The 56,866-nt window shown below is 35.1% G+C and carries 62 protein-coding genes, 4 pseudogenes and 2 riboswitches (2 of these 68 cut by a window edge); of the genes and pseudogenes, 46 read left to right on the top strand and 20 right to left on the bottom strand.

Annotated features, from left to right (window positions below):
* Positions 1 to 513, top strand: partial view of a tyrosine-protein phosphatase gene (locus F8162_RS04745; protein ID WP_151634531.1) — the 3' portion only. The gene continues 510 nt to the left of window position 1, outside the view; the window shows 513 of its 1,023 coding nt (coding positions 511-1,023); its start codon lies off the left edge, out of view; the stop codon is at positions 511 to 513.
* A 38-nt stretch (positions 514 to 551) separates the two neighbouring features.
* Here the strand turns inward: F8162_RS04745 and F8162_RS04740 are convergent, their stop codons facing one another.
* Positions 552 to 977, bottom strand: coding sequence for a DUF1648 domain-containing protein (locus F8162_RS04740; RefSeq protein WP_151634533.1), 426 nt, complete (start codon positions 975 to 977; stop codon positions 552 to 554).
* A 320-nt stretch (positions 978 to 1,297) separates the two neighbouring features.
* Here F8162_RS04740 and F8162_RS04735 point away from each other — a divergent pair, with 320 nt between their 5' ends.
* Positions 1,298 to 2,008, top strand: a complete 711-nt coding sequence (locus F8162_RS04735) for a YjjG family noncanonical pyrimidine nucleotidase (protein WP_151634535.1) — start codon at positions 1,298 to 1,300, stop codon at positions 2,006 to 2,008.
* 113 nt (positions 2,009 to 2,121) lie between these two features.
* Positions 2,122 to 3,084: a cytoplasmic protein gene (locus F8162_RS04730; protein WP_151634537.1), complete on the top strand. Its 963-nt coding sequence runs from the start codon at positions 2,122 to 2,124 to the stop codon at positions 3,082 to 3,084.
* Positions 3,085 to 3,142: 58 nt separating this feature from the next.
* Here F8162_RS04730 and F8162_RS04725 read toward each other — a convergent pair whose 3' ends face one another.
* Complete coding sequence (locus tag F8162_RS04725; protein ID WP_000896309.1) at positions 3,143 to 3,343, bottom strand: helix-turn-helix transcriptional regulator; 201 nt, start codon at positions 3,341 to 3,343, stop codon at positions 3,143 to 3,145.
* On the bottom strand, positions 3,331 to 3,690 hold the full coding sequence (locus tag F8162_RS04720) for a DUF3796 domain-containing protein (RefSeq protein ID WP_151634539.1): 360 nt from the start codon (positions 3,688 to 3,690) through the stop codon (positions 3,331 to 3,333). Before F8162_RS04720 ends, F8162_RS04725 begins: the two co-directional genes overlap by 13 nt.
* A 179-nt stretch (positions 3,691 to 3,869) precedes the next feature.
* Between F8162_RS04720 and F8162_RS04715 the strand changes: the two genes are divergently transcribed.
* The 6 genes from F8162_RS04715 (at position 3,870) to F8162_RS04690 (ending at position 9,546) form a co-directional block, all read left to right on the top strand.
* Entirely contained in the window at positions 3,870 to 4,064 is a 195-nt protein-coding gene (locus F8162_RS04715; protein ID WP_151634541.1) for a hypothetical protein, read from the top strand.
* Between the two features lie 89 nt (positions 4,065 to 4,153).
* Positions 4,154 to 4,879, top strand: coding sequence for an ABC transporter ATP-binding protein (locus F8162_RS04710; RefSeq protein ID WP_151634543.1), 726 nt, complete (start codon positions 4,154 to 4,156; stop codon positions 4,877 to 4,879).
* Entirely contained in the window at positions 4,872 to 6,530 is a 1,659-nt protein-coding gene (locus tag F8162_RS04705) for a putative ABC transporter permease subunit (protein WP_151634545.1), read from the top strand. The genes F8162_RS04710 and F8162_RS04705 overlap by 8 nt, the downstream gene beginning before the upstream one ends.
* A gap of 56 nt (positions 6,531 to 6,586) precedes the next feature.
* On the top strand, positions 6,587 to 7,345 hold the full coding sequence (locus tag F8162_RS04700) for an SDR family oxidoreductase (protein ID WP_151634547.1): 759 nt from the start codon (positions 6,587 to 6,589) through the stop codon (positions 7,343 to 7,345).
* A gap of 338 nt (positions 7,346 to 7,683) precedes the next feature.
* Positions 7,684 to 8,394 carry a hypothetical protein gene (locus tag F8162_RS04695; RefSeq protein ID WP_151634549.1) on the top strand — a complete coding sequence of 237 codons (711 nt, stop codon included), beginning with the start codon at positions 7,684 to 7,686 and terminating at the stop codon, positions 8,392 to 8,394.
* 81 nt (positions 8,395 to 8,475) lie between these two features.
* Positions 8,476 to 9,546, top strand: coding sequence for a pyruvate kinase (locus F8162_RS04690; protein WP_151634551.1), 1,071 nt, complete (start codon positions 8,476 to 8,478; stop codon positions 9,544 to 9,546).
* 201 nt (positions 9,547 to 9,747) lie between these two features.
* Here the strand turns inward: F8162_RS04690 and F8162_RS04680 are convergent, their stop codons facing one another.
* Both F8162_RS04680 and F8162_RS04675 read right to left on the bottom strand, forming a co-directional pair.
* Positions 9,748 to 10,029: a DUF1292 domain-containing protein gene (locus tag F8162_RS04680; protein WP_097819705.1), complete on the bottom strand. Its 282-nt coding sequence runs from the start codon at positions 10,027 to 10,029 to the stop codon at positions 9,748 to 9,750.
* A 155-nt stretch (positions 10,030 to 10,184) separates the two neighbouring features.
* Complete coding sequence (locus F8162_RS04675) at positions 10,185 to 10,868, bottom strand: NAD(P)H-dependent oxidoreductase (RefSeq protein WP_151634554.1); 684 nt, start codon at positions 10,866 to 10,868, stop codon at positions 10,185 to 10,187.
* A gap of 129 nt (positions 10,869 to 10,997) precedes the next feature.
* Between F8162_RS04675 and F8162_RS04670 the strand changes: the two genes are divergently transcribed.
* Positions 10,998 to 11,378, top strand: coding sequence for a winged helix-turn-helix transcriptional regulator (locus tag F8162_RS04670; RefSeq protein ID WP_000340656.1), 381 nt, complete (start codon positions 10,998 to 11,000; stop codon positions 11,376 to 11,378).
* Between the two features lie 59 nt (positions 11,379 to 11,437).
* Here F8162_RS04670 and F8162_RS04665 read toward each other — a convergent pair whose 3' ends face one another.
* The 3 genes from F8162_RS04665 to F8162_RS04655 form a co-directional block, all read right to left on the bottom strand.
* Positions 11,438 to 12,037, bottom strand: coding sequence for a hypothetical protein (locus tag F8162_RS04665; protein WP_151634556.1), 600 nt, complete (start codon positions 12,035 to 12,037; stop codon positions 11,438 to 11,440).
* A gap of 261 nt (positions 12,038 to 12,298) precedes the next feature.
* Positions 12,299 to 12,610: a hypothetical protein gene (locus tag F8162_RS04660; RefSeq protein WP_151634558.1), complete on the bottom strand. Its 312-nt coding sequence runs from the start codon at positions 12,608 to 12,610 to the stop codon at positions 12,299 to 12,301.
* A gap of 161 nt (positions 12,611 to 12,771) precedes the next feature.
* A complete protein-coding gene (locus F8162_RS04655; protein WP_151634560.1) occupies positions 12,772 to 14,049 on the bottom strand; it encodes a histidine--tRNA ligase in 1,278 nt (425 codons plus the stop codon).
* Positions 14,050 to 14,387: 338 nt separating this feature from the next.
* On the opposite strand from F8162_RS04655, the gene ybaK reads away from it, so the two are divergent.
* From ybaK to F8162_RS04635, 4 genes are all read left to right on the top strand, one after another.
* Positions 14,388 to 14,864, top strand: a complete 477-nt coding sequence (gene ybaK / locus F8162_RS04650; protein WP_151634562.1) for a Cys-tRNA(Pro) deacylase — start codon at positions 14,388 to 14,390, stop codon at positions 14,862 to 14,864.
* A 94-nt stretch (positions 14,865 to 14,958) separates the two neighbouring features.
* A complete protein-coding gene (locus F8162_RS04645; RefSeq protein ID WP_151634564.1) occupies positions 14,959 to 15,810 on the top strand; it encodes a hypothetical protein in 852 nt (283 codons plus the stop codon).
* A 578-nt stretch (positions 15,811 to 16,388) separates the two neighbouring features.
* A riboswitch (purine riboswitch) is annotated at positions 16,389 to 16,492 on the top strand.
* 175 nt (positions 16,493 to 16,667) lie between these two features.
* The gene (locus tag F8162_RS04640) at positions 16,668 to 17,546 is read left to right on the top strand and encodes a 5'-methylthioadenosine/S-adenosylhomocysteine nucleosidase (RefSeq protein ID WP_151634566.1); all 879 of its coding nucleotides are present in this window, start codon (positions 16,668 to 16,670) and stop codon (positions 17,544 to 17,546) included.
* A gap of 507 nt (positions 17,547 to 18,053) precedes the next feature.
* Positions 18,054 to 18,881 carry an endonuclease I family protein gene (locus F8162_RS04635; RefSeq protein ID WP_016135002.1) on the top strand — a complete coding sequence of 276 codons (828 nt, stop codon included), beginning with the start codon at positions 18,054 to 18,056 and terminating at the stop codon, positions 18,879 to 18,881.
* A 142-nt stretch (positions 18,882 to 19,023) separates the two neighbouring features.
* Here the strand turns inward: F8162_RS04635 and F8162_RS04630 are convergent.
* Positions 19,024 to 19,648, bottom strand: a pseudogene (locus tag F8162_RS04630) (Na+/H+ antiporter NhaC family protein); the annotation flags it as partial.
* Positions 19,649 to 19,690: 42 nt separating this feature from the next.
* On the opposite strand from F8162_RS04630, the gene rraA reads away from it, so the two are divergent.
* The 7 genes from rraA to F8162_RS04595 all read left to right on the top strand — a co-directional run bounded on the left by rraA (position 19,691) and on the right by F8162_RS04595 (position 27,472).
* Positions 19,691 to 20,170 carry a ribonuclease E activity regulator RraA gene (rraA, locus tag F8162_RS04625; RefSeq protein ID WP_151634568.1) on the top strand — a complete coding sequence of 160 codons (480 nt, stop codon included), beginning with the start codon at positions 19,691 to 19,693 and terminating at the stop codon, positions 20,168 to 20,170.
* 338 nt (positions 20,171 to 20,508) lie between these two features.
* The gene (locus F8162_RS04620) at positions 20,509 to 22,314 is read left to right on the top strand and encodes a DUF4430 domain-containing protein (protein WP_151634570.1); all 1,806 of its coding nucleotides are present in this window, start codon (positions 20,509 to 20,511) and stop codon (positions 22,312 to 22,314) included.
* Between the two features lie 207 nt (positions 22,315 to 22,521).
* Positions 22,522 to 23,352 carry a DUF4430 domain-containing protein gene (locus F8162_RS04615; protein WP_151634572.1) on the top strand — a complete coding sequence of 277 codons (831 nt, stop codon included), beginning with the start codon at positions 22,522 to 22,524 and terminating at the stop codon, positions 23,350 to 23,352.
* Between the two features lie 27 nt (positions 23,353 to 23,379).
* Positions 23,380 to 24,258 carry an energy-coupling factor transporter transmembrane component T gene (locus tag F8162_RS04610; RefSeq protein ID WP_151634574.1) on the top strand — a complete coding sequence of 293 codons (879 nt, stop codon included), beginning with the start codon at positions 23,380 to 23,382 and terminating at the stop codon, positions 24,256 to 24,258.
* Positions 24,231 to 25,892, top strand: a complete 1,662-nt coding sequence (locus tag F8162_RS04605; protein ID WP_151634576.1) for an ABC transporter ATP-binding protein — start codon at positions 24,231 to 24,233, stop codon at positions 25,890 to 25,892. Before F8162_RS04610 ends, F8162_RS04605 begins: the two co-directional genes overlap by 28 nt.
* Positions 25,865 to 26,566 (top strand): ECF transporter S component, encoded by a 702-nt coding sequence (locus tag F8162_RS04600; protein WP_151634578.1) that lies wholly within the window; start codon positions 25,865 to 25,867, stop codon positions 26,564 to 26,566. The genes F8162_RS04605 and F8162_RS04600 overlap by 28 nt, the downstream gene beginning before the upstream one ends.
* Before the next feature lie 183 nt (positions 26,567 to 26,749).
* Positions 26,750 to 27,472 (top strand): YwiC-like family protein, encoded by a 723-nt coding sequence (locus F8162_RS04595; RefSeq protein ID WP_151634580.1) that lies wholly within the window; start codon positions 26,750 to 26,752, stop codon positions 27,470 to 27,472.
* Between the two features lie 32 nt (positions 27,473 to 27,504).
* On the opposite strand, the gene F8162_RS04590 is transcribed toward F8162_RS04595, so the two are convergent.
* Positions 27,505 to 27,696, bottom strand: a complete 192-nt coding sequence (locus tag F8162_RS04590; RefSeq protein ID WP_000554029.1) for a hypothetical protein — start codon at positions 27,694 to 27,696, stop codon at positions 27,505 to 27,507.
* A 122-nt stretch (positions 27,697 to 27,818) separates the two neighbouring features.
* Positions 27,819 to 27,917: riboswitch (SAM riboswitch) on the top strand.
* A 40-nt stretch (positions 27,918 to 27,957) separates the two neighbouring features.
* Between F8162_RS04590 and F8162_RS04585 the strand changes: the two genes are divergently transcribed.
* The 4 genes from F8162_RS04585 (at position 27,958) to F8162_RS04570 (ending at position 29,876) form a co-directional block, all read left to right on the top strand.
* Entirely contained in the window at positions 27,958 to 28,275 is a 318-nt protein-coding gene (locus F8162_RS04585) for a hypothetical protein (protein WP_002096439.1), read from the top strand.
* Between the two features lie 253 nt (positions 28,276 to 28,528).
* The gene (locus tag F8162_RS04580) at positions 28,529 to 28,918 is read left to right on the top strand and encodes an SWIM zinc finger family protein (RefSeq protein WP_151634582.1); all 390 of its coding nucleotides are present in this window, start codon (positions 28,529 to 28,531) and stop codon (positions 28,916 to 28,918) included.
* A 23-nt stretch (positions 28,919 to 28,941) separates the two neighbouring features.
* Positions 28,942 to 29,517, top strand: a complete 576-nt coding sequence (locus tag F8162_RS04575; protein ID WP_151634584.1) for an NAD(P)H-dependent oxidoreductase — start codon at positions 28,942 to 28,944, stop codon at positions 29,515 to 29,517.
* Complete coding sequence (locus F8162_RS04570; RefSeq protein WP_151634586.1) at positions 29,514 to 29,876, top strand: group-specific protein; 363 nt, start codon at positions 29,514 to 29,516, stop codon at positions 29,874 to 29,876. Before F8162_RS04575 ends, F8162_RS04570 begins: the two co-directional genes overlap by 4 nt.
* 178 nt (positions 29,877 to 30,054) lie before the next feature.
* On the opposite strand, the gene F8162_RS04565 is transcribed toward F8162_RS04570, so the two are convergent.
* The gene (locus F8162_RS04565; protein WP_000490004.1) at positions 30,055 to 31,401 is read right to left on the bottom strand and encodes a short-chain fatty acid transporter; all 1,347 of its coding nucleotides are present in this window, start codon (positions 31,399 to 31,401) and stop codon (positions 30,055 to 30,057) included.
* A 628-nt stretch (positions 31,402 to 32,029) separates the two neighbouring features.
* Between F8162_RS04565 and F8162_RS29030 the strand changes: the two are divergent.
* The 6 genes and pseudogenes from F8162_RS29030 to F8162_RS04520 form a co-directional block, all read left to right on the top strand.
* A pseudogene (locus F8162_RS29030) lies at positions 32,030 to 32,260 on the top strand (helix-turn-helix transcriptional regulator); the annotation flags it as partial.
* A 220-nt stretch (positions 32,261 to 32,480) separates the two neighbouring features.
* Positions 32,481 to 32,834 carry a DUF1048 domain-containing protein gene (locus F8162_RS04545; protein WP_151634588.1) on the top strand — a complete coding sequence of 118 codons (354 nt, stop codon included), beginning with the start codon at positions 32,481 to 32,483 and terminating at the stop codon, positions 32,832 to 32,834.
* Positions 32,831 to 33,163: a DUF1048 domain-containing protein gene (locus F8162_RS04540; RefSeq protein WP_151634590.1), complete on the top strand. Its 333-nt coding sequence runs from the start codon at positions 32,831 to 32,833 to the stop codon at positions 33,161 to 33,163. Before F8162_RS04545 ends, F8162_RS04540 begins: the two co-directional genes overlap by 4 nt.
* Before the next feature lie 697 nt (positions 33,164 to 33,860).
* The gene (gene alo, locus F8162_RS04535; protein ID WP_151634592.1) at positions 33,861 to 35,399 is read left to right on the top strand and encodes an anthrolysin O/cereolysin O family cholesterol-dependent cytolysin Alo; all 1,539 of its coding nucleotides are present in this window, start codon (positions 33,861 to 33,863) and stop codon (positions 35,397 to 35,399) included.
* Between the two features lie 322 nt (positions 35,400 to 35,721).
* Positions 35,722 to 36,951, top strand: a complete 1,230-nt coding sequence (locus F8162_RS04525; RefSeq protein ID WP_151634596.1) for a serine hydrolase domain-containing protein — start codon at positions 35,722 to 35,724, stop codon at positions 36,949 to 36,951.
* 766 nt (positions 36,952 to 37,717) lie between these two features.
* Complete coding sequence (locus F8162_RS04520) at positions 37,718 to 38,470, top strand: DUF6998 domain-containing protein (protein WP_151634598.1); 753 nt, start codon at positions 37,718 to 37,720, stop codon at positions 38,468 to 38,470.
* A 22-nt stretch (positions 38,471 to 38,492) separates the two neighbouring features.
* Here F8162_RS04520 and F8162_RS04515 read toward each other — a convergent pair whose 3' ends face one another.
* Positions 38,493 to 38,591, bottom strand: coding sequence for a YjcZ family sporulation protein (locus tag F8162_RS04515; protein WP_151634600.1), 99 nt, complete (start codon positions 38,589 to 38,591; stop codon positions 38,493 to 38,495).
* Between the two features lie 43 nt (positions 38,592 to 38,634).
* Here F8162_RS04515 and F8162_RS04510 point away from each other — a divergent pair.
* Positions 38,635 to 38,877: pseudogene (locus tag F8162_RS04510) on the top strand (DUF5360 family protein); the annotation flags it as partial.
* A gap of 177 nt (positions 38,878 to 39,054) precedes the next feature.
* On the opposite strand, the gene F8162_RS04505 reads toward F8162_RS04510, so the two are convergent.
* Positions 39,055 to 39,600, bottom strand: a complete 546-nt coding sequence (locus F8162_RS04505; protein WP_151634604.1) for a transcriptional regulator — start codon at positions 39,598 to 39,600, stop codon at positions 39,055 to 39,057.
* A 123-nt stretch (positions 39,601 to 39,723) separates the two neighbouring features.
* Here F8162_RS04505 and F8162_RS04500 point away from each other — a divergent pair, with 123 nt between their 5' ends.
* The 3 genes from F8162_RS04500 to F8162_RS04490 are packed head-to-tail and all read left to right on the top strand — an operon-like array spanning position 39,724 to position 41,650.
* Positions 39,724 to 39,963 (top strand): PLD nuclease N-terminal domain-containing protein, encoded by a 240-nt coding sequence (locus F8162_RS04500; protein ID WP_151634606.1) that lies wholly within the window; start codon positions 39,724 to 39,726, stop codon positions 39,961 to 39,963.
* Positions 39,960 to 40,865: an ATP-binding cassette domain-containing protein gene (locus tag F8162_RS04495; RefSeq protein WP_151634608.1), complete on the top strand. Its 906-nt coding sequence runs from the start codon at positions 39,960 to 39,962 to the stop codon at positions 40,863 to 40,865. Before F8162_RS04500 ends, F8162_RS04495 begins: the two co-directional genes overlap by 4 nt.
* Positions 40,862 to 41,650 (top strand): ABC transporter permease, encoded by a 789-nt coding sequence (locus tag F8162_RS04490; RefSeq protein WP_151634610.1) that lies wholly within the window; start codon positions 40,862 to 40,864, stop codon positions 41,648 to 41,650. The genes F8162_RS04495 and F8162_RS04490 overlap by 4 nt, the downstream gene beginning before the upstream one ends.
* A gap of 62 nt (positions 41,651 to 41,712) precedes the next feature.
* Here F8162_RS04490 and F8162_RS04485 read toward each other — a convergent pair whose 3' ends face one another.
* The 3 genes from F8162_RS04485 to F8162_RS04475 all read right to left on the bottom strand — a co-directional run bounded on the left by F8162_RS04485 (position 41,713) and on the right by F8162_RS04475 (position 44,701).
* Positions 41,713 to 42,969, bottom strand: coding sequence for a serine hydrolase domain-containing protein (locus F8162_RS04485; protein ID WP_151634612.1), 1,257 nt, complete (start codon positions 42,967 to 42,969; stop codon positions 41,713 to 41,715).
* Positions 42,970 to 43,069: 100 nt separating this feature from the next.
* Positions 43,070 to 44,269 carry an MFS transporter gene (locus F8162_RS04480; RefSeq protein WP_151634614.1) on the bottom strand — a complete coding sequence of 400 codons (1,200 nt, stop codon included), beginning with the start codon at positions 44,267 to 44,269 and terminating at the stop codon, positions 43,070 to 43,072.
* Between the two features lie 15 nt (positions 44,270 to 44,284).
* Positions 44,285 to 44,701 (bottom strand): MarR family winged helix-turn-helix transcriptional regulator, encoded by a 417-nt coding sequence (locus tag F8162_RS04475; protein WP_151634616.1) that lies wholly within the window; start codon positions 44,699 to 44,701, stop codon positions 44,285 to 44,287.
* A 174-nt stretch (positions 44,702 to 44,875) separates the two neighbouring features.
* On the opposite strand from F8162_RS04475, the gene F8162_RS04470 reads away from it, so the two are divergent.
* The 4 genes from F8162_RS04470 to F8162_RS04455 all read left to right on the top strand — a co-directional run bounded on the left by F8162_RS04470 (position 44,876) and on the right by F8162_RS04455 (position 47,555).
* On the top strand, positions 44,876 to 45,787 hold the full coding sequence (locus F8162_RS04470) for an alpha/beta fold hydrolase (RefSeq protein WP_151634618.1): 912 nt from the start codon (positions 44,876 to 44,878) through the stop codon (positions 45,785 to 45,787).
* Positions 45,788 to 45,827: 40 nt separating this feature from the next.
* Positions 45,828 to 46,061, top strand: a complete 234-nt coding sequence (locus tag F8162_RS04465; protein ID WP_151634620.1) for a hypothetical protein — start codon at positions 45,828 to 45,830, stop codon at positions 46,059 to 46,061.
* A gap of 113 nt (positions 46,062 to 46,174) precedes the next feature.
* Positions 46,175 to 47,371: an MFS transporter gene (locus F8162_RS04460; RefSeq protein WP_151634622.1), complete on the top strand. Its 1,197-nt coding sequence runs from the start codon at positions 46,175 to 46,177 to the stop codon at positions 47,369 to 47,371.
* On the top strand, positions 47,355 to 47,555 hold the full coding sequence (locus tag F8162_RS04455; protein ID WP_000166305.1) for an NETI motif-containing protein: 201 nt from the start codon (positions 47,355 to 47,357) through the stop codon (positions 47,553 to 47,555). Before F8162_RS04460 ends, F8162_RS04455 begins: the two co-directional genes overlap by 17 nt.
* Positions 47,556 to 47,656: 101 nt before the next feature.
* Here the strand turns inward: F8162_RS04455 and F8162_RS04450 are convergent, their stop codons facing one another.
* A complete protein-coding gene (locus tag F8162_RS04450; protein WP_151634624.1) occupies positions 47,657 to 48,067 on the bottom strand; it encodes a DUF4279 domain-containing protein in 411 nt (136 codons plus the stop codon).
* Between the two features lie 371 nt (positions 48,068 to 48,438).
* On the opposite strand from F8162_RS04450, the gene F8162_RS04445 reads away from it, so the two are divergent.
* The gene (locus F8162_RS04445) at positions 48,439 to 48,897 is read left to right on the top strand and encodes a VOC family protein (RefSeq protein ID WP_151634626.1); all 459 of its coding nucleotides are present in this window, start codon (positions 48,439 to 48,441) and stop codon (positions 48,895 to 48,897) included.
* A 128-nt stretch (positions 48,898 to 49,025) separates the two neighbouring features.
* On the opposite strand, the gene F8162_RS04440 is transcribed toward F8162_RS04445, so the two are convergent.
* Positions 49,026 to 50,129 (bottom strand): S-layer homology domain-containing protein, encoded by a 1,104-nt coding sequence (locus F8162_RS04440; protein ID WP_151634628.1) that lies wholly within the window; start codon positions 50,127 to 50,129, stop codon positions 49,026 to 49,028.
* A 395-nt stretch (positions 50,130 to 50,524) separates the two neighbouring features.
* Here F8162_RS04440 and F8162_RS04435 point away from each other — a divergent pair, with 395 nt between their 5' ends.
* Positions 50,525 to 50,857, top strand: a complete 333-nt coding sequence (locus F8162_RS04435) for a DUF3895 domain-containing protein (RefSeq protein WP_151634630.1) — start codon at positions 50,525 to 50,527, stop codon at positions 50,855 to 50,857.
* Positions 50,858 to 50,936: 79 nt separating this feature from the next.
* On the opposite strand, the gene F8162_RS04430 is transcribed toward F8162_RS04435, so the two are convergent.
* Complete coding sequence (locus tag F8162_RS04430; protein WP_151634632.1) at positions 50,937 to 51,644, bottom strand: DNA alkylation repair protein; 708 nt, start codon at positions 51,642 to 51,644, stop codon at positions 50,937 to 50,939.
* A gap of 349 nt (positions 51,645 to 51,993) precedes the next feature.
* On the opposite strand from F8162_RS04430, the gene F8162_RS04425 reads away from it, so the two are divergent.
* Positions 51,994 to 52,452 carry a hypothetical protein gene (locus F8162_RS04425; protein WP_151634634.1) on the top strand — a complete coding sequence of 153 codons (459 nt, stop codon included), beginning with the start codon at positions 51,994 to 51,996 and terminating at the stop codon, positions 52,450 to 52,452.
* Positions 52,453 to 52,589: 137 nt separating this feature from the next.
* Here F8162_RS04425 and F8162_RS04420 read toward each other — a convergent pair whose 3' ends face one another.
* Positions 52,590 to 53,840 carry an MFS transporter gene (locus F8162_RS04420; protein WP_151634636.1) on the bottom strand — a complete coding sequence of 417 codons (1,251 nt, stop codon included), beginning with the start codon at positions 53,838 to 53,840 and terminating at the stop codon, positions 52,590 to 52,592.
* A gap of 224 nt (positions 53,841 to 54,064) precedes the next feature.
* Here F8162_RS04420 and F8162_RS04415 point away from each other — a divergent pair, with 224 nt between their 5' ends.
* From F8162_RS04415 to F8162_RS04395, 4 genes and pseudogenes are all read left to right on the top strand, one after another.
* Positions 54,065 to 54,646, top strand: coding sequence for a TetR/AcrR family transcriptional regulator (locus F8162_RS04415; protein ID WP_151634638.1), 582 nt, complete (start codon positions 54,065 to 54,067; stop codon positions 54,644 to 54,646).
* A 23-nt stretch (positions 54,647 to 54,669) separates the two neighbouring features.
* Positions 54,670 to 54,822: pseudogene (locus F8162_RS04410) on the top strand (S-layer homology domain-containing protein); the annotation flags it as partial.
* A gap of 291 nt (positions 54,823 to 55,113) precedes the next feature.
* Positions 55,114 to 55,863 (top strand): DnaD domain-containing protein, encoded by a 750-nt coding sequence (locus tag F8162_RS04400; RefSeq protein WP_151634640.1) that lies wholly within the window; start codon positions 55,114 to 55,116, stop codon positions 55,861 to 55,863.
* An 82-nt stretch (positions 55,864 to 55,945) separates the two neighbouring features.
* Positions 55,946 to 56,866: the start of a penicillin acylase family protein gene (locus F8162_RS04395; protein ID WP_151634642.1), read on the top strand. The gene runs 1,470 nt beyond the window's last position; 921 of the gene's 2,391 nt are visible here — the first part of the coding sequence; the start codon lies at positions 55,946 to 55,948; its stop codon lies off the right edge, out of view.

The raw sequence follows: 56,866 nt of genomic DNA, 5'->3' as shown, positions 1-56,866 counted from the left end.
TTAGCGAAAGACTTGAACATAAATGAATTTTTCCAAGTTGGTGACCTTTCTATGTTAGGGAAGCCAGGCGAGTACCTTGTGAAAATGAATCAAGATTTCGTAAGTGGTAATGAAGCATTCGTGAGCTTCTTAAACTTAGCGCAAAACCCAGAAAACTTACCGTTAGTAAACCACTGTACAGCTGGAAAAGACCGTACTGGATTCGGATCAGCACTATTATTACTTTTACTAGGTGTACCGGAAAAAACAGTAATGGAAGACTACTTACTAAGTAACGGTTTCCGTGAAAAATTAAATGAAAAAATGATGGCCTTTTTAGGTGCGAAACTTCAAAACGATGAAAGTAGAGCAATATTAGGTGCAATGTTTGAAGCACGCGCTGAATATTTACAAGCTGCGATTGATGAAGTGAAAAAGCAATATGGTTCAGTTGAAGCATATGCTGAAAAAGCACTTGGCTTTACGAAAGAGTCGTTAGAAGAAATGAAAGTGTTATTGCTAGAGGATAAATAAGAAGGAGGGAGGCTAATTGGATTAGCCTCCTGTTTCTATTATGAAATTTTTCGTTGCCTTATTATTCCTATGACAATTGGAATAACTGTCCCAATTAACAATATCGGTAAAAATAATTTTCCGAAACCGTCGCTCCAATTTAAAGCGATTGAAATTGTTTCAAATAGGATGAAAGCAAAAATAAGTAAACAGACATTTTTTAATTGATTAAGCATTTTTCTACTATTTAAATAAAACTCTTTAGCATTTGATTCATTCAGTCTTTGTGGGTAGTTATGAACTTCTGGAAACTTTTCTAAAGTTTGCATTAAAAGGAGTATGAAAAGCCCTATTCCTGGCAAAAGCAAAAGTTCCCACTTTGATCCCCAGCGATCTACAGCTCCATATGCGTTATAATGTGCGGGTACTTCCTCGGGTAATCTTCCCCAAATAATGATCAGAAAAATGATTGATCCAAAGAACAATGAATATCCAATGATATCTCCAACCCATTCACTTTTTGTTTTTGGGATTGTTATTTTAGGTCTTCCCCATGAATTTACTATGTTGTTCCGCCCCTTCCTATTCCTGTATTACCTTTTTAAAAATTGGATTCATTATCCAAATTATCTCAAATTTATAGTATTTTCACAATTAATTATTTTTGAATAACATAACTCGTGTGCCTAAAAGCAACTTTAAGTTCTCTGTACAGATACTATTTGTAAAGGGAAAAAGTTCGACTTAAGAGTCAATTAATGAGAAAATACAAGTTGTAAATAACGTACTAGTTGAGGAGAGCATAATGAAATATAAAGTTATATTATTCGACGTAGATGATACATTATTAGATTTTCCTGAAACGGAAAGAAACGCATTACATAACGCGTTTGTACAGTTCGGGATGCCTACAGGGTATAATGATTATCTTGCAAGTTATAAAGAGATTAGTAATGGATTATGGAGAGATTTAGAAAATAAAATGATTACGCTAAGTGAATTAGCAGTAGATCGATTTAGACAATTATTTGTGCTTCATAATATAGAAGTAGATGCACAGCAATTTAGTGATGTATACCTTGAAAACTTAGGGAAAGAAGTACACCTTATAGAAGGTGCAGTGCAATTATGTGAGAAACTACAAGGTTGCAAGTTAGGTATTATTACGAATGGATATACGAAGGTGCAACAATCTAGAATCGGAAATTCGCCTTTATGTAATTTCTTTGATCATATTATTATTTCAGAAGAGGTTGGTCATCAAAAACCAGCACGTGAGATTTTTGATTATGCATTTGAGAAGTTTGGGATTACTGATAAATCAAGTGTATTAATCGTTGGAGATTCGCTAACTTCTGATATGAAAGGCGGAGAAGTTTACGGCATTGATACGTGTTGGTATAATCCGAGTTTGAAAGAAAATATGACAGATGTTAAGCCGACTTATGAAGTGGAGAGCTTGCTACAAATTTTAGGAATTGTGGAAGTGGCGGAAGAAAAGGTAGTTTCATTTTAATCGTGTTGATATATTTTGAGTTACGGTAGATATATTGGGAAAATCGTCGATATAATTTGAGTTGCGTTCAATTTATAGGTACGATCGGTGTAATAACTAGAGGTGAGTGAAAGATGTTAACGTTTTTATTTGAGTTAGACAAGGCTATTCCGCAGAAGGATGAGCCAAAGTATGATGCTTATACAAAAGGCTTTATTGAAGGGGATTTAACGATTCGCGCGAGTGACAGCGTACTTTTTCAGAAGTCATGTATGAAGGTCGCAGAGCTCGGCATTTATTTAGGACAGTGGATGGAACAAGTGCAACACGGTCAAAACGTACATATGAATTATGAAACGAGTGACCGTGAGGAAGTAATTCTCGGATTCTTTTATGAAGAGGACGATCAGTGGAGAGTTTCTTCTAGTTGGCAACAATTTGAACTTCAAGAGCGTATATCCACTACAGCATTAGTAGAGAGCGTTCAACGTTATTTGAATGAGCTCAATAAGGAACTGCGCGCGATAGAATATCCCGTTACGTTTGATCAGTACTTAAGAGGAGAGCGAATGATGAAGCTTTCTTACAAACGACTGTGTGATAGTAAAGCGGATACGACGTCGATAGAGGTTTATAATGAAAGCGAAAGAGTAGGCGTAGTACGGGGCTATTATAAAAATATGTTGATGAAAGTGCTAGACTTTATTCCGAAAGTCGGTAGTAATATCATTTATGAAATAAAGGATAGTAAGGACAATATTCGCGTCATTGCAAAGGATGTAAGTAGGCAGCGTCAAAGAAGGATTTTAGTAACGTACATCGATAATAATGATGCAGAGCATGAAATACTTGTATGTGATGGAAAGTTATTGGATGCAAATTTCATATTTACCTTTACATATAAGACAGAAGAATATGTTGTTCACAAAACTTCAATTGGGCTTGGAAAGTTATTACGAAACGGCTACGTAATCGCAGATTGGAATATTCGTCTTGAGGAAGATATGTATGATATCGAGATGGATGTATATGATGAAGATTATATAGAGGATCAATACTTACTGTTAGGCGTATTTCATGCGGTTTTGTATGGGTGATAGTTGTATAAATAAAAAATACCGGTATTCTTTGTGAAAAGAATGCCGGTATTTTTTATTAATCCTCGAAAATAAAAACCTCATCAATTGTACTATGAAGTGCCTTCGCGATATCGTGAGCAAGTTGCAAGGAAGGGTTGTATTTTCCTTTTTCGAGATGGCTTATCGTTTCACGGCGTACACCAACAGTTTTCGCTAAATCTTCTTGTGTCATATTCAATTTGGCGCGGTATTCTTTTATTTTCGTTACGAACGCCATGGTGCATCTTCCATTTCATCAACTGGTTTATCGTAAAAGAACAGAGAGAAGCCGAACGTAAGAATGAGTGTGCCGAAAATAAGAGCGATATCAATCTCTTGTAGCGCCGGGTTTGGAAATAACATTTCAATAAACATAATGATAGCGGTAGTTAGTAATGTAACGATAAAGGCATTGCGGCACGATTTATTGACGATTTGTTCAAATAGTTCATCGTGTTGAACCGTTCTATACGTTGTGAAAAAGGAGAAGAAACAGAACATAGTAAACAATCCTTTTTCATAAAAAAAGCCGAGGAAACCGAAGAAACCGAGAAATCCTAAATATTTAATACAAGTTGTTTTCACGATAGATTCTCCTTTCGGTGTTAGAAATAAATCACATTATGTTATAAATATATCACATATAGAAAAGTATAGTAATAATAGTTTTCCAATTCTTTTCATAATAATAGTAAAAAGAGGAAATATACTGCGAAATAAAGAGGATAATATTGTAAAATGATTGTAAGGAGGGGGAGGAAGGCATGCTAACTTGGATCATGATCGTTGTATTACTTGTAGTAATTACTGTAGTGGCGACGGTGTTAATTGGGCGAAATGGTGATGCGAATTATAGTAAAGCGACAAAAGGGAATATTAAACGGCTGACGATGATTTATATAATACTAGCTGTCGTTTTAATCGTTGGATTAGGTTTGTATATTTATTTTAAAGGTTGAAAAAACTGAAAAAATATAAAAATCTAAAAATAGAAGTATGCTATAATATTAATATAGTTATTTGGTAATTAAGGAAAGGATTGGATGGAATGATTGAAATTACGAATGTGTCAAAAAGTTATAACGGGTCTACTTATGCAGTAAAAGATTTAAGTTTATCAGTGCCTAGCGGAGAAATTTTTGGATTTTTAGGGCCGAATGGTGCGGGTAAATCAACGACAATTAAGATGATTACTGGTATTCATGGGGTGGACAAAGGGACGATTACGATTAACGGTATTGATATTATGAAAAATCCGATGGAAGCAAAAAAGACGTTTGGTTATGTCCCAGATAGCCCAGATATGTTTTTACGATTAAAGGGAATTGAATATTTAAACTTTATGGCAGATATGTATGAGGTACCGAAAGAAGTACGACAAGAACGAATCGAGTCTTTAGCGAAGAAATTTGATCTTTACAATGCGTTATCGGATCAAATTCAAAGTTACTCGCACGGTATGAGACAAAAAATCATTATTATTGGTGTGCTCGTGCATGAGCCGGATATATGGATTTTAGATGAACCGTTAACAGGGCTTGATCCGAAATCTGCCTATATTTTAAAGGAAATGATGAGAGAGCATGCGGATAAAGGAAAGATTGTATTTTTCTCTACACACGTATTAGAAGTGGCAGAAAAAATATGTGACCGCGTCGCGATTATTAATAAGGGAAATCTTCAGTTTAAAGGGAATTTAGATGAAATGAGAGATCATTTTAAATCCAATGAATCACTTGAAAAAATGTTCTTGGAGATGACGGGCAATGAGTAAAATTTGGACGTTAACGAAAGTATTATTGAAATTAAATTATGCAGATTTTATAACAGATAAGAAGAAGCGATGGGCGTATGTATTTTCATTTGCAGCCATTTTATTTGTTGGCTTTTTAATATTTGGTTCTATCACGCACGGAATGTATGAAGGTATGAAACAATTAGGTCAAGACCCAGGAATGATTATCGCAATGGGGCTTGCGATTGCGAGTATATGGGTATTTTTAATGAGTATTACGAACATTTTAACTGTATTTTACTATAGTAATGACATTGAAATGTTACTACCGTTACCATTAAAACCAGCGCAAATTATTTCGGCAAAATTTTTAACGGTACTAATAACACAATACGTAATGAGTTCATTCATTTTACTACCAATCTTTATTACGTACGGGTTAAAAAGTGGTGCATTTATTACATATTACATATACATGATTTTTATTTACTTACTCTTCCCGATTGTGCCGTTAGTATTAGCTTCATTACTGATGACAGTTATTATGAGGTATACAAATATAGCGAAAAATAAAGACCGAGGCAATATCTTTATTGGAATCGTAAGTATACTATTTATTGTAGGAATTAATGTATTTTTACAGTGGAAAAATAAAAGTTCGTTTTCTGAAGATGCAATTACGAATTACCTAGCGAGCAGCGAATCTTCTCTTTTAGTACAAATGACAAACTATTTTCCAACTACATATTTCGGAGCAGTGGCATTAGTAGAAAATGCAAATTGGAAGGGTCCTTTAAACGTAATCATCTTTGCACTTATTTCATTTGTATTTTTTGTGTTGTTTTATTACATTGCAGAGCGTACATATTTAAAAGGGGTTATTGGACTTTCAACGAGTACAGCAAAGAAAGAGGTCATTTCAGCAGAAGGTTTACAAAAATCAACGGTTCAAAGCTCACATTTAAAAGCGTATGTGAAAAAAGAATTTAAAACGTTATTCCGTACACCACAATTTTTCTTAAATTGTATTGTACAAACTTTCGTTATGCCGATTATGTTATTCTTTGTTTTATTCGTGCAAGATGGAAATTTAAAGTGGATCACAGGGTATATTGATAACCCAAAATCAGCAGGACTTGCAATTGGTGTTGGGCTTTGTGCATCGCTATTTTTAATGGGAAGTAACGTTATCGCAACAACATCATTTTCACGTGATGGAAGTTCATGGTTTGTGAATCGTTATTTACCTGTAAAAGCTTCGGATATCTTTTTTGCGAAAGCGATCACTGCTTGGTTAATTAATGTAATTATTTTGGCGGTATTCGGTATTACGATGGCAGCTGTAGCGGGGATATCTCCAGTATTTATGGTACTTTGGTTCTTACTAAGTGCGAACGGTTTATTGCTAATTAATTTAATCGGTACACGCTGGGATGCACAAACTGCAGATATACACTGGGATACAGAGCAGAAATTATTTAAGAGCCGATATACAACTTTGTGGAATTTTTTAGCTAATATTTTAATAGCTTTAGTTATTGTAGCAGGAGTAAGTTTATTATACTTCTTCCTTCAAGTAGGACTGTGGGTTATGTTTATTGTTTTATTTGTAATGTTTACGATTGTAAATTATATCTTCATTAAAATTTTAAAATTAGGTGCAGAACGTATATTGTCAAATATTGAATAAAAAGATAGATCCTCTGTATTCGTGCAGGGGATTTATCCATAGATGGAGGAGAAAAGGTGAAGAAAATAGCAATTGTAACAGGGGCAACTCGTCTGAATGGAATTGGTGCAGCTGTATGCAAGGTGCTTGCTCAAAAAGGGATAGACATTTTTTTCACGTACTGGTCTCAGTATGATAAAGCGATGCCGTGGGGAATGCATGACAAAGAGCCCTTTTTGTTGAAAGAAGAGATTGAAAGTTTAGGTGTTCGATGTGAAATGGCAGAAATCAATTTATCGCAGTCGTATTCGTCAAATCGTTTGTTTTATATGGTCTCAGAACGTTTAGGTGATCCATCTATTTTAATTAATAATGCAGCGTATGCTACTCATACGAGAATTGAGGACTTAAATGTAGAACAGTTAGATAAACATTATACAGTGAATGTTCGCGCTATTTTGTTATTAAGTTCATTATTTATAAAACATTATGCAAGCAAGGCGAGTGGAAGTATTATTAATCTTACTTCAGGACAGTCGTTAGGGCCAATGCCTGATGAACTAGCATACGCAGCGACGAAAGGAGCAATTGAAGCATTTACAAAATCAGTAGCACCAGTTGCGATGGAGAAGGGGATTACAGTGAATGCTGTAGATCCAGGACCGACGAATACAGGATGGATTACAGAGGAGCTGAAGCATCATTTAGTATGGAAGTTCCCGCAAGGTAAAGTAGGGGAACCGTCGGATGCAGCACGCTTAATTTCTTTTTTAGTAAGTGAAGATGCAAAATGGATTACGGGTCAAGTCATTCATTCGAATGGTGGTTATTCATAAATATATTATGTTAACAAATGTTGAGAAACAAAAAAATAAAAGAAAATATAATTTTTTTGTATAAATAAAATGTCAAGAAAGATAAAAATATGATAGGAGAGTATATCGTCATATGAAGATAGTAATTCTTCATGTGACAATATACTCTTTTTCTTTTGCTAGAGAGAAGAAAAATGAAGTAGAAGAAACTCGAATATTCAAATTGATTTATCGTTTTTTGTACGTATTATTATGAAGATTACTGTCGGAAAGATGGTAATTCGTATGAAAAGGGATTTTTTAAAGGGAAATCGAATCGTAAAGGGGAGGATAAATAAAGTAAACATAGGGGGATTTATATGAAAATGAAAAAGGTCGCTATCGCATCGATAACAATTGGTACAATGCTTACTATGGCAGCTTGTAGTCCTTCAGCAGATAAAGAAACAGAAAAGAAAGAGCAAGTAACAGCGCAAAATGAAGGAGAAGCAAAAACGACAAGTGCAGATGAGACGTCAAAAACAATGAAAGATACTGAAAAAGATACAAATACTTCTTCAAATGAAAAAACAGATAAAGATGCAAAAAATACGAAAGAATCATCAGGAACAGAAAGTAACGGTAAAACGTCATCTCAAAATGAGAATGTGAAAACAAAAGAAAAAGAGACGACAGGAAAAACGAATGACGAAACGACTAGCGGAAAAACGACAGATCAAAGTACAAGTACAAACTCAAACGGAAAAACAACGAAAGATCCGAAGAAAAGCGTAGCTGTGAAAACAAATGTAAAAGAAGTTGCGGCATTAGTTGATAGCTTAGACAAGCAATTAGCTGCCAATCCGAAATTAGAAACAGTAAATAAACTCGGAAAACAAATTAATGAAAAATGGGATGTGATTGAGAAAGAGTTAGAAGCATCACACCCAGCTGAATATAAAACAATCGGGCAAAGTATGTATCCGTTAATTGTAGGAGCGGAGAAAGAAAAGATAGATATTACTAAAATGAAATCATTAACGACGAAAACGAAAAAAGATTTAACTCAGTTATTAACGAAACTTTCGTAGTTTTAAAAGCCTACTTATGGGAGTAGGCTTTTTTTTGGGTGAGAGTGTAAGTAAAGTTTATGGGAATCCTAACGAAAAAGGATGGTGATAAAAATGACAATCGATCGAGTTTGTACAATTGGACCAGCAAGTAATAATAAAGAAACGTTAGCACAGTTAATAAAGAATGGTATGAAAATAGTGCGGTTGAATTTATCACATGGTACGCATGAAAGTCATAAAGATATCATTCGTTTAGTCAAATCGTTAGATGATTCTATTAAAATTTTAGGAGATGTACAAGGTCCTAAAATAAGGTTAGGTGAAATGAGCGGCGAACAAATTACACTTCAGGCGGGAAATTCTTTTATTTTGCATACGCAACCAGTTACAGGGAGCAATAGAGAAGCAAGTGTCGATTATGAAGGTATTGCGAATGACGTGAAAGTTGGCAGTAGAATTTTAATTAATGATGGCGAAGTTGAGTTAATCGTAGAGAAGGTAAGTACGGACAAAATAGAAACAAAGGTCAAAACAGGTGGTAATATCTCCTCTCATAAAGGGGTGAACTTACCAGGGGCAATCGTTAGTTTACCAGCTATTACAGAGAAAGATAAAAAAGATGTTCAGTTTCTTTTAGAAGAGGATGTTGATTTTATCGCATGTTCTTTCGTGCGAAAAGCTGGACATATAAAAGAAATACGTGATTTTATTCAGCAGCATAAAGGAACTTCCCCTAATGTAATTGCAAAAATAGAAACGATGGAAGCGATCGAGAATTTTCAAGATATATGTAAAGAAGTAGACGGAATTATGATTGCACGGGGCGATTTAGGAGTAGAGTTGCCGTATCAATTTATTCCGCTTTTGCAGAAAATGATGATTCAGGAATGTAATCGAACGAATACATATGTTATTACAGCGACACAAATGCTTCAATCAATGGTAGATCATTCTATTCCAACAAGGGCTGAGGTGACTGATGTGTTTCAAGCTGTACTCGACGGAACGAATGCAGTTATGCTTTCTGCTGAAAGTGCATCAGGAGAGCACCCGATTGAAAGTGTAAGAACATTACGTCTCGTTTCTGAATTCGCTGAGCATGTGAAAAAAGATGGTCCTTTTGTGATGAAAGATGTACTCGAATTGCTGCATAAGTCTTTGGATGAGTGATAAAGTGAAACTTTAATCAGTGGGGGTTTTGTCCATCCCCACTGATTATTAGTTGAACCAATCGGGCTTTTACGGGCAGTTGATCTCCTACCTAACACCTCCGCATTTGCTGAATTTTGAGGTGGGAGTCTTACTGCCCGTTAATGCGGGATAAATAAAAAGAGGGCGGATATGCATCCGTCCTCGTGTTTTTCATTCATATTATTCTTGCTCTTGCTCATCCAAAATTTTATCAAAAGCAGCAGATACTTTATCAAACTCTTCATCATTTTCAATGTATGAAAACTCATTATCTTCTTCTACTTTTAAAAAGAAAATATCAATGTCTTCCTCAGAATCTGTTTGAATGTCTTCTACGAAGGCAACTGCAATATATTCTGCGCCTTCGACATCCATTGCTCCAAGTACTTCTACTTCCTGATCCTCATTATTCTCATCACTGAGAGTAAACACTTCGCCAACTTCAATATCAGACATATCCATTCTCCTCCTGTTCGACTCTAAAAAATAGAGCGCTCAAACTGTATACATACTAACATATCTTTCCATGAAAAATCAATTTCATACATTAGAAAAACAACTGATGCCTCAATAGAATAAGTATTTAGCTAGAAGGAGTTTTATTTGTGAGTGCTATATTACTTAATCCATTCAACAATTGTATCCATAGTCTGTCTTGTTTTATCACGTTTTGGCTCTTCTTTACGGTAACCAAAGGCAACCATAACAGATACTTTAAGATTATCGTCTTTTATAATGCCTTCTTGACGAAGTAAAGAATCTACTTTTTCTTTATCAAATCCTTCTATTGGGCAAGAATCAATGCCAATTTGAGCTGCACTCGTCATCATATTACCTAAAGCAATATAAGATTGCTTAGATGCCCAATCAAATACAGCACGATCGGATTGTAACAAGTTAAAATCTGATTCCTGGAACTTTTTGAAGAATTCATATCTAATTTTTTGAGTGTCTTCAGGTAATCCAATAATATCGTTCATCATATATTTAATATACTCTGCATCATAATGCATATCTTTAATGTTTCTTGAAAGAACAATGACAAAGTGACTAGCTGTTGCAAGTTGCCCACCAGCGCCCCATGAATACGGTTGTAGTTTTTCTCTTACTTCTTTATTTTGTACGATAATAAATTTCCAAGGTTCATAACCAAAAGAAGAAGGAGATAACCTGCCTGTTTCTAAAATGAAATGAAAGTCCTCTTCTGAAATTTTGTGCATAGGATCGAATTCTTTACATGCATGTCTGAAATGAAAAGCCTCCATAATTTTTTCTTTTGTAATTTGTTTTGTATTTGTCATAAAAGTACCTCTTTTCATTAATTTATTTTTGTAAGTAAATTATATTTTTAAAGTAACATAGATACAAGTACGCACATTTATGTGTTATAGTATCAAAAAAGATACTATTGGTAAGGGAAGGGATTTATGATGGATTGTTCGAATGAAAATAATATAAATTACCCATTTCTAAATAAATATTCTTGTCCAGTTGAAGCAATGGTTGAGGTTATTGGTGGGAAATGGAAAGGGGTTATTTTGTATCATTTATTAGATGGTACAAAGAGGTTTAATGAATTAAAAAGATTAAAACCTAATATCACACAACGAATGTTAACACTGCAGCTGAGAGAACTTGAAGCAGACGGCATCATACATCGTGAAGTATACCGTGAAGTTCCTCCGAAAGTAGAATATTCGTTAACTGAGCTTGGTGAATCACTACGTCCAATGATTTTATTAATGATGGAATGGGCAACTCATAATATGGAGAAAGTTTTGGAGAGTAGAAATACAAAAAATAATAGTTAAGAGTTGTAGAAATAAAAGGTGTTTTCCATATGTGAAGACACCTTTTATTTCTATATTTTTTACTTTTTAACTTCAACTGCTGAAATTGCAAAGTCATTCAAGTTTACAGTTTTACCATACCAATCAGAGTGTTTGAAGATGATACCTTTACCATATCCTTCAGTTGAAGTACGATCCCATAGCGTTGTCGAATAGCTAGCAGTAGGGGATGCTGTACTTACAGAAGAAATTCTATTTTGCCAATTAGGAGGCAAATTTTTAAAACCGCTACTAAGAGAAAAATACTCGCCACCCTTATTTGCATGTTCATAGAAGTCTGTACTATTAGGTCCGCTCCCACCAACACCAAGGGGAGTGATTGTATGATTCCACCGTTGTTTATCTTTTTCAATAAAAGACTCTAAACTTTCTTTGCTCGAAAATCCATAAGATAACCAGTTTCCATTTTGATTTTGTTTCGGTAGAACTAATGTTATTTTTACGTCTTCCTTTGATGGAGCACCAAACTTGTTAAACGCATCTACTGTCTTTTCATCTACAGTTACATATTCAAAAGAGGTAATCAAATAATCCTTTTTGGTACTAGCTGATACTGATCCCAATCCCACAGTTAATGATGAAATGGCGACCACTGCACCTACTATCAATTTTTTAAGCATGAATTCATCTCCTTTAAACTAAGTTTTTTTTACCTAACTAAAATGTATGATAATTAACTTATATTGTAAATATTTAGAATTTTATAAAAATAAAACAGAATATTCTTTTATTAGTCTGGAGTAAGGAAAGTAATTTAAAAAAGGATTTACTTAAAAAGTAAATCCTTTTTGGGTGTTAATAATAAGCTTAGTTTTTGAGATGATTTTGTGATTTGCTAACCTAATTCAAAACTTTACTGATTAAAGTTTTATATTATCCAGCTATGAATCATACACTTCTTTTTTATTTGTGGAAGCAGCATCTAATAAAAGGAAAATGGCTGCTATAATATGTAGAACGATGTCTATATAAGGAAAGAAGGCAACTAGAGTAACGATAATACCTATATAATGAGCGTACGTATTCATGCCTGCTTTTTTAGCTAATAAAATAGTAGTGATATGTAAAGCAATCAATAGTAGTAAAGGTATCTCATCTAGGTTAACAAGACTTGGAAATATATAATAGCAAGGAAGTAATAAAAGATGATAGATTCCTGTAGTCCACTTTAGTGCTTGTATGTAGGTTTTCAAAGTAAATCCTCCTAAAACAATTCATATCTATATATTACCAAAAATAATAGGTAATTGGATATTAAATGTTTGTGTTTTTTAGTAGAATATAATTATTTTATGTTAACTAATTGTTTCGTTATCTATAAAATAGAAAACCACCCAAACGAGGGTGATTCGTATTATAAATAACTACTTAAAGAAGAAAGGGGAACCTTCACCTCACTACCTTCCTTCATATTCCGCAGCATAACGGTTTCTGTACTAAGTTCTTCTTCCCCAATAATAAGCACATAAGGGATATTCTCTTTATTTGCGTAATTAAGGGCACGTTTTAATTTGCGTTCTGCTAGTTCGAGTTCGACTTTTAAGGAAGTGGTAGCACGTAATTGCTGGGCAATTTGTAAACATTGTAACTCTGTCCCGAGTGGGATGATAAATACATCCGCTGTAGATGATATCGTTTCTTTCTGTGAGAGTGCTGTATAAATAACGTCTAAACCGAATGAAATACCGACTGTTGGATAGCTCATATTATCACCACGGAATGCCCCAATAATGTTATCGTATCGACCGCCGCTACCAATGCTGGATGTAATCGATCCATCTTTTAGGAAGATTTCATATACGGTACCTGTATACATTGTAAGTCCTCGCGCTAAAAATGGATTGAATATAGCATTTTCATTTATTCCGAGAGCGATTAAATATTGCTGTAATTGTTGTAATTCGTTTACTCCTTCGGCAACGAGGGGAGTATTGAACACATCTATAAAGTCAGCAATTGAAAGCTTTAGACAAGATAAGACGGTATTACATATCGTATCAGCCATTTCTTCAGAAATTCCGCGCTCTAATACATCTTTTCGTACACCATCAATCCCAATCTTTTCGATTTTGTCTAATGATAAAATGACGTCACTCGTTAGTTCAGTAGGGATGTTAATGGACTCGAGAATACCGTTTAATAATTTTCGGTTATTATATTGGATCGTTACTTCTAAGTTTAACGTTCGGAACAGTTCAAACGCCATACTCATAAGTTCCGCTTCTGCCATGACTGATTCTACACCGACTATGTCAACGTCACATTGAATGAACTCACGAAATCTTCCTTGTTTAATTGGACCATCTCGAAATACTTTTCCAATTTCATAACGTTTAAAAGGGAGGCGGATGTTCGGATTCATTGCCACGACTTTTGCGAATGGAATTGTTAAATCGTAGCGTAAGGCAAGGTCGCGTTTTCCTTGATCTTGAAGCGTATATATTTCTTTTAATATTTCATCACCACCACCGTACTTGTAAGACATAAGCTCATACATATTTAACGTTGGTGTTTCTAACGGTTTACATCCGTATCGTTCAAACGTATCTTCACAAGCTCTTTTAATTATATTTCGTAACACTTGTTCCTCTGGTAAATAGTCTTTCGTTCCTTTTACATTTTTCATTTCCATTATAATCACTCCTTTTTAAATTAAAAAAAGCTATGCAGGTATAAAAATACCCACATAGCTTTATGAACGCTTCGTGGGTCAACAGGAAAAGCCCTGTACCCACGAAGAAAAATTTTCTTCGGATACACGGCGTTACGTATGATGATGAAGTTGGAAAGAAGTATTAACATTTTGCATTACGAATCTCTCCTTAACATAAGTTTTTCCAAATTATATCAGATGATTTTCGAATTATCAATATTTTTAGTTTTGAAATATACGTGAAGTTATGTAGGAGAAATGGAAAAAGGTGTATAATAAAACTTAATAATATGAAATAACCTTTTAAGGAGAAAACCATGAAAAAAGATAAAACAAATGCGATGCGAATATTAGATAAAGAAAAGATCGAATATTCGATGATGTCATATGATCCGGACGATGGAAAAATTGATGGCGTATCAGTAGCCGAGAAAATTGGACGAGAAGTGAGAGAAGTATATAAAACGTTAATCGCTCAAGGGAATAGTAAAAATTATCATGTGTTTATTATTCCGGTAGATGAGGAACTAAATTTAAAAGCTGCCGCAAAAGCGGTCAGTGAAAAGAAGATTGAAATGATTCCTGTTAAAGATATTACGAAAGTGTCAGGATACATTCGCGGTGGTTGTTCACCAGTAGGGATGAAGAAGTTATTTTCAACATGCATTGATGAGAGTGCGCAATCGCTTGAAACGATCATCGTAAGCGGCGGGAAGATTGGTATACAAATTGAGCTGAAAGTTAATGACTTAGCGGAAGTGACGAGAGCGCAGTTTGGTGAGATAACGAAATAATGATACATAGGAAAAGAAGTTCTAGTTTTAGTGAATTTAGATAAAGATTTATAGGATAATTAGTCCGTTTTGTCTTAGAAAGGTGTAGATTTTTTTGAATACAAAATTAATCATAGTAGAAGGGCTTCCTGGTTTTGGGAAATCCACCACTGCAAACTTGCTTTACGATATTCTAATTGAAAAAAATATTGACGTTCAGTTATTTCTGGAAGGAAATCCAGACCACCCTGCTGATTATGATGGGGTATCTTGTTTTGATAAAAGTGAATTCGAAAGTTTGTTAGTGAATAGTGGTGATTTTAGGGAAGTAATTAGTGATAGAGTCACGAAGCGAGGAAACAATTATTTATTGCCATATAAAAAAATTAAAAATGAATCCAGCTCTAATTTTCCTGAAAGTTTATTAAATACCATTTTTAAAAATGATATATATGAATTACCGCTAGAGAAAAATATTGAATTAATAACTGAAAAATGGAGAGATTTTGTTGAAATAGCCAACAACGAAAATAAAATTTATATTTTTGAATGTTGCTTCATACAAAATCCATTAACAATCGGAATGGTTAAATATGGTGAAGAAAAAGAGAAAGTTAAAAGTTATATTAATGCATTAGCGAAAATCATAGAGAAATTAAATCCAGTATTGATTTATATAGAACAAGATGATTTAGAATTCTCATTCAGAAAGGTATTTAATGAAAGAGCAAAAGAATGGTCTGCTGGATTTATTGAGTATTATACAAATCAAGGGTATGGGAAAATGAAAGACTATCACGGTTTAGACGGAACAATTAAAGTTTTAGAAGCAAGAAGAGATATTGAAAGAGAAATATTTGATATGTTAAATATAAAAAAGACAAAAATTGATAATTCACAATATGAAGCTATCAAGTATAAGTCAATGATAATTGAAAGATTGAAATTACTTGAATTTCTAGATTAATGTAGTGCATTAAATGAGCAAGAAACTAAGGGTTTTTAACTTCGGCTTTCGAAAATGATGTAAATAGGCTGTTCACTGGATTCTTATAGAAAACTGTGATGAGATAAAATTTTTGAATTTGCAGCACTTCAAAATCTTAGCTAGATGGCTATGTATCGGTACCTGACAATAAAAAGGCAGGAACATATCAAATATGTTCCTGCCTTTGATTTTATTAAGTTTAATATCTATGACTTAAATATAATATAATTTGGAGCTTCTTTTTATTTTAGATGAATGCTTCCTAACGGGTGATTTTGTTAAGGAAAGTCGGCTTTAAATCCATATTTTATCTCACTATATGAGTGGAATAAGACTTATAGCTCAAAGTGAGGAAGATTAATTATTGGTAAAAGATCGGTCGTTGTAGGTCAATCTAATTCGAAATTTGGATTGTAAGTTTTTTCTGGTTATTATCCATTATGAAATGAAAAATACTATCGAATTCACTTATAAAAACGAACATTATAATTTTTTTCAATAAAAATGTTCACATTTAGATTGCGTGCACACTAAAAGTTTGATATATTACCAATATAATAATTTTACACATCATCACTCGTATATACTCGGTAATATGGTCCGAGCGTTTCTACCTAGTTCCCAATGAAAGAACTGGACTACGGGTTAAAGTATTCGGCCGTGCTATTTCATGAGCGCTACCGATCTATAATTTGGCATTTGTTTTATCTTTTGCTCAATTAACTTTGACTACCGTAGTTCTAGAAAGTAGAGATTCTTCTACAATTTCTAGAACTTTTTTGTTTGGACCAAAAGCATCGAGTATAGAAAACAACAAGAGAAAGAGGAGATTATTTATGAAGAAGAATACGTTGAAAAAATGTGCTGCCCTAGTAACTACTGTTGCATTGTCATTCTCAATACTTGCGGGATGTAATGCGGGTCCAAAACAAGTTGAGGCAAAAAGTAATCAAAAACCTATCTTAATTCAAGGACCAATGCCGATAGAAGCTGAAAAGTTTGCAAAAAGGTTAAAAAATGTGAAAGAAGAAAAGTCTGGAACTTTCGTATTTTATAAAGGCACTGTCGACAATTATCCTGTAATCGTAGCGAAAACAGGTAAAGGAATGGAAAATACAGCAGCCGCTACAGCAGTGGCTATTGAAAAATATAAGCCTAAGGCGATTATTAACCAAGGAACATCAGGTGGACACGATCCAAATTTAAACGTATTTGATATTGTTTTAGGAAAACAAGTAGCAAACATAGGTTCATTAAAAACAACAAATATGGATGAGAATCAAGGAATTGAACCGACAAAATGGATTTCAATGGACTTATTGGCTTCGGAAGGAAGTGCAGGAGAAGATCCAAATGCTGAGAAAATCCGATACTACGAGGGAGATAAGGATTTACTTGCAGCAGCTAATGCGGTAAAAGATAAATATACGAAAGGTAAAGTGGTGGAAGGGACTATAGGTTCAGCAGATCTTTGGAATAATGAAGTGGATAGAATTAAGTGGTTCCATACAAAATACGGTACATCTGTTGAAGAAATGGAAGGTGCTGCAGCGGCGCAAATTGCAAAAGCTTATGACGTACCATTTTTAGGGATTCGAGTATTATCTAACAATAAAACAAACGGCGGCAAATACAATCCAAATACAGCGGCGGCGAATCAAGAATATGTATATGAAGTAGTTAAAAAGTATATTGATACGTTGCCAAATAAATAGTAGTAATTCTGTCCCAACATAAAAATGTTATCATTACTGCACAATGTGTTGTGAACTCAGAATTACCAAAGTTCCTTTCATTAAAATAGATTGGTGCCTTACATGGTATCCAATCTATTTTTGTATTAATCCTTCAGAGGAAGAAGGGTTTTACAAAAAAATAAAGACAATTATAGAAAAAGGAAAAGTCAAACTATCATCTTAATTTTTATTCAAAATGTTTTTTGAACGATTTATCAAATATGCATAATTGCATAAAAAAATTGAAATTAATAAGTTAATATTAAACTACTTTTTAATTGTAAAGAATATTTTAATAATCTTTACTAGAGAAGGATATTCCTTGAGAAGTAGATAAACCAAAAGTGTGAAAATAATACAGACTCAATAGAGTTTTGTATTAAATAAAAAGAAAAGGATGGGTATGGCTTTCTAAAAGTTTTTTGGGGGTAGAAAGCACTTTTTAGTTAATAGCTTCAAATTATATTTTAAAGGGGAAATGGGTATATGAAGTTTCGAAATACAAAGCTTGCTATGGTTACACTATCTTCATTTTTTATTTTAGGTACTGCATCTTTATCATTCACAGATATCATACACGGTGAAGTAGCTTCTGCATCACCACAAGAGATTACTGTAAAAAGCTATGACGATACATATTATAATAATGCAATAGGAAAAACGGGTTTAGAATTAAAGAAGGAACTTCATAATATTATTGATGATCATACAAAGTTATCATACAGTGCGGTTTGGGAAGCACTAAGAGATACTGATGAAGATCCAAATAATAAAAACAATGTGATACTCTTATATACTGGGCGTTCGCAAGGGAAACTTACGAATGGTTCAGGAGTTGATAATTGGAACCGAGAGCATGTTTGGGCAAAATCTCACGGTGATTTTGGAACGACTGCAGGAGCTGGAACAGATTTGCATCATTTAAGAGCGACGGATGTATCTGTAAATAGTTCACGTGGAAATCTGGATTTTGATAATGGTGGTGTGAATCATTCGGAAGCGACAGAATGTAAATACGATAGTGATTCTTGGGAACCTCGTGATAGTGTAAAAGGAGATATCGCTAGAATGCTATTTTACATGGCTGTTCGTTATGAAGGAGACAACGGCGAAATAGACTTAGAATTAAATGAAAAGGTGAATAACAATAAAGATCCATACATGGGCAAACTATCCGTTTTACTAAAATGGAATGAACAAGACCCGGTAGATGATTTAGAGCGAAAGCGTAATGAAGTGATTTTTACGAAATATCAACATAATCGTAATCCTTTTATTGATCATCCGGAATGGGTAAATAAAATTTGGAACTAAAATACTTAAAGGTATTTTACTTTGATAAAAGGGATTGATCACTATGGTCAATCCCTGTTTATATCTATACTAGAATAAGTGATTTTTATAGGATTGGAGAATAGAATCAATATTTTATCAAGTTAAGTATAATATGAGCCTTTTAATACGGCCCCCACTCAATATTCACACCAACAATAAGAAAAATAAGTCCGAGGATAAACCAAATGAATGCAAGTGGAGCTATAAATCGAATCCATTTTCCGTAAGAAATGCCACTCGCTGCGAGAACGCCCATTAAAACACCGGAAGTTGGATTGAGGCAGTTCACTACACCTTCTCCAAGCATAAACAGCTTGTACAGTAACTTGGCGTGTAATATGGATGAAATCAGCTAATGGGGCTAATATCGGAATGAAAATAACAGATTCACCTGTCCCAGATGAAATGAGGAAATGTAATGCCGCACTACTTACATACATACCGAGAACGCCAAATACAGGGCTATGTCCTTCAAGAGACTGTGCTAGCTGATTAACAATTGTATCAAGTAATTTGCCTTGTTCTAGAATGACTGAAATACAACGAGCCATTCCGACGATTAAAGCACCGTAAATGAGATTTTGGCAGCCTGCTAGAAAAGTAGAAGCGATATCGTTTGCTTTCATGCCACCTATTATTCCTGCTGTAATTGCTATGAAAATAAAAGTAGCGGTCATTTTTGCGTTTATCCTTTTCTTACGCATACAAATTCTTGCAACATTAGACAGGGAAACGAAAATAATCAAAGAATATGTTATATAGAAAGAATAAGGAAAAGAGGGAAAAAGATGTGGAAAACTGCAGATTTATGTGATGAGTTTGAGAATGAATTACAAATATGTCGTCAGTCTTTTCGGTCTTTTGGGAAGAAAGAACAATTTCACGGGAAAATTGCAACAGTAAAAGTGAAGGATGATAATGTACTAGTGAAGGAAGGATTGCAAACTTTGCCAGAAGGAACGGTATTAGTTGTTGATGGTGGAGCATCCACGAATTGTGCGTTACTTGGTGATAATTTGGCAGCTATTGCGGAGGAAAGAAAGCTGGCAGGAATTATTGTGAATGGATATGTTCGTGATTCTAGTGAACTAAAGAATATTAATATTGGTATTTTAGCGCTAGGGACGATGCCAAATAGAAGTGTAAAAAAAGGAAAAGGCGAGAAGAATATTTCATTGCAATTTGGACAAGTAGAATGGAAGTCGAATGAATATGTGTATGCTGATGAAGATGGCGTTATTATTAGTGAAAAGAGTTTGCATCGTTAAGGGCTAGTAAGTTACTATTCTTAGAAAATAAATCCGATAAAGCATGGACAAAATTCTTTGTCAATAGTAAAATAATACAGAAATTTAAAATTAACAGAATGTATAGGTTTATCGTTTTACGATAACTTGAATGGAAGTCAGTTTTGCCTAGAAAAGTGGATGTTATCACAATGATACGTTCATAAACAAAATTATTTTCCCTATACAAATATAGCCGCGAATGATGCGGGTAGGAGGTGTTGCACAGTTTGTTCGACACTTACAAAAAAAGAGTGTCAATTGCACGCCCTTGAAGGGCCTTTTTTTGTGTAAATAGTAGTAAGGGAGGAAATTTTGGGATGGCAATGTTGAAAAAATGGCTGCTTACGTCGTTAATGGCAGTTACACTTGTATTTGTTTCTTTTGCGAATACAGTACATATTACGTTTGCTGAAGGAAATACAGCAAAACTTGCAATTATTGGGGAATCACAAAAGGGCATTATGTTATGTCCAAAAGAAGAGCAAATTAAAGATGGGGAAACAGCTTTAAGTTTGCTGCAAAAGGTCATGGGGGACAAAGTAGAATCTGAAACGATGTCGTTTGGAACATATGTAAAAGGCATCGACGGTTTGATGGCCGGGGCTACAAGTGGTTGGACGTACGATGTAAATGATACATCTGCACAAGTTGGGGCAGATAGTTATAAATTAGAGTCTGGTGATGTTGTTGTTTTCCGCTTTGTTTCAGACTGGAGCAATATGAGCCAGGAAACATTACAGCAAACATTAGATAAATTTGGTACTTGTAAAACTGTAGAAGAACCAAAGACAGATGATCCGAAACAAGAAAAACCAGAAGAACCAAAAACGGATGATCCAAAACAAGAAAAACCAGAAGAACCAAAAACGGATGATCCAAAACAAGAAAAACCAGAAGAACCAAAAACAGATGATCCAAAACAAGAAAAACCAGAAGAACCAAAAACGGATGATCCGAAACAAGAAAAACCAGAACAACCAAAGCAAGAGAACATTCAAATTCCAGCAGCGAAAGTAAATGAAGCAATCTCTAAGACATCTGAAAAGATGTTACAAGATGGAATTGAAAGTGATTGGGTAGCTTTAGGTCTTGCTCGTTCTGGAAAGAATGTTCCAATTGAGGCGAAATTAAATTATGTTAAGGCAGTAACTGAAAAAGTAGAAAAGCGTATTAATCGTTTTTCAGCGACAGATTTAGCTAGAACGATTATTATGATGAATGCAATGTATGCAGACCCTACAAAGGTAGGCGAACATAATTTAGTTCAAAAATTGTACGAATCAGATAAAGTGAATTCTGTTACAGGTTATACATTTGCTTTACTTGCATTTGATACGAAGAAATATGAAGTTCCAGTGAATTCAAAATGGAATCGAGTTGCTTTAGTTGATGCGCTTTTAAACGCGCAACATACAGATGGCGGCTGGACTTACGATAGTGCAAGCGGTAAAGACAGTGCTAGTAGCGTTGATGTAACAGGTATGGTTTTATCGGCATTAGCTCCTTATCAAGATCGACCAGATGTGAAGCCAGCTGTAGAAAAAGCTGTTGCCTATTTATATAAACAGCAGCTAGAAAACGGTGGTTTTTCTGCTGATGGACAAGAAAATTCTAATAGTGCTTCGCAAGCAATTATTGGATTATCACTTGTGAAAGATGTAGATCAAAACCGTCTACATAAGGCAATGCAAAATCTTCTGTCATACCAACTTCCAAATGGTGAATTCAAATGGTTACCAAGTGATCAAAACGGTAGCGGAATGGCAACAGAGCAAGCATTCTTAGCTTTACTTCAGTTTAAAGACCTTGGAAAATCGATTTATGATTGGTCAAATGTATCTGTTCCTGAAATCGATACGAAACCAAATGTGGATTCAGAAAATGTTGTAGTAGAAAAAGAAGTTACTGAACAACCACAAGAACAAAAACAAGTACAACAAGAAACGAAAGATGACACGCTAAAAGTTGTTGTCGATAATGAACCAGTTAAAAATAAAAAATCCGGAAACGGTAGCACGTTACCAAAAACAGGAGCATCTTCTCATAGTGCAGCTACAGAAGTAGGTATGGGTGTATTATGTATTGCTGCTGCATATGTATTATGGAGACGTAAAGCAGCTTAACAAAAATTAGGAGCAATCATTTGCTCCTAATTTTATCCCGCATTAACGGGCAGTAAGATCCCCACCTCAAAAGTTAGCGAGTGCGAGGAAGTTAGGTGGGGATTAACTGCCCGTAAAAGCCCGATTGGTTCAACTAATAATAAGTGGGGGGTGGAAAAGCCCCCCACTTATTAAAGTTTCACTTTATTATGAAAGGTGAGAGACAACATGAGTAAGATGAAGTGGTTTATTTCTTTAATGCTTTCACTGGGGCTACTTGCCGGGTGTGAAGAGGCAGCTGTAAAGCCTGAGAAAAAAGTAGAACCAAAGCAAGAAGAGGTAGCAAAACAAGAAGAGAAAAAAGATGAAGCGAAACCGGAAGAAAAGCCGGAGGAAAAACAAGCTGAACAAGAGCAAAATAAGCAAGACGAGCAGAAAGAGAAGCAAGAGCAAAAAGTAGAAGAGAAGCCGAAACAAGAAAAGCAACAGGCACAACCGGAAGTAAAGAAGGAAGAAAAACCTCAGGAACAGCCTGCTGCTAAGCAACCAGAACAGCAAAAAGCACAAGAAGAGAAACCACAACAGCAACAACAACCGAAAGCACCAGAAGTAAAAGAAGAAGCGAAGGTTGTGAATCAACCGAAAGAAACACCGAAGCAGGAGCAGAAGGTTGATCCGAATAAAGAGGAGAAAACGATACCGACTCCGACGGTTCCAAAGCCAGTGCCACCAAAAGTAGATCCAGAACCACCAAAACCACAAGCAAAACAAGTCACGATCTCAGTAAAAGGTGACAAAGGCTACTTGTTAGGTGCGAAAAAAATGGATGTACAAGAAGGCGATACTGTTTATAAAGTATTGCAACGTACAGGTTTAGATGTGGATGCAATGGGCTCTAAAGGTGATATTTACGTAAAAGGTATTAATGATTTATATGAAAAAGATGTAAATGATAATAGTGGATGGAAATATCGTTTGAACGGTTCGTTTCCAAACTATAGTGCGGGTGTAGTTACAGTGAAGCCAGGAGATACAATCGAATGGGTGTATGTATACTAAATTAAGAAAGGTATTCGGTAAAGGGCTATGAAAATAAGTTTTTCGTCTTTACATCCTTTTGTGAATTTTTTCTATTATATCGGGGTGATGATACTATGTATGATGTGTCTTCATCCTCTTTTTTTAATTGGAGCAATTCTATTAATCGTTATAATTAATGTGATGCAAGGGAATAGCGAAAAGATAAGAAAGATGTTACCGAGCACAATTGTTTTCTTTTTTATGGTCATTTTATTTAATTCGTTATTAACACATAGAGGTCGAACTACGTTATTTTGGTTAGGTGATAGCCGCATTAAGCTTGAGGCGATTATGTATGGAGTCGTAATGGGGTTATTATTAGTTGCGATTATGTTTACGTTTGCTTCGTATAATGATATTATTTCAAGTCATAAATTTTTATATTTATTTTCTAGAATTTCACCGAAAGTAGCATTGTTAACGATGATTACGGTGAGGTTTGTTCCTTTGTTTATGAGGCGATTACAGAAAATAACACTCGTCCAAAAGACAAAAGGTGTACAAGTAGATGCAGGTTCCATTGTGGAACGGGTGAAAAATGGTATGCAATTGCTGCAAGTATTATTAATTTGTTCGTTAGAAGATGCACTGCAGACAGCAGATTCTATGCAAGCTCGTGGATTTGGTGTAACGAAGCGTACGACATATATTCGGTATAGAATGGAAAAACGCGATTGGTACACGCTCAGTTATTTAAGTATTCTATTTATAGTTGCTATTGTATGTAGTACGTATGGCGGAGGAAAGTTAATCATTTATCCGAAAGTCGAATCTATTCTATTTCAGCAATACGATGGAATGATGTTTGGCGTATTTACGATGTTTATTAGTCTACCAATTATAATGGAAGGAAGGGAATGGTTATGGTGGCGCATGCAGAAATAAACAATTTATCATTTGTATATGCTGATGAAAACGAATATGCGTTACAGCATATTTCTCTTTCTATTCAAAAAGGAGAGTTTATTGCACTTGCTGGAGGATCAGGATCTGGGAAGACGACTTTATTAAAACATTTTAAAAAGGAATTACTTCCAATCGGTACACGTTCAGGAGAAATTTTTTATGATGACGTTTTATTAGAGGAAGTACCTGACTTATTATCTGCACAAGAAATTGGTATGGTATTTCAAAATCCAGAAAATCAGCTCGTAATGGATACGGTCATTCAAGAATTAGCATTTTCTTTAGAAAATATCGGATTACCATCACATATTATTCAAAAACGAATAGCAGAGCTCATTAGCTTCTTAGGATTTCAAGATTTATTGCATCAATCTGTTCATACGTTATCTGGCGGGCAAAAGCAGCTTGTTAATTTAGCTGCGGTATTAGTTATGCAGCCGAAATTATTATTATTAGATGAACCAACGGCGCAGTTAGATCCCATTGCTGCGAAAGAGTTTTTAGGATTGTTAAAACGTATTAACGAAGAACTTGGCATTACGATCGTTTTAAGTGAACATCGCTTAGATGAAGTGATACCACTTGCAACACGCGTTATTTGTATGAATAATGGCCAAATCGTCTATGATGGTACTCCTAAAACGGTTATAGCGAACATGTGGGAAGTTGAAAAATTCCGTCCATTTATTCCGCAAATTCCAAGATTGTTTTTAGAGTGGAACGCGGAAGATATTCCGTTTACAGTGCGAGAAGCGCAAATGAAGTTGAATAACTTTTCAGAGATATCATATGTGAATGAGCCAATAGCACAAAGTGAAAAGCAAGAAGTCATTTTAAGTGCAGAGCATATTTCGTTCCAATATGAAAAAAATAGTTCACTTATTTTACGAGACTTAACCGTATCGATTGAAAAAGGAAAATGGGTAGCTCTCGTTGGAAAAAACGGTACAGGGAAGTCTACACTGTTAGCGATTTTAGCAGGTTTACAAAAAGCGAGAAGAGGGAAAGTAAAGTGGAATGGAAAATTGATACATAAAATTGATTCGAAAGAACGATTTAAAAGTATCGGGTACGTATCGCAGCATCCGTATTATCATTTTACATTTGATACAGTGTGGGAAGAAGTGTATGAACGTGCACGTGAGTTATACGGGGAACAAGGAAAAGAAATAGCAGAAGATATGCTAAAACAGTTTTGGTTGAGCTCGCTTAAAGAACGCCATCCGCACGATTGTAGCGGAGGAGAGCAACAATTACTTGCACTATGTACAACATTATTATCAAAGCCGACTTTATTATTACTTGATGAACCGACAAAGGGATTAGATCCGTGGAAAAAAGAAAGAGTAGGAGAGCTATTTAGGAAGTTGCAAAAAGAAGGTACAACAATTGTAATGGCGACGCATGATATTGAGTTTGCAGCGAAATACGTTGATCAATGTATGATGTTATTTGACGGAGCAGTCATTATGAATGATGCACCGAAAGAATTTTTTAGTGGAAACTTCTTTTATACAACATCTATCAATCGATTCATTCGAAAAGAATTGCCATTTGCATTAACGTGGGAGGATGTGTACGAAGCGTGTCCAAACGATATGTTGCATTCATAGTATGTATTTTTGCAGTAATAATAGGCATATTACTCTTTACGACACTTATCATGGACGGTTATTACATGTTAAGTAGTTTGTTTTTATTAGTTGTTATTATGTTACCTTTCTATATCCGCTTTGAAAGAAAGGCGTTTGTTTCACGTGAAATTGTTCTCGTTGCTGTGTTAGCGGCAATTGCAGCAGTTAGCCGCGTACCCTTTTCGATATTGCCAAGTGTACAGCCGACTTCTTTTGTCATTATCGTTTCTGCGATCGTATTTGGGAGTGAAACTGGTTTTATGATCGGGGCAACAGCGGCTATCGTATCTAACATCTTTTTAGGACAAGGTCCGTGGACGCCGTGGCAAATGTTTTCGTGGGGGATGATTGGTTTTATAGCTGGATTATTACGTAATACATTTTTAATGAAAAAGCTATGGGGAAGACTACTATACGGATTGTTTGTTGGATTTTTATTTGGCTGGATTATGAACTTCTGGGGGCTTCTCGGTTTTATACAGGAAGCAACGTGGGAAACAGTTGTCGCGTACTATGTTGCGAGTTTTTATTTCGATTTGAGCCATGCGATTTCGAATGTTATTTTCTTACTATTATTTAGTACGTCTTGGATTACGATTCTTACAAGATTCAAAAAGAAATATGGCATATTAGATAAGCATAACATGGCATAGAAAAGCATATTCATATAAGGTAGGGTCGCGACTTACATATTCGTTTGCCTCTTTCATGCTTCTTACATATTGTAAGGAGCATTTTTTATTGTCAAAAAATAGTCCAATATATATCCGTTACTATATAAAATTATTTGTATAATAATAGGTGAGAACTATTTTCAAAGAGGAGGTGTATAGTTAATGAAGTTAGTTATTCCGAAGCAACACGGTGCATGGGCCATGCTCGTTATACCATTTCTATTAAGTGTCATTCTTGGGAAACCTACTATGTATCATATTCCATTGTTTTTAGCATGGTTCTTTATCTATTTAGCTACGTATCCGTTTCTTACGTACATAAAGCAAAGACGAAAAAAAGAGTATTTACATGCAGCAATTGTATATTTTCTCATTGCGTTCGTATTTGGGATGATTTCTCTATTATATGAATGGCGCATTCTTTTATTCGTAGTAGTAATGATTCCATTATTTATTGTAAATATGTATTACGCTCGTCAAAAAAATGAAAGAGCATTACTAAATGATATTAGTGCGATTATTGTTTTCTGTATTGGCGGTTTAGTTAGTTATTATTTTTCAATGAAACTCATAGATAAAACAGCACTATTTATTGCGCTTATATCATTTTTATATTTTTTAGGAAGTACGTTTTATGTGAAAACGATGATTCGTGAGAAAAATAATCCGAAGTATCGTTTTATATCTTGGGGTTATCATATTCTGTTAACGATAATCGTGTTTGCTATCAATCCATGGTGCTCTCTTATCTTTATACCGAGTGTCATTCGAGCAATTATGCTGTATGGTAAAAAGATTTCTATTATAAAAGTAGGGGTTTTAGAAATTGCTAATTCTGTATATTTTTTAATTATAACGGTAATAATTATGAAGTATGCCATTTGAAAAAGCTTCCCACCTTATGATGGGAAGCTTTTTCAATCTTGTTCTAAAATATGAACCGTGTAATCACAGCGCTGAATAGCTTGTTCGATCGCATAAAGGGATTGCTCAATACGTGCGCGATTAAAATCTTTTTCAACAGTCTGTAGCGCTTCTTCTAAACAGTGTTTTGCTTCTTGTAAGGATTGAAAAGAATCTTGTACATATCCGCGAGCATTTTGATGCATTTCATACTCCTCCTTAAATATTCATATATGTATAGTATGAACAGTAAAGAAGAAAATATTATTTGTTATATTTATTTGACAATTAAAATGAAATTACGTATAGTAAGAATTAAGTGAATATTTTCTTATCCAGAGAGGTGGAGGGACTGGCCCGATGAAACCCAGCAACCGCGATGCAGGTGCTAATTCCAGCAGAACATATTTGTTCTGGGAGATAAGACGAAGATATATACGTAACTTCTTCTTATCGGAGAGGTTTTTTTGTTGCAAAAAAACCGATTACGAAAATTTATATTAAGAAGAAAGGGGTTGCGAAGTACTGTGACACTCGAAAAATACGTAAAACTGCGTAGTACAGTTTATGAATATATGATAGAGCAAGATAAGCCAATATCATTGTTAGATATTCAAGAACATATCGTTTCGCATCATGAAGGAAAATTCACGAAAAAGATGTTACATCAATTTTATTTATCAAGACTATTAGATGAACTGAAACTGGATGGGAAAATTACATTAGCTGATGAATATCTCTATACTGAAAAAGGGGTATTTTATAAGGCGGGAAAAGGGAGCTAAGCTCTCTTTTTTTTGAAGTATGTAGAGTAAAAGACTGCTTAAGCAGCCTGATACAGGGAATGGTGTTGAGTGTGTAGTGTCAAAGATTGAATGTGCCTGAAAGAGGCACTTCATATCGGCTGCAAATGAAAAGAGACACCTTCGCCGAATAGGTGTCAGTCGTTTTGTCATATAGACTTGCTATTTGACAGTTATTAGAATAACATGCAGTGGCTCTAGAAGTCAAAAGGGAATTAAAGGAAGAGGTGTTGTTATGTACGCTTACTTATTACATGATATAACGAAATGGATTCCTAAGTACATTATGGATAAAGGGTATGAATATTATGAAGAGGGACATGTAGAAGATGTTGAAATACAAGACAAGAAAATATTTGCTTTCGTTACTGGAAATGCAGGAAACTATGAAGTAATTATTGATCTTGAAGATTTTACAGAAAGTAGCTGCGAGTGTCCTTATGAGAATCTTTGCAAGCATATGGCGGCAGTTGTTTATGATATTCAAGGTGCTGGTGAAAGTACGGTGAAAGAGAAACTGAAAGATTTAGACAAGGAAGAGTTGCTTACAGTATTAAACCGTTTATTACAAAGTTCGAAAAACGTGCAAATTGTAGAGACGATGTTAAATAAGGGGAAACTTTAACTTATAGAGGGAGTTGTTTTGTAGTGAATGTACTAATTGTATACGCTCATCCTAGTCCTTCCAGTTTTAACGCGGCGATTTTAAAGCATGTGCAAAAAGGATTACAAGAAACAAATCATTCGGTTACGGTACTTGATTTATATAAGGAACAATTTGATCCTGTCCTTGTATTTAATGAAGAGAAGAAAAGACGTGATCTAGTAAATGAAGAAGAGACAGCTAGGTACAGAAATTTAGTGGAAGAAGCGGATACGCTTCTTTTTATATATCCAATATGGTGGTGGGGGATGCCTGCTATTTTAAAAGGGTTTATTGATCGCATTTTCGTTGCTGGATTTGCTTATAAATATGAAGGTGCCCTGCCGAAAGGTCTATTGAAAGGAAAGAAAGCGTGGGTGATTAATACGTTAGATTCACCGTTATGGTACGTCGCCCTATTATATCGATCAGCAGATTGGATTATGATGAAAAGAGGGGTTTTACGTTTTTGCGGCATTCGTGATATAAAACGATCTGTTTTTCAATCTGTGAAAACGAGTAAACATGAGAAGCGGGAAAAGTGGTTATTACAAATAGAAGAAAAGGCTCGTACATTATGAATGAAATGGAACGTATTATAAAGTGTTGTCAGTATGATAACGAACTTTTTCGCTCATATATTAATTGCTTACTTCAATTGAAGAAATGTAGTGAAATGTTTCAACAAATGAAGATTCAATTAAGAAATGATTATTTAATAAGAGGAATTTGTGAAAGAGAAGTTGATGGGGTAGTGAGAGGAAGTAAAGAATATGATACATATTTTCTTCCTAAAGCGTTACAGTGGAATTTCTTGAGGGAAAATCCACATCTAATTGAAAAAGTATGTGAAGATTTTTTTGCATTTGAGGCATTAAATCTTACGGACATAGAGTGGAAGATGATTGTAAATTGCATGGGAAATAAAGTGAAACTTTAATCAGTGGGGGGTGTTTTCTCCCACTGATTATTAGTTGAACCAATCGGGCATTTACAGGCAGTTGATCTCCCGCCTAACTGCTTTGCTTCAACTGGATATAGGTGGGAGTTTTACTGCCGGTTAATGCGGAGTAAATAATTTATTATGTAAAAAAGCTAGTATAAAACTAGCTTTTCGTTTAGATAAATAAGAAACATAGACTAATGATAAATCCTGCATATAGTAAGTTCACAACGCAAAATCCCATAATATCACGAGCACCTAAACCCGCTATCGCTAATGCTGGTAATGCCCAGAAAGGTTGAATTAAATTTGTCCAAGCATCGCCCCACGCAATTGCCATTGCTGTTTTTGCAGCAGGTACACCAAGTTCAGCGCCAGCTGGAATCATAATGGGTGCTTGCACAGCCCATTGACCGCCACCAGACGGAACGAAAATATTAACGATACCAGCACTTAAAAAAGTAAAGAGCGGGAAAGTCGTTTCGTTTGAAATGCTAATAAAGAAATTCGAAATAGCTCCTCCAAGTGAAAGTCCTTCACTATTTGCTCCAATCATCATTCCCATAATTCCAGCATAAAACGGAAATTGAAGTAAAATACCAGAAGCACTTTTTGTAGAGTCTGAAAAAGCGCGAATATATTGAATCGGAGTACGGTGGAAAATAAGTCCAGCAATTAATAACATAAAAATCACGATATCGAGAGTAAGGTTAAAGCCTTTCGTATAAAAGTAATTGAAAATATAAATGAGACCTAACAATCCAACGCAAAGTGTAATAATGATGCTATTTTCCATTTTCTCAGCGAACGTATTGTTTCCTACTTCTTGGGCGGCAGCTTCTTCATGGAATACGCTAGGATCTACAGTTATCGTATGTTTTTCATCTGGATGCATCGCTTTATTAATGAGAGGCATCGTAACGAGAAAAATAATAACTGGCACGAGTGCGTATGGTGAGAATAACGTTTCTGTTATTGGAATTGCTTCTTTAATACTGCCAGCTGTCGTTTTAATTAACGTTTCACCGCCAGTTGCTAACGTAAGAGGAATAGAAGCAGAAAGCCCCGCATGCCAAATGAGAAATCCAGAGTAAGAAGAGGCAATGGCTAGTCTATAATCTAATCCTTCCAGCTGCCTTGCCACTTCTTTTGCATATAAAACAGATACAACAATACCAAATCCCCAGTTTATGTATGCCCCTAGTAAACTTACGATTGAAATGGCAATAATACCTTGTCCATTCGTTTTCGGTAGCTTTGCAGCTTTCGTTAATCCTTTTTTAATAAGAGGCGCGTTTGCTAAAGCAGATCCTGTCACGAGTACAAGTGCCATCTGCATAGAAAAGGCGAGTAGTCCCCAAATTCCATTACCCCAATGATTAATCATTTCCACAGGTGTTTGGTGCGTTGCAAACATGCCGAAGAAGATAACGAAGACAGTTAATAAACATGATAAAATAAACGGTTCTGGCAAGAAACGTTGCACTAAGGCGACGCAACCATTTGTAAAAGAACGAAACAAAATAGATCAACCTCCTTATGTATATGTATTACAATTATTCGAGGTTGTTTGGATGATAACCTTCAAAAGATGGAAAATTCTGAAATTTATAGACGACTTTCTCAGAACAGTACCTTAGTTAAAAAGGGCTCTGCAACACCTCATTGAGGGCTTGTTTTAAATCCTCGGCTGATAATTGCTGATTATTTATTAAAGGGACATAACTAGAGGAAGTTCAAAATAAAGTGATTCACTGGTGCTGTTTATCCCACAATGGCTAATATTGTACGCTTGTTTTTTTTCAAAATCATTGCCGAATACTAGACACTATTATCTTCACGTTCTATTAAATTGTGCACTAATCTTAGCGTTGGATTTAAGTGTCCTTCTCCACCAATATTGATATAAAGTGCTTTTTTCATTTTTATCCTCTCCAGTAAATGTAGTGTCGTAAAAAAGTGTAGATTGAATTGGGCTTTGTCTATATGATAAAGGTCGAAAGTTAAAAATATCTGTTTTATTGATGCTATCCTTAAGTTTGAGATTTGTTTTTTAGATAACTTGATGCTACCTCTTATTGACATGTTATACTACTCTGCGTTACTATATACATGTACTAAGTAATACAAAATACCTGTGATACATAGTACTGGGTAATATCTCAGAAATGTTGAAAGGGGTGCTTCAAATCATTAGCCGTGGTGCAACTTATGGCTATGAAATCACGCAGCAGCTATGAGCGCTGGATTGGAATGACATTGTGGAGGGAACAATCTACATCATCACGATGTGGCTCGAAAAAATAAACTCGTGTATATGGAGAAAGACATTCATTATAGGCCCACCACACAAATTTTATCGACTCAATGAAGTTGGCCAATAAAAACTAGATAATTTCTGAACTAAATAGAACATTATCCCAAGTAAAATAAACGAATTAACAGCCAAACATAGTGTACCGGACAAAATGGGTACTTTACTATAAGACATACAAAGTGATGTAAAATCGTCATTTTGATAAGCAATTTCATAAATTCACCAATGTAATTAAATGATAGAACTTTGCTGAATAGCTTAGTATTTTAAAGGAGGAGACTATAATGAATTTTTTAGAAAAAATCACTGGCAGCGATATGACTAAAAATATGAAAAATCTTGAAGCGAGAGTAAAAGTCTTGCCAGCTGAATACCAAATTGTTTGGAAAGAAATCATAAATAATCTCTGGATTCATGGAGATTTTTCCGGTCGTAATTTAATGCCAATTTTTGATAGTGTTCTTGAACTGCTTGAAGTTACATCAGCAGACGGACAGAGCGTCGAAGAAGTATTAGGAGATGATATAAAAGACTTTTGCGCAGCGCTTGTTGGTGAAGAATGTGCAAAAACTTATAGAGATAAATGGCGTGACAAACTCAACAAGAACGTAGCAAGAAAATTAGGGGGACTGAAATGAGTATCAAAAAAATCATCGAAGGAAAAAGGGAATGGAGAGCTCATATTTTGCGTGTTAAATCGCTTCCACAAGATTACCAAATTGTATATAAAGAAATCCAAAAATACCTCTTCAAAGTCGGTCCTGTTGAACTAAACGAAGGTATAGGACCGCTCTCGGAAATTCTCAGCTTTTTTGAAGAAGGCGCAGCTAATGGGAAGGGTGTGCTTGAAGTTACAGGAACAGACGTTGCTGCTTTCTGCGATGGACTGATTGAAGATTCAAAAACTTATGTTGATCTCTATCGAGAAACGTTCAATCAAAAAGCCGATCAGGAAATGAAAAAATAGAAGGATTAAACAAACTTTCAAATCAGCAGGTGGGTGCAATGATTCAAAAATAAAAATCTATAGAGGTTTTGCTACATCGCTATCAAATGAAGATTTTGCACTACCTATAGAGCGAAAAAGACGTTATCCTTTCTGTAGAATCATAGGAAAGGATGGCGTTTTTTTATTGTATAGGGGTATCCCTGAAAATATAGGGTGCTACAATCTCTAACTATTGTTATATATATTTCAAATGGAATGAATGTATTGGAGGCTTCTAATATGCTTACCAAAGTAATGCAAATTCGACTTAGAAAAGGTGAATACAATCCATTTCTGAAATTATGCATTGAGGTATGTAAAGATTTAGGTGTCACATTAAGTGATTTATTTTTATCGTTGTGGGGGGACACCAAAACCTCAGGGTGATGGGCATGTGGTTCTATTCCATCATCAATCTAGCAAAAAAATGTTCTCCCTCTAATATGTAATATTGCATATAAAAATGAATTGATGCAAATGCAAAAGCTTATTATAATGAAAGCATAAATATACAACACATCTTAATACAGCAAAGAGGAGGAAGTAATATGGAAATCGCAATGGCAGTTTTAAAATTTTTAGGTGGAGTAATTCCTTTAGTTCAAGAACTTTTAAAAGCGTTTATGTAAGTTTATTAGTTAGCAATCATTATTATATCTTACTAAAAAAGAACGGGGTGATTTTTCTGAATAATAAGAAAAATACCAAAAGAAGAAAGTTCCTTACATGTTTATTAGTTAGTCTGTGCACTATTAATTATTCATCTATTTCCTTCGCAGAAACACAAATCGGTAATGCAATTGATGTAACCAAAAATGCTAGTGGTATTGATACTGGTATAGCAAATCTTAAATATAATAATCAAGAGGTTTTAGCTGTAAATGGTGATAAGGTAGAGAGTTTTGTTCCGAAAGAAAGTATCAATTCAAATGGTAAATTTGTAGTAGTGGAACGCGAGAAAAAATCAATTACAACGTCACCAGTCGATATTTCGATTATTGATTCTGTAGTGAATCGCACGTATCCAGGAGCTGTACAACTTGCCAATAAAGCTTTTGCAGACAATCAACCAAGCTTATTAGTGGCTAAGAGAAAGCCTTTGAATATTAGTATAGACTTACCTGGCATGAGAAAAGAAAATACAATCACTGTCCAAAACCCGACATATGGTAATGTGGCTGGAGCAGTAGACGATTTAGTATCTACTTGGAATGAAAAGTATTCCACAACACATACGTTACCTGCAAGAATGCAGTATACAGAATCTATGGTTTATAGTAAATCACAAATCGCAAGTGCTCTTAATGTTAATGCTAAATATCTTGATAACAGTCTAAACATTGATTTTAACGCGGTTGCAAATGGAGAGAAAAAAGTGATGGTGGCGGCATATAAGCAAATATTCTATACCGTAAGTGCTGAACTACCTAACAATCCATCCGATCTATTTGATAATAGTGTTACTTTTGATGAGCTAACTCGTAAAGGAGTAAGTAATTCAGCTCCACCTGTTATGGTTTCAAATGTAGCTTATGGTAGAACGGTTTATGTAAAATTAGAAACAACATCTAAGAGTAAAGATGTACAAGCTGCTTTTAAAGCTCTACTTAAGAATAACAGCGTCGAAACGAGTGGACAGTACAAAGATATTTTTGAAGAAAGTACCTTTACTGCTTTCGTATTAGGCGGAGATGCGAAAGAGCATAACAAGGTTGTTACAAAAGATTTCAATGAAATCCGAAATATCATTAAAGATAATGCTGAATTAAGTCTTAAAAATCCAGCCTACCCAATTTCATATACAAGCACTTTCTTAAAAGATAATGCAACTGCTGCTGTTCATAACAATACAGATTATATCGAGACGACAACTACAGAATATTCAAGTGCTAAAATGACACTTGATCATTACGGTGCTTACGTTGCTCAATTTGATGTATCTTGGGATGAATTCACATTTGATCAAAATGGGAAAGAAGTACTAACACATAAAACATGGGAAGGTAGTGGCAAAGACAAAACAGCTCATTACTCTACAGTTATCCCTCTTCCACCAAATTCCAAAAATATAAAAATCGTAGCAAGAGAATGTACAGGTCTTGCATGGGAATGGTGGAGAACAATTATTAATGAACAAAATGTTCCGTTAACAAATGAAATAAAGGTTTCAATTGGAGGAACAACATTATACCCAACTGCTAATATTAGTCATTAGGTTGGAGTGAAGCGCCCTGTTTATAGGGCGCTTTTTTACTTGTTTGAAAGAATATCGGCGTTTTTAGATGTATCATAATCAATTCGCAAATCTTGTAATCATATTTTTTAATGGCTGTACCAATGTTTTTAATGATTGCATTCCCCATTATTAAATCCCCATAAATGTAGCCTATCTTAGGTTGAGAGTGATGCATGGTGCCTCCATGTATATAAATGCATTTTGTCGAAATTATTAAAAAGGGGAATTTTTCTATTTGAAGAACTAATAATTGATTGTCAATATGTATTAGAAATCTCAATCTAAACTAAAGGAGAACAAAATGGGACAAAACAATAAGGGCTTTTCTGAAACAGGATTGCGCAAAATGCGCAATATATTGGCGCGGCATGTCGATTCTGGAAAGATTCCTGGGCTCGTCGCCTTAGTCAGCCGAAACGGCGAGACGCACGTCGAAGCGCTTGGAACAATGAGGCATGATGGTGGTGCACCAATGCGTCGGGACACGATTTTTCGATTGGCGTCCACTAGCAAGCCAATCGCAGTTTCACCGGTAATGGTTTTGCTCGATGAGTGCAAACTGCATTTAGACGACCCAGTAGACAAATGGCTACCGGAACTCGCCGACCGACAAGTGTTGAAACAGCCCGATGGCCCGCTAGAAGAGACCGTCCCAGCACGGCGTCCTATCACTGTACGAGACTTGTTGACCTCAACATTCGGGCTCGGAGTGGATCTCACGTTGATGGGTTCTCCAATCATGAACGCGTTCTTCGAGAGTGGGATATTCGACACGCCAGGGCAGGATATGCCCGATCCAGATGAGTTTATGCGTCGCTTAGGTGCACTTCCGCTAAGCTATCAGCCCGGAGAGCGGTGGCAGTATCATATCAGTATAGAAGTAATCGGCGTTCTTGTTGCCAGGGTCACGGGTCAGACGTTCGAGTCGTTCTTGCACGAACGCATATTTGATCCACTAGGAATGAAGGACACTGGATTCTACGTACCTCAGCTCAAGATTGACCGGCTTCCACCAGCCTTCAACCCCAATCCGCAGACAGGTGAATTCATCGTGTGGGATGAGGGAGCGGGTGGACGTTACAGCAAACCTCCAGCATTCCAAGCAGGCGGTGGTGGACTGCTTGGAACCGTCGACGATTATCACGCGTATTTGCAGATGCTTTTGAATAAAGGGATGCACGGTACTAAACGGATCCTGTCTAGGCCCGCAGTCCAGCTGATGACCACCAACCGTCTTACTCCGGAACAACAAGTATACCGAGACGATTTGGCCAAAAATAACGTCCATTTGTCGTTCGGACAAGGGATCCAAGGTGGCTGGGGCTTTGGGATGGCGGTGCGTACCTATCTTGGAGACTACGCGTCTATTGGTCAATTCGGCTGGGATGGTGGAACCGGTACTTCAGCTTACGCTGATCCAGATAAACAGTTTATTGGAATTCTGTTCACCCAGGTTGGGATGTCCACTCCGGCCCCATCGCATCTTATCCAAGACTTCTGGACTACGGCCTATCAAGCAATCGAAGACTAGGGTACGTTTAAAGGAAAACACCAAGACGGATAGATAATCATAGGCTTGATGGCCACGATCGACACCATGGTTAAAAGTTAGGATAGGACCGTGTTGGAAGTACTGCGGTAACAGTTGGGCATTATTAATAATAGCACAACAAAAAATCCTCTTGGATGTAAGAGGATTTTTTTATTGGGAATAGTAAGGACGAGAGGAGGTGCATTACATATGGGAAAAGGTAGAAGTAATAATGCTGGTAAAAAGCAACCGAATTTCAATGATTCATCTAATTTCGCTAAACAAAGCCAACCGACAGAAAAGAAGAAGAAGTAAAAAAAGGATCTCTCTTGATAAAGAGAGATCCTTTTTTTAATATATTGACGTTTCGGCACAACATATCGATTGCTCAACCAAATAGTCATTATAGTCATTCATGCAAGGCTTAAACTCCTTCGAGTGGAAGTTAATTTAATATTATTGTCCTGCTTTTTATAATGCTTATTCACGTTTACCTTATTTAAAAAGCCAATAAAAAAGACACGTTTCCTAAATAAACGAGCTCTTAATGGAGTATTATCTTTATTTTGAGCATTTAATAAAATTCTCCAATTTATATTTTACTCTAATAGTCTATGAAATTTAATTAATTAAATGTAAAATTTACATAGTAAGTTATAAGAATTTATAAAGAACTTTAAATATATTATTCTACAATTAGGCCAAATTATAGAGTGCAAGTTCTACTAGGTTTAAAACTATTGAGAGACATGAGGAGAGGATTACATTGACTATTTATGAGCAATTCATAGAGGCTCTTAAAGAGAAAATAGGCGATACTGTAACATCGGCAGAGATAAAGGACAGATTAATAACAAAATTTAATACGAAACCGGGGAGTATTAATCCTGCTGATTATTGTTATAACCGTTATAACAAAGGGAGAGCTGTTAATAAAAATCTGTTTATATATATAAATAAAAAAACTTATAGATATGTAGGTGAAAATTATCCTTATACAGGATTAGTTTTTCACAAACCTAAAGGGACAGATTGTGAATATGTTGTAGGTGAGTGGGATAATGGGAAACTTCTTTTTTATAAGGATAAGTATCAAATAGGAATCTCACAAATTAAAAAATTATATGAGGCATACTTTGAAATGTTACGATTTGAAATGAATGTTCTTGGTTGTAAGGCGACTGAATTAAGGCATCTTATAGGTCGTCTAGGTGAATTTTTTTGTGTTCTTTACACAAATGGTGAGCTATCCAAAGTGACGAATCAGCATGGATATGATGTCATTAAAGATGGGCGAAGAATAAGTGTTAAAACAACTGCCCAAGAAAATGGTTTTATCACGATCAATCAAAACACATTTGACCAATTGGATGACTTCTTCGTAGTTCAGTATAAGGATGATGATTTGAAAGTATTATTTTATGGGCCAAAGGAAGAAATTCCGGCGCTTAGACCATATGGAAATACTTATGAGGTTGATATAAATTCTTTAAAGAGAGTAGAAAAGACACTCCTATAAGGGTGTCTTTTTTATACTTTTTTTAGCAGAAGCAAGTAGCTCCAACGATGATTAATAAAATAAAAAATACATCTAATAAAGAAAATCCTTCAGAAAAACCGCAACTACCGCTAAATCCCATAATAGTTCTTCCTTTAATAAGAGGGAACAATAGGGAGATGCTCATGTATTTACATTCTAAACAAAAACATATTTGGAGCCACTTTGCGTTCTTATCATTAATTTTAACTTTTTGTTCAGGATTACAAGCTCTAGCATTTTGGACAATCCGTTTAGATTTCGATATTTCTTGGTGGATTCCTAATTTATATTTATTAGTTTACCCATGCTTCTTTTTAAAAAGCGTTTGGAGAGAGTGTGGATCGTATGAGACTAGCATGAGAAAAGAAAGAAAAGAATTCATGTAATATAGGAAAGATAGGACCTTTAAGCACATTCTAATTCTAGATGCTACAACATTCCAGCTTCTAGATAAGTTTTTTCGCTAGCCATACAGTAGTAGTCAAAACAATTTTCGAAATGAAGGTAGCCGATGATGCCTATGGTAAGGAAGCATCGGCTTGTATTATGTATATTGAGTTAGTTCACGTCTCTGGAATAATTGTAATAGCGACGGTCCGAACCGGAGCCTCTATTTCGTCATCTTTACTTTGGCTATTGTAGTATTTAATCATTAATTCGTTAAGTTCGTTTTGAAATTTTCCAAAGTGTTCCTCACCTAGCTTTAATTCTACTACAGAAAAAGTAGACTTATCTTCTTGACTGTTTTGTTCCTCTAATTTCTTAAGGTAACTTTGATATTGTGTCATAAGTGATAACTGATAATAGGAAATGTAGTTTAACTTTTCATCATCAGATAATCTTTTCCATTCACTTCCTTCAATTTTTGCATCTTCTTCATTGATTGCGTAATATTTTTCAGAAACAGATTTTACCTTTTTTTCTTTAATTACATGGACGATACCAGAATCAACCATAGTTTGTAGCTGTCTATATAGTGTTGCTTGTGGTACATTTTTAATGATTTTTACCATTTCTAATGGTGTTAGCCCATCTTCTTTATTTCTCATTAACACTTGGCAAATTTTCATTCTTACCGGATGCATTAAAATTTCAATTTTATTACTCATTATATCACCTTATGTATTGTTTTTTTATTCTCATTATAAATAATGAGAATAATGATTGCAATCCATCCATTTTTATTTTATCATTATCAATAATGATAATGAGATTTAAAAGGAGTGATAAAAATGCAACTGCATTATGGATGGAATGATCTTAAAGACATGGATATTATGGCGTTTCTCCCGATCATATTGCCGGTTATTGTAGTCGGGGCACTTTTAGTTTCCATTGCATTAATTGATTTATATCGACATAGAAAAACAAGAAAAAATGTACTTGTATGGTCGCTAATTATTATTTTCGTTAACGTATTGGGACCTATTCTGTACTTTGTTATAGGGAGAAAGGACGGTGAGAAATTATGAAATTAGAGATTAGAAATGTAACAAAATCATTTAAAGGAAAAATTGCTGTCAATAATTTCTCGATGGAACTGCAAACAGGGGAATGTGTAGGGTTAATCGGACCAAATGGAGCAGGGAAATCTACATTAATAAAAGTGATTTCAGATATTATTAATCCAGATGTTGGTGAGGTGTTATTGAATGGGATAAAAATATCAAAAATGAAAAGGGAAATTGGCTACTTACCGCAATACCCTAATTTTTTTCATTGGATGACAGCGCGAGAAACTCTTATGTTTATGGGGCAACTTTCAGGGATGAAAAAAGAAGTATTGTCAAAGTCGATACCAGAAATTTTGGAGAAAGTTGGATTAAGTGGAGAAGAAGGTTCAAAGGTGAGTACCTTTTCTGGGGGAATGAAACAAAGACTCGGTATTGCACAAGCATTATTACATAAACCTTCGCTTATTGTAATGGATGAACCAGTATCCGCATTAGATTCAATAGGCAGAAGGGAAGTATTAAATCTGATTGAAGAAATAAAAAAAGATACGACTATTTTATTATCAACCCATATATTGAGTGATGCAGAAGAAATCTGTGAACGATTTGTCATGATTAAAGATGGAACAAAGATAGAAGATACAACAATTACTGAGCTTTTACACCGCAATATTGAAAATAAATTAATCATTGAAATTACAGCTAAAGACCGAAAGTGGATTGACGTTGTAAAAAATTTTCCCTATGTGAAGGATGTAGAAGTGATTGGACGTAAAGTCAAAGTGAAGGTTGAGAGTATCGAAATAAATAAAAATATGTTACTGCAAAATGCACTCGAACATAAAGTGAACATCGTTAAATTTGAAATGAGCAACGATACTTTAGAAGAAATTTTCTTGAAATTGGTGGTGCAAAAATGAATAACTCAATGATATTGATAAAAAAAGAATGTGTTCAAATGTTACGTGATTTTAAGATCATTTGGCTACCAATTGTTTTTATATTTTTAGGGGCAACACAGCCAATAGTAACGCATTACTTACCATCCATTTTAGGAGCATTAGGTGGAGGACAGGGAATTACCATCGATCCGAGTATGACAGCACAAAAAGGAGGCGAAGTACTAGCGAGTACTTTAGGGTCTCAGTTTGATCAGCTCGGACTTATGATTCTAGTAATCTCTATGATGGGTGCCATTCAAACAGATAAAGCAAATGGTATGTTGGCCTTTATTTTAACAAGACCTGTTACGGTTACTTCATATATAGCTGGGAAAATTGTATCAAATTATGTAATAGTAGCGTTTAGTGTAACGATTGGGTACTTTATCTCTTATCTATATATTAACTATCTTTTTACTGCTGTTCCTTTTGCACCCATGATTACTGGATTACTATTGTATCTAATTTGGGTTCTTTTTATCGTATCTTTCACAATAATGATAAGTGCTATTTTTCACAGTCAAGGTATTATTGCATTAATTTCAATTGTTTTCCTTTTAGCCTGTAGAGTAATCGTCGGTTTGAGTTCAATAATAGATCAAGTTAATCCAGCTAGTATGAGCAAACATGCAATGGAAATGTTAGTCACGGGGGGAGTGGATACACCCGCAATAGTCAATGTACTATTAACGATTATGTGGATTTTATTGACACTCTTCGTAACAAATTATTGGATTGCTAATAAAAAATTCACGTATGAATAAGCAGAGGATAACCATGATAAGGGGATTTATAAAATAAGCACTCCAATAAGAAAAAGCTTCCACTATTGTGGAAGCTTCTCTAAATGATGTGCAATATCAATATACATATTTGAGTAAACTGAATGTATTTCATTACTTGGTGTAGCGTTAGAAGAGAAGTGGACGATGACCATATTTGCTTTCGGATCGATGTAAAGAGTTTGTCCGTAACTACCTAACACTTCAAAAGCACCTTGTTCATTGTGCGGTATCCACCATTGATTATGATAAGAAATGGAAGCCCCAGGGCCAACTGCAAGTTCACCTTCTTGGACATTTTTTATATCTTCAGTAATAGAAGAAGGGAGGATTTGTTTTCCGTTATATTCCCCGTTATTTAGTAGTAGTTGCCCGAATCTCGCCATATCTCTAGCAGTTGCATTTAAGCCTGCGCTTGCTTGTTCTATTTTTGTTTCATCTGTAACGTAATACGCGTTTTCTTGCATACCAATTTGAGACCATATGCGTTCGCTAACATTTTCTGCTAATGATTTACCCGTGATCGTCCGAATAACCCAAGCGAGCGTTTCCGCTGATCCGTTATCGTAAGAAAAATCGGAACCAGGCGGTGCAGTTTCTTCTGCTTCTCGTAACATATCATAAATCTTCATTGGACCTTCGTAGTTTTTGCCCCGAGGTAAAATATTGCTCGCTAAATATAGTTGTGCATCTTGATTTTCTAACGCTGGATGTTCATATCCGTGAGTAGGGTACTGTGCAGAAACTTGCATGTCCATTAATTGCTGAAGCGATGCATTACCGAACGGTGTATTTTTTAATTCTTTTATATATGTGTCAGCTGTTTTTTCTAAGTCAATACGGTTTTCTTCAGCGAGAGATTGTATAATTGCACCGGTAAAGACCTTTGCTAATGACGCCATGCCATGAGGTTTACTCTCGTTATATTCATTGAAATATCGTTCATAAACAAGCTGTCCATTATGTACAACGACAAAAGCATCCGTTTTGTTATCGTCTAAAAGTTTTTTTAGAGGAGTCGTTCCAAATCTACGCTCCACAGTAAAATCGTCTAAGTTTTGCGATGCAGTAGGGAAGTGGAAAACGTGATCCGGGTTATTTTTCACCTCGTTAATTAAAGTGAATTCTTTCATATGTGTATACGACCAACGTAAGTACGGGTCATCTAACCAATTTTTCTTCGTCACGTTATTTTTCGATGGGATTGTTTTATTATGTTTGAAGTATGTAAAACCAAGCCCTGTAATTACAAATATGAATGTGATTATGAGTAAGAGTAGGGGAGATTTTTTAAGTTTCATAGGGGTCCCTCCTTTTTATTTCTATTATAAGTATACGCTTCTAGTGAAAGAAATACAAAATAAGGAAAGTAAACGGGGAAGTTTACTTTCCTTATTCGTATTAAGCGGAAACTTTTCCGTCTGTAAGTTGTTTCTTGAATTTTTGTTTTCGTCCGTGTAATCCATAATAGAGAAGTAAAGTGAATGCAACGATAATAGCTGCGATAAAATACATATTATGATAACTTGATTTCGCTGCGACGATACCTAGAATGAAAGAACCAAAACCGAGACCACTATCAAAGAATGAGAAGTACGTAGCTGTCGCAGAACCTCGTCGATGGTTTGCAGCGGCAGAGATCGCAATCGTTTGGAAACTTGGAATTAATGTTCCGTAACCTAAGCCGATTAACATACCTGCACCAAGGAACCAAAACGGAGTTTGCGCTTGACTTAAAATGAACATCCCGATTGTGAAGATAATGATAGCTGGGTAAACGAGTACATTTTCACCGAATCGATCAAAAATCTTTCCTGTAAATGGACGAGAAATTACAACAACGAGTGCGTATACAATAAAGAAGTAACTAGCAACTTCTCCTAAACCGATCTCTTTCGCATAAATAGGAATAAAGGATAAAATACCACTATAAGAAAAGGCTAAAACAAATCCTGTCAGAGCGATCGGAATAGAGGATGGTTCAATTAAGTCCTTCCATTTCATTTTTTCTCGTTTTTGTTTGCTTACAGGCACTTCATGCGGAATATTTACAAGTAGTCCTAATAAAAATGCAAGCAATGAAAATACGGAACAAACGATAAATAGTACAGTAAATGAAAAATGAGAAATGATTGTTAAACCTAAAAAAGGACCAATTACCATCGGCAAACTCATGAATACGCCGAAATAGGCAAGTGCTTCGCCTCTTCTATGAGCTGGCGCAACATCTGTGACAATCGTACCAGTTGCAGTTGTTGCCATACCGAACCCAATACCATGCAAGAAGCGAAGGGCAAGTAATAAAAATAAACTTTGTGCACCGAAATACATAACAGTAGCAGCTAAAAATAATGACAGTGAAATAAATAAAATTTTCTTTCTCCCTAATTCATCGAGCCATTTTCCTGTAAATGGTCTACATAAAACAGATGAAATAAGAAAAACAGTTGCAACTAAACCAATTTCCTCAGGTTTTCCTTTTAGACCGTCTATTACATAGACAGGCAGAGTAGTCATAAGCATATAAAATGTTAAGAAGAGAAATAGACTACTAAAACAAGTTCCGAGGAAATCCTTCGTCCAAAGTTTTTCACTTTGCATCGTCATCCCTCCAATTTAATCTAAGTTTTTAATAATTTGTTGTAACACTTGAAATGCTTGATGTAACTCATCTTCGTTAATACCATCTAGCGTTGTTTCTTCAAAAGTATCAACTTCTTCTTGCCATATCGGAATCATTTTTATCGCTGTTTCTGATAAAGAAATGAGTTTCTCACGGCGATCTTTTCCTTCAGTACGAATAATCCAACCCATCGTTTCCATACGTGTTAGCGTACGAGTCATCGTTGGTGATTCAACATTTAAGTACTGGCACAATTCTGTTTGCGTACAAGAACCAGTTTGATTAATGCGGAAAATAACAGCCCATTGTGCACTAAATAGCCCAGTTGGAGATACGCGTTCATTAAATTTCTTTGTGAATTTTCGAGAAGTCTGGCTGACAATGTGAAAAAAATGTTGTTTTTCGTCCATATAGTTAGATCCTTTCAAATTAGTTACCTAGCTAACTATATCCTTTTTTATTATAATTGTCTAGTAATAGACATGTTGATTTATGTAAAAAATTCGTATAGCTTTTTTGTTGAGAACGTATATTCTGCATGTTATTCTTTAAGTAAGTAAAGAATTTTCTTTCTATTAAAAAGAATGGGGGAACTTGTGATGATTAAGCCTGCAACAATGGAGTTTGTTTCACTATCGAACGGAGAAACGATTGCGTATCAGGAAGTTGGAAGGCAAAATACAGAAATTCTTGTACTCATTCACGGGAACATGACATCGTCACAACACTGGGATTTAGTTATTGAAAAGTTGCAAGATCAATACCATATTTACGCTCTTGATTTAAGAGGGTTTGGCCAATCAACATATAATCAATCGATAGATTCATTACACGACTTTGCAAGAGATGTAAAACTATTTATCGATCAATTAAAATTAGAGAAATTTTCATTAATGGGCTGGTCAATGGGCGGTGGCGTTGCGATGCAATTTACAGCGAATCATCCAACGTTTGTCGAAAAGTTAATTTTAGTAGAATCAGTGGGCATGAAGGGATATCCAATTTTTAAAAAAGATATTAACGGGCAGCCGATCGTATCAAGTTTAGTAAAGACGAAAGAAGAGATTGCTCAAGATCCCGTACAAATTGCGCCAGTGCTAGATGCGATAAAAAATATGAATAAATTATATTACCGTACAGTATGGAATCTATTAATATATACACATAATCAACCTGAACCAGATCGTTATGAAAAGTATTTAGACGATATGTTAACGCAGCGTAATTTCGTGGATGTAAATTATGCGCTCATTACATTTAATATTTCGGATGAACATAACGGAGTTGTAGAGGGAAATAAGAAAATTCATCGTATTAAAGCTCCGACACTCGTCATACAAGGTGACAGAGATTACGTCGTACCGCAAGTAGTTGGTGAGGAATTAGCAAAACATTTGCCGAATGCAGAGTTGAAAGTATTGGAAGATTGCGGCCACTCGCCGTTTATTGATTGTTTAGATGTATTTATAAAACATGTAGAGGATTGGTTAGAATAGAAACAATCCCCGAAATGAAAGGTATTAGGGGAGATTATCAATGCATCATCCGTTCTTCATTGCACATTCGCCATATAATCATCATGTATATACAAAAATGATGATAGCTCCGCTGTATATGCAAGTTTCACCAGCTGTAGTTCCTTTACAACTGCAATACCCGCAGCCACCAATCGCTAGTGCACAGCAATACGCGTATGAAACTGCTTTTTATAAACATCCGTATTTCAAGCAATTCCATAACAATGTGAAAGCACAAGTTTGGGAAGGATAAGAAGCTAAAAGATTCATTCTTTTAGCTTCTTTTTAATTGCGAATATTCGTACACGCATTTGCAGAAACAGTTTATAATGAAAGGTGGAAAGCGTGAGAAGGAGAGGGAAAGAGATGTCGATGCGTTTTACGTTTTGGATTATGGTTGGAATTGTAGCAATCTCAGGTTTATCACAAGGGATGCTTTTACCGGCCATTGCAATGATTTTTGAACAAGAAGGGGTTAGTTCAAGTATTAATGGTATTCATGCGACGGCATTATACATTGGAATATTATTTATTTCACCGTTTCTTGAAAAACCGATGCAAAAGTTTGGAATGAAGCCAATTATCGTTATTGGTGGGTTTCTCGTTGTTATATCATTATTCTTTTTTACACAAACTTTTTCATTTTGGGTATGGTTTATTCTTAGATTTCTAGTTGGAGTCGGAGATCATATGCTTCATGTCGGAACACAAACATGGATTACGACAACATCAGACCCGAGTAAAATTGGTAGACAAGTATCGATATACGGTGTATTCTTCGGAATTGGTTTTGCCGTTGGTCCGTATTTAGCGAGCACTGTTCAGTATGGTCTTGCAACACCATTTATGATATCTACTATACTTTGCTTAATAGGTTGGCTTTTACTACTGCCAACGAAAAATGCATTCCCGGCGCAAGATGAAAGAGAAGTGAAGAGTGAATCATCATTTTCTCGTTATAAACAAGTTGTTGGATTAGGATGGATTGCGTTACTAGGACCACTTGCATATGGCGTACTGGAAGCTATGTTAAATAGTAACTTACCAGTATACGCGCTTCGTAAAGGATGGTCTGTTTCAGATGTATCCTTCTTATTACCAGCGTTTGCAGTTGGGGGCATTATTACACAAATTCCACTCGGTATATTAAGTGATAAATACGGAAGAGACCGTATTTTAACGTGGACGTTCAGCGTAAGTACGGGAATTTTCCTACTGGCAGCAGTATTTGACCAATATTATTGGATCGTCTTTGCCTGTATGTTGTTAGCAGGTATGGTCATTGGATCGTGCTTCTCATTAGGTCTTGGATTTATGACAGATTTATTACCGAGGCACTTATTACCAGCAGGTAATATATTATCTGGAATCGCCTTTAGTTTAGGAAGTATTATGGGACCTGTATTAGGAGGCGTATTTATAGAAAAAATACAGTATACAAGCTTTTTTATTGCGGTTATGATTATAATGGGAATTCTCGCAATGTTATATATCGTCTACATGAAGAATCAATTCGCATCAAGAAAAATAGAAAGTAGGTTAGGGCATGACAAAACAACCTAATAAAAAGAAATTTGAAGTACTCGAAAACGAAACAATTACAGATTGCTTAGCACGTATGGAACAAGAAGGCTATGCACCGTCCCGTCGTATGGAAGAACCAATCTTTCATGAAGTGAAGAAAAACGGTAAAACAGAAGTTGAACCGTGCGGTAGAAAGATCGTCTTTGAGGGGAAATTGAAATAATAAATTATATAAAAAGAATTTGCTTTGGGGTACAAATAAGATAAAATATATAGTCACATAAAAAAACGCTTTTGATTTCAATATCAATAGCGTTTTTATTTTTAACAAATATATAGATCAAAATGAATTTCTGCTTGAATGTAACTAGCGAAATCAATAATGTTTTTTTGTAAATACATTGCGGGTGATTCGTTATTCTCCACTTGAATCACTACCATAAAAAGAAACTGTAAATCAAACTTCTTCTTGAGATGTTTTAATTGTTCTGTTTTTCCTTCAAGAGATTTTAGAATAACATGCAACTGATTATTTACATCGTATGATTCTTGGTATCCAGTGCTTAAAGTCCAATCCGTCTCTTTTCTATATATGATTTTGGTGGATACAAGATTCGGATTATCACGTTTTGCAACAACATCACCTTTTTTATAAGTTCTTGTAGGCTCGATACTTAGGACGTCGGTAATTACTTCAACAGGGAATATATCACCCGTTATACTAAAATAAGCCATAACTTTGGTTTTATCCAGAATGGTTCCTCCTCTATTATTAAGATGTTAATCTTATTACATTATAAAATTTATGAATGTAAATAGAATTTTTATCCTGCTATTTGTGGGGCAGTAAAGCTTCTAATGGGAGGAAAGTAGGTGAGAGCCAATTGTCCATAAAAGCATGATTAGTGTGGGGGAATAAAACCTCACTAGTTTCATTGTATTGAATTCCGGTGTTGGGACATTAGTTAAAGATGGATACCTATACCTATACCTTTGTAGGAAAGAACAATTATACAAAAGTAGGATGCTTAAAAATATATTAATTTGTATGATAAAAACAAAACATATTTTTAAAAATCAGAATGTAGGGGAGGAAGAAATATATAATGATACAAAGCATATATGAAACTCATTTACATGTAAGAAATTTAGAAAAGGCGATAGAGTTCTATCAAAATAAGTTAGGCTTAACAGTAGCAAAAAAACTATCGAATAGACGAGTTGCGTTCTTTTGGGTAGGAGAAAGGAAAGAGCAAATGCTCGGATTATGGGAAGTACATAGTAATGAAGATTTTGAGATGAAACACTTCGCTTTTCGTGTAGATTTAGAGTTTTTAAAGACTTCAAAATTGTGGTTAGAGAAGCGTGGAATAGGGGTAGTAGGGAGTCAGGGGAAAGGGAATCGAGAGCCAATTGTCCAAAGGTGGATGCCAGCTGCAAGCGTATATTTTCTAGATTGTGATGGAAATAAATTAGAGTTTATTTCTATGTTATATGATGATCCAGATGAATTAGAATATGCAACGTATTTAAGTGAATGGGATGCTGAGCATCAAGAAAAATAAAGTTTAATCAGTGGGAGCTTTATAGATTTGTACTATGTAAAATAGATAGGAATACAATAAAATCCCTCAAGAAAAAGCGTGTTCTTGAAGGATCTTTTTATACTTTATATATTTATATAGTTTGTAACTTAATAACGATCTTCAGCTTTAGATATTTCAGCGCGTTGAATATAACCATCAGAGAAGCTGAAATAAAGAGAATAGCTTCCTCGTTTATATATAAAGCCTTGACTAGTCATATCCTCTCCGATTAAATCGGGCTCACCAAACCATTCTTTTAATTCGTGGATAGGGATATCCATTTTCACCCATATATATCTTGCGTCCGAAGGGTACATATCAATATAATAATCTCCGTATACCGCTATATTAGGTGCATCACATTCTGTACAAGGTGCTTGCTTTAAAACATCAGGCACACCAAATTCTTTTTTTACTTCAGATATATCTTTACGCAATGTATTTAATGTAAATGGACCAAACGTCCCATTCTGTAAAGCGGTTGTTAACATTTGTTTCAATTCTTCTTTTGAATTGATGTTGAAATTATAATCTCTGTTTTTTGCTATTGCATTATATAAAAATTGTGCATACTGCTCACGCTTTACAATCGTATTTCCAATAAAATTACCTGACTCGTCACCTTGTGCTATGCGGTTGCTACGCACTGCATTTACAGATTCATAGGCCCAATGACCTTTTGGTACATCTTTAAAGTTCCCTTGTCCTTTTAATTGTAAATGAAATGCTTTTTGTAATACTACTGCCATCTCATAGCGAGTTAATACATCATCTGGACGAAATGTACCTGTGCCATCACCTTTCATAATTCCAGCTTGCGCAATGGCTTTAATATCTTTTTCAAACATATGATTTGTAATATCACTAAACATATTCCCTTGTTTATCGTCTGCTTTTAAACCTAAATATCGATTGACTAAAGAAGCTACCTGTCCTCTAGTAACGTTGTCCCCAAAACCAAATTTCCCATTTCCATATCCCTTATAAATCCCTGCTGAAGCTAAGTAATCGATAGCAACTTTTGACCAGTGGTCCTTTGGTACGTCTGTAAATACAGTGTCATTATTGCTAACTGCCTTATAGCTCTTTTCATTACCGTTTGTTTTCGTAAGTGTTTCTGCATTTACCGTGCTTACCATCGTTGTAGTTGCTAGTGCTGCGGTTAGTACGAAGCCTAAAAACTTTTTAACTTTACTTGTTTTTCTACCCATTTGTGAACCCCCTTGTTATAATCACGATGTAAACATTTAATATAATTTAATGTTTACATCGTGATTATAACATGTAATTAATGAATATTTACCATAAATTTCTATGAAATAAATGTCTATTTTTCTAACCTGCATGAAACTTAATCATCCTATTTATAAATCCATTCAACAAAAGCATATAAACTCCTTTTCGCTATTTGTGAACAGTAAAACGTGTCTTTTTTCAATCTACGATAGAAGACAGAACGTATATTTGGTATAATCAAAACATACTATATGAAACGATGTACATGAGTTTGAGATTTATGTAATAAGGTAAGTAATACATAACAATAACTACGCTATAGGATTCAGTTCATGTTATACAAATTAATCGTTAGAAAGGAAAAGGAGTAATGAATCAAATTTCATTTGAAGATTTATTTGAAGAAGAAAATGAAAAAGAAAAGGTGGAGGTAGCTGAAATACCAGTACCTTTATCGCCATTGCAAAAAGATATATTGGAATTAGTGGATTCTGAAGAAATAAGTGCTCTTGAGTTATGCGAACAATTAATACGAGCTGGAAAAATATCAGATGAAAGATTCACAACGAATAAGCCTAAAGCATATGGAGAAGTATGCTTACTATTAGAAGTTTTTGTTAAAGAAGGAAAGCTTATTTTTGTCAAAAGTGATGAGAAAAGAGATAGAGTTTATAAATTGAATGAAGAAATGTATAACGGATAAGGTGTGCAGGGGGAATTCATTCATTTTTCTCATCAAAAAAGGTGTCAATCTTGCTTAGATTGACACCTTTTTTAATCATCTAACATCTTACATATTTACGCTTGAAACCAAGTCTTCCTCTATCAAGTTCTTTCTGAATACTCTCTGCAGAATTTAGCAAACTGCTCTTTTTATTTTCACGTTTTATTTCAACTATACCAACTTCTTTTGCAGTCTCGGCCGCCTTTTCGTGTAGTGGTACATATGAAATTGCCACCGTGTTTAGGAAATTATTCATAGCGGATTTAGTTCGTTCTGGCGAATTGTGGATTGTATTTTTTACCATTTCAAGCATAGCGGCAATTTTACTTTCGACAAATTCGTTGTCTTTTCGATTTCCTAAAAGCCAGCAGTAGCAACTCCAGCCTGCAGACATTTTAAGCTCGTCCCCACTTGCAATCCATGTATCAGCAACATCTTGTGCAATATTTGACTCCGATAAAGTGACTGCTACTACATAATCAGACAACATATAAAAATATGCGCCATCCATCCAACGATTAAAATCCGATTCACTCATAGCTTTCGGATCCGCGATAATGCCTGCAAAGTACATAGCATCGTAGTTGCCTGACGCATAAAGTTCTTCAGCTAATTCTTGATTTACTTTTATTTTCTTAGCAATTGGTTTCATCGCACCAGTAGCTACGCCGAAAACTGGCTCGTGCGCGCCAGTAGATATGTATATTTTTTTCGTTCTTTCCTTGCCGAGGGCTTCAAGCTCCTGCATAACTGTTTTAAAATCCAAAGTTGTGCACTTCCTTCCTTAATATAAAGACCATGATAATTGTGAGCATCTAGTTTATATTTTTTATCATGTTTTCCATACTTCCTAATTTTAAATCTTATGTGAGTAGGATGTCTACTTTCTATAATTTGTAGATAATGCAGTTAGTGATTTTGAAAGTCTAGTTATCTATAATTGTAAGGATACTATATGAAAGTAAAAAGGAAGGAAATACAGAGGTATAGCTTATTACATAAATTTTGGGGATGAAAATAATAGTTTACCTTTGGCTCTCTCTCGGTATTATCATGTTATTATTTGGTAAGGGGATAAATGGAATTTAAAGTTAAATATGTGAGGTTGATTCTAAATGATAAAGAAATTTACTAGAGTAATACTAACTACAGTGATGCCAATTAGTCTTATCATGGGTTGTGGGAACACTGAAAAAACTAAAGCGCAAGAGTCGAAAGCGGCACAATTGGAGAAAAAGGACTATACGGATTACTCATATGGTAGCAAAGGTATATTAGTAAGTGGAAAAGCGAAAGAACGTCAACAATACGAGGTAGGATATATGGATGAAAATAAGTTAATTGGGATTGACGAAAGCATTGAGGACTGTATCATTTTAGAGAATAAAGATGAAGCAGGTCTCGTTTGGAAACAAATAGAGCGTGGATTGATTATTGAAGTGCAATATGGTAAGGATCGCAATGATATTGTAGGCGTACAATTAGTAGGAGACCGTGAACCATACGAAATTAGTGATAAGTTTGATCGAAATACAATAAATGAGATTGTCGAGAGCGTTAAAGGGAATTTGTAATAGATGTATTTCAATAGTATAGGATTCCTCATCATGAAATTGTGAATCAACGGCATTTTTTATATGAAAATGCCGTTGATTTGTGTTGAAAAGAAAACTCTATTCTTGTAGAAAAACACTTATTAAACATAAATGAATTATTCTTCGTTCAGCTGTGAGGATCGCCGTAAGGTTATTATCCAAAATAAAAGAGCACAAGCACTAACAGATATACCTAATGTGCATACTCCATCCCAACCATATTTTGCATACATATTTGTTGAAAGAATTGCACCTGTTGCACTACCGATAGAATAAAAAATCATGTAACTGGCAGTGAGTCGACTTCTTGCTTCGGGACGCACTGTGAACAGCATACTTTGATTGGTGACATGTACAGCTTGCACCGCTAAATCTAAAAGGATAATGCCGGAAATTAGTAATAATAGAGAGTGGTTTATAAATTTAATTAGAAGCCATGAAAGTACTAATAATGATAAGGCTATGCCAGTTGTTCTTTGTCCGAATCCTTTATCAGCTAATTGTCCAGCTTTAGTAGCAGCTAATGCACCCGCCACTCCAGCAAGGCCGAACGCACCAATAGATGTATGGGATAGATTATGTGGTGTAGCACTGAGAGGCAATACTAAAGAAGTCCATAAAATACTGAATGAAGTGAAAATAAGCAATGCTAATATTCCCCGAATGCGTAAGAGTCGTTCTTCTACAAATAATAAGAGAACAGAGTGTATTAATTTTCGGTAAGACATAGTTGTTGCTTTTTTATGTTCAAGAGTAGGTAAATTCCGTTGTAACAAAACAGTTACGAACAGTAAAAGAATAGCCGAGGTGAGATAAACAGATCGCCATCCGGCTAAATCCGTTAATGTGCCTGCAAATGTACGAGCAAGGAGAATACCTATTACAACGCCACTTGTAACGAAACCTACTATGCGCCCACGTTCCGCTGGATTAGCTAAAATTGATGCATATGCGACGAGTGTTTGCGTAACAGTTGCAAGAATTCCTACTAAGGCCATACCTATAAAAAGTACGGTGCTTGAGGGAGCGACCCCGATTATAATTAAAGCGAAAACAGATAAAAGCATTTGGACAATGATTATTTTCTTTTGGTTTAATAAATCCCCGAGTGGAACTAATAAAAGTAAACCAAGTGCATAACAAAATTGAGTAATAGTAATTACAATACCGATAGTTGAATGGCTAATCTTAAATTCATTTGATAAAGAATCAAGTAGTGGATGAGCGAAGTATATATTTGCTACAGCCATCCCGCAAGCTATTGAGAATAATAGAGTCATATAACGAGACATTGTTGTATGAACAGGCGAATGTACTTGAGTGTGAGTATGTTTTCGAATGGTCATCATTTTTTCTTTACTATTCATAAAATCAGCTCCTTTTTGCATTACTTACAAATAATGTACCGAACGGTATGTTATTTGTAAGTAAAATATAATCTTGAATAAATATATATGTCAAGTTTATTTTGATTTAGTTATGAGTTTTTGACATGTCGTTTATAATCTAATACGATATATAATATACCGATTGGTACATAAATGATGATGTATAGTCTTAATAACTAGATGTAGAAAGGAGATGGTTTTAAATGGCACGACTACGTGAATTTGATGAAGAAAAAGCTTTAGATGCTGCTATGCAACTTTTTTGGGAGAAGGGATACGCAGCTACTTCATTAAGCGATTTAACTGCTAAAATGGAAATACAAAAGCCAAGTTTATATTCAGCCTTTGGTGATAAAGAGGGTTTATTTGAAGCGGCATTAAGGAGATACACAAATTTACATGCAGCTAATATACGAACAAAACTTCAAAACGAACAATCTGTAAAAGAAGCAATTCGGACATTTTTTGAAAATATGGTGGAAGAGGAATATAAAAAAGATTTCAGTAAAGGTTGTTTTTGTATTAACACAATGGTCGAACTTGCTCCTCATAATGAAAAATTTGAAGTATTGACTAGAGAACATCAAATGTATCTTGCAGTTATTTTTCAAGAATTAATTACGAAAGGAATTCGATCAGGAGAACTGCAAAGTGATTTGAACGCTAAAGCAGTAGCACAAACATTAGTCACTTCCTTAATTGGATTAACAGTATTAATGAAATCACGTCCAGAACGTTCCGTTATAGATAATTCGGTATCGCTAATAGTATCGTTAGTAAAATAATTTTTGTATAAGTATGTTTCAATTATTTAATCACATACAAACAGCCTGTACAACGATTATACAGCTTACAGGTAGTTACGGGTGTTGGAAATAATGAGTTTAATCCTAAAGGTACAACAACTCGTGGTGAGGCAGCTGTCTTTATAGTGAAGATGTTACATACAAGTCAAAAATAGAAAGAATGGTAAAGGAGCTATCTAAGATAAAAATTTGGAATAGCTCCTTTTTATTTTAGCCCCTATGAAGCCCCTTCCAAGCCCCTCATAAGCACCTACGAAGTAATAAATCACTAAGAAAAAACAAAACAAAAACAACTACAAGAACAAAAAAGCGCGAAAAAATAAAACCGGCGTTGTAGTAGTTAAAAAAATTTGGAATTCAAATGCAAAAAACAAACCCTTCATTCCTATATGTATATTGAAGGATTGAATTCTGCCTTTTAAAAAATAAAAAGAGGAGGGAAACATATGACTGTGTACCGTAATGTGCAGGTGAACTTTTGGCAAGATGAATTCATATTAGATTTAACGCCAGAGGAGCGTTATTTTTACATATATTTGTTAACTAGTACGAAAACGAAGCAATGTGGAATTTACGTATTACCGAAGCGTGTGGCAGAACTGGAAACAGGCTACAGTATGGAAACTGTTGAGAAGTTATTAAATAGGTTTGTTGAATACGGAAAGATTTTATACGATGCGGAAACGAAAGAGTTATACATAATAAATTGGCTACACTATAACCCTATTTTAAATACGAATGTAGAGAAGTGTGTGTTGCGTGAGTTAAAGACTGTAAAAAATAAAGAGTTCATACATATGTTTTTACGTACATGTCTTGAAGAAGAATGGAAGATTCCATTGTTATTAGAGTATTTTGGTATGCCGAAAGAAGAGGATAATAGTAGTTTACAAGAAGTTGCTGAGGAGAAGGAAGAGATAGAAGAGGATACGCCAAATGGTGAAGTTTATAAGTTTTACGAACAACATATAAATAGTTTATCTCCATATATTGTGAAGGAATTGAAGGAGTGGATACAAAAAATTTCAGGAGAGAGAGTATTAGAGGCACTTAAAATTGCGTTTGAACAGAATAAGCGAACGCTTGTTTATGTGAAGGGGATTTTGAGGAATTGGTGTAAGAAAGGGAGAGTAGATTTCATTGAAGGGAAGGAAGGTGTACATAAGAGAGAGGTATGTAGTTTGTATGATCCATAGTATGAGAAAGTACGGATTTTTCAACTTTTCTAAAAGGTTCTTCCTTAAATAGAAGCGAATAGTTTGAGAAAGGAGGGGTAATATGGAAGTCGTCATAAAGAAGAAACGAACTAGAGGTAAGAGAATTTTTATTTGGTCTAGTAGTATCGTTCTTTTGTTAGTTATTTGTACAGTGATTTTTTTGAACATATATACGCTTAGCTCTGTGCCGAAGATAGATGGAACGATAAAGCTAGAGGATTTACAACATGCTGTTCAGGTAAAGCGGGATAGTAAAGGGGTACCGCATATTAAAGCGGAAAATGCACATGATTTATATTTTTCGCAAGGGTATGTACAAGCGCAAGATCGTTTGTTTCAAATGGATTTAAGTAGAAGGCAAGCTTCTGGGATGTTGAGTGAAGTTGTAGGGGAAGCAGCTGTTGATCGAGATAAGTTGTTTCGAACGCTCGGTTTACGGCGAGCAGCCGAAGCGTCTGTTAGTCAATATGACGGGGAAGCGAAGTATGCCCTGCAGTCATTTGCTGATGGGGTGAACGCTTTTATACGCGAGGCGAAAGAGGAAAAGAAATTGCCAGTTGAGTTTACTTTATTAGGCTATGAGCCTGCTGAATGGTCCATTGTTGATACTTTAACGATTGGGAAGTATATGGCGTTTGATTTAGGTGGACACTGGCACGGACAGGCGTTTCGATATTGGGCGCTGAAAAATTTACCGAAAGAGCAAGCAAATGAGCTATTTCCTACATATCCGAAAGATGCGCCTAGATTGCTAGCTGAACTGGAAAATACAAATGTGGACGTAGCACAAAGTTTTGCAAAAGCGATCATTCCGCCAGAGTTTAATGGTAGCAATAACTGGGTCATAAGCGGTGAGAAGAGTGAGTCTGGTAAGCCAATTTTAGCGGATGATCCTCATTTATCTCTTGCGACGCCTTCTATTTGGTATCAATCAAAACTTGAAATGAAAGATTTACATGTGAGTGGCGTTATTTTCGCTGGA

The organism is Bacillus sp. CH140a_4T (genome assembly GCF_008923725.1).
Lineage (GTDB): Bacteria > Bacillota > Bacilli > Bacillales > Bacillaceae_G > Bacillus_A.
The sequence above is the reverse complement of the archived record's forward strand: the minus strand, read 5'-3'. Positions and strand labels throughout refer to the sequence as shown.

Bases quoted from the DNA above. Each gene is read 5' to 3' on its own strand.
- F8162_RS04570 (WP_151634586.1), top strand. From the start codon at position 29,514: ATGAATGAAATGGAACGTATTATAAAGTGTTGTCAGTATGATAACGAA.
- F8162_RS04525 (WP_151634596.1), top strand. From the start codon at position 35,722: ATGGGACAAAACAATAAGGGCTTTTCTGAAACAGGATTGCGCAAAATG.
- F8162_RS04485 (WP_151634612.1), bottom strand. From the start codon at position 42,969: ATGAAACTTAAAAAATCTCCCCTACTCTTACTCATAATCACATTCATA.
- F8162_RS04735 (WP_151634535.1), top strand. From the start codon at position 1,298: ATGAAATATAAAGTTATATTATTCGACGTAGATGATACATTATTAGAT.
- F8162_RS04455 (WP_000166305.1), top strand. From the start codon at position 47,355: ATGACAAAACAACCTAATAAAAAGAAATTTGAAGTACTCGAAAACGAA.
- F8162_RS04490 (WP_151634610.1), top strand. From the start codon at position 40,862: ATGAATAACTCAATGATATTGATAAAAAAAGAATGTGTTCAAATGTTA.
- F8162_RS04730 (WP_151634537.1), top strand. From the start codon at position 2,122: ATGTTAACGTTTTTATTTGAGTTAGACAAGGCTATTCCGCAGAAGGAT.
- F8162_RS04670 (WP_000340656.1), top strand. From the start codon at position 10,998: ATGGATTGTTCGAATGAAAATAATATAAATTACCCATTTCTAAATAAA.
- F8162_RS04610 (WP_151634574.1), top strand. From the start codon at position 23,380: ATGAAAATAAGTTTTTCGTCTTTACATCCTTTTGTGAATTTTTTCTAT.
- F8162_RS04695 (WP_151634549.1), top strand. From the start codon at position 7,684: ATGAAAATGAAAAAGGTCGCTATCGCATCGATAACAATTGGTACAATG.
- ybaK (WP_151634562.1), top strand. From the start codon at position 14,388: ATGAAAAAAGATAAAACAAATGCGATGCGAATATTAGATAAAGAAAAG.
- F8162_RS04460 (WP_151634622.1), top strand. From the start codon at position 46,175: ATGTCGATGCGTTTTACGTTTTGGATTATGGTTGGAATTGTAGCAATC.
- F8162_RS04595 (WP_151634580.1), top strand. From the start codon at position 26,750: ATGAAGTTAGTTATTCCGAAGCAACACGGTGCATGGGCCATGCTCGTT.
- F8162_RS04690 (WP_151634551.1), top strand. From the start codon at position 8,476: ATGGTGATAAAAATGACAATCGATCGAGTTTGTACAATTGGACCAGCA.
- F8162_RS04620 (WP_151634570.1), top strand. From the start codon at position 20,509: ATGGCAATGTTGAAAAAATGGCTGCTTACGTCGTTAATGGCAGTTACA.
- F8162_RS04635 (WP_016135002.1), top strand. From the start codon at position 18,054: ATGAAGTTTCGAAATACAAAGCTTGCTATGGTTACACTATCTTCATTT.
- F8162_RS04505 (WP_151634604.1), bottom strand. From the start codon at position 39,600: ATGAGTAATAAAATTGAAATTTTAATGCATCCGGTAAGAATGAAAATT.
- F8162_RS04705 (WP_151634545.1), top strand. From the start codon at position 4,872: ATGAGTAAAATTTGGACGTTAACGAAAGTATTATTGAAATTAAATTAT.
- F8162_RS04435 (WP_151634630.1), top strand. From the start codon at position 50,525: ATGAATCAAATTTCATTTGAAGATTTATTTGAAGAAGAAAATGAAAAA.
- F8162_RS04680 (WP_097819705.1), bottom strand. From the start codon at position 10,029: ATGGATATGTCTGATATTGAAGTTGGCGAAGTGTTTACTCTCAGTGAT.
- F8162_RS04465 (WP_151634620.1), top strand. From the start codon at position 45,828: ATGCATCATCCGTTCTTCATTGCACATTCGCCATATAATCATCATGTA.
- F8162_RS04590 (WP_000554029.1), bottom strand. From the start codon at position 27,696: ATGCATCAAAATGCTCGCGGATATGTACAAGATTCTTTTCAATCCTTA.
- F8162_RS04580 (WP_151634582.1), top strand. From the start codon at position 28,529: ATGTACGCTTACTTATTACATGATATAACGAAATGGATTCCTAAGTAC.
- F8162_RS04400 (WP_151634640.1), top strand. From the start codon at position 55,114: ATGACTGTGTACCGTAATGTGCAGGTGAACTTTTGGCAAGATGAATTC.
- F8162_RS04710 (WP_151634543.1), top strand. From the start codon at position 4,154: ATGATTGAAATTACGAATGTGTCAAAAAGTTATAACGGGTCTACTTAT.
- F8162_RS04615 (WP_151634572.1), top strand. From the start codon at position 22,522: ATGAGTAAGATGAAGTGGTTTATTTCTTTAATGCTTTCACTGGGGCTA.
- F8162_RS04640 (WP_151634566.1), top strand. From the start codon at position 16,668: ATGAAGAAGAATACGTTGAAAAAATGTGCTGCCCTAGTAACTACTGTT.
- F8162_RS04415 (WP_151634638.1), top strand. From the start codon at position 54,065: ATGGCACGACTACGTGAATTTGATGAAGAAAAAGCTTTAGATGCTGCT.
- F8162_RS04420 (WP_151634636.1), bottom strand. From the start codon at position 53,840: ATGAATAGTAAAGAAAAAATGATGACCATTCGAAAACATACTCACACT.
- F8162_RS04475 (WP_151634616.1), bottom strand. From the start codon at position 44,701: ATGGACGAAAAACAACATTTTTTTCACATTGTCAGCCAGACTTCTCGA.
- F8162_RS04540 (WP_151634590.1), top strand. From the start codon at position 32,831: ATGAGTATCAAAAAAATCATCGAAGGAAAAAGGGAATGGAGAGCTCAT.
- F8162_RS04515 (WP_151634600.1), bottom strand. From the start codon at position 38,591: ATGGGATTTAGCGGTAGTTGCGGTTTTTCTGAAGGATTTTCTTTATTA.
- F8162_RS04450 (WP_151634624.1), bottom strand. From the start codon at position 48,067: ATGGCTTATTTTAGTATAACGGGTGATATATTCCCTGTTGAAGTAATT.
- F8162_RS04440 (WP_151634628.1), bottom strand. From the start codon at position 50,129: ATGGGTAGAAAAACAAGTAAAGTTAAAAAGTTTTTAGGCTTCGTACTA.
- F8162_RS04445 (WP_151634626.1), top strand. From the start codon at position 48,439: ATGATACAAAGCATATATGAAACTCATTTACATGTAAGAAATTTAGAA.
- F8162_RS04725 (WP_000896309.1), bottom strand. From the start codon at position 3,343: ATGGCGTTCGTAACGAAAATAAAAGAATACCGCGCCAAATTGAATATG.
- F8162_RS04470 (WP_151634618.1), top strand. From the start codon at position 44,876: ATGGGGGAACTTGTGATGATTAAGCCTGCAACAATGGAGTTTGTTTCA.
- F8162_RS04675 (WP_151634554.1), bottom strand. From the start codon at position 10,868: ATGACAAATACAAAACAAATTACAAAAGAAAAAATTATGGAGGCTTTT.
- F8162_RS04655 (WP_151634560.1), bottom strand. From the start codon at position 14,049: ATGGAAATGAAAAATGTAAAAGGAACGAAAGACTATTTACCAGAGGAA.
- rraA (WP_151634568.1), top strand. From the start codon at position 19,691: ATGTGGAAAACTGCAGATTTATGTGATGAGTTTGAGAATGAATTACAA.
- F8162_RS04500 (WP_151634606.1), top strand. From the start codon at position 39,724: ATGCAACTGCATTATGGATGGAATGATCTTAAAGACATGGATATTATG.
- F8162_RS04545 (WP_151634588.1), top strand. From the start codon at position 32,481: ATGAATTTTTTAGAAAAAATCACTGGCAGCGATATGACTAAAAATATG.
- F8162_RS04665 (WP_151634556.1), bottom strand. From the start codon at position 12,037: ATGCTTAAAAAATTGATAGTAGGTGCAGTGGTCGCCATTTCATCATTA.
- F8162_RS04480 (WP_151634614.1), bottom strand. From the start codon at position 44,269: ATGCAAAGTGAAAAACTTTGGACGAAGGATTTCCTCGGAACTTGTTTT.
- F8162_RS04605 (WP_151634576.1), top strand. From the start codon at position 24,231: ATGGTTATGGTGGCGCATGCAGAAATAAACAATTTATCATTTGTATAT.
- F8162_RS04715 (WP_151634541.1), top strand. From the start codon at position 3,870: ATGCTAACTTGGATCATGATCGTTGTATTACTTGTAGTAATTACTGTA.
- F8162_RS04495 (WP_151634608.1), top strand. From the start codon at position 39,960: ATGAAATTAGAGATTAGAAATGTAACAAAATCATTTAAAGGAAAAATT.
- F8162_RS04425 (WP_151634634.1), top strand. From the start codon at position 51,994: ATGATAAAGAAATTTACTAGAGTAATACTAACTACAGTGATGCCAATT.